We start from the raw sequence: 43612 nt of genomic DNA on the forward strand, positions 1-43612 counted from the left end.
GGGCGGGCGCGCCGGCCCCGGTGCTGGAGGAGCCGCTCGGGCCCGCGGCCGGGGCCCGGCTCTGGTGGGCGCGGGTACCGGAGCGGGTGCCGGAGCTGTTGCGCAGGTACGGGCGGCCCATCCGGTACGGGTACACGGACCGGGATCAGCCGCTGTCGGCGTACCGCACGGTGTTCGCGGTGGACTCCCCGGACGGGAGCGGTTCGGCGGAGATGCCGAGCGCCGCGCGCCCCTTCACGGCCCCGCTGGTGGCGGAGCTGGTGCGCCGGGGGGTGCTGTTCGCCCCGCTGTCCCTGCATACGGGGGTGGCCTCGGCGGAGGCGCACGAGCCGCCGTACCCGGAGCGGTTCGCGGTACCGGCGGCGACGGCCTGGCTGGTGAACGCCGTACGGGCGGCGGGCCGCGCCCGAGTGGTCGCGGTGGGGACGACGGCCGTGCGGGCGCTGGAGACGGCGGTGGGCGCGGACGGGGTGGTGCGGCCCGCCGAGGGGTGGACGGACCTCGTGGTGACGCCGCGGCGCGGGGTCCGGGTGGTGGACGGGCTGCTGACCGGGCTGCACGAGCCGCAGGCCTCGCACCTGCTGATGTTGGAGGCGGTGGCGGGGCGCGAGGCGCTGCGCCGCGGGTACGAGGCGGCGCTCCAGGAGCGGTACCTCTGGCACGAGTTCGGGGACGTCCACCTCATCCTGCCGGATGAGGAACGTAACGCTCCGGATTGCTTCAGCAACGATTGGTGAGACTGTTACGTCGCCGATGTGAGCCCAGGCATAGGGTGCACGTCACTTACGAACGTACCTAGTGGACACATAAGGGCGTTTTAAGCAGGCGTGAACCGGGGTCATTTCGGACGAACGGGACCCCACTCCACTACCCGGCTTCGTACGTCACACCTTTGCCTCAGAATTTTGCTGCCGCTAAGAATTGCTCTCGTCCCCGACGGAGGTGCGCATCACCGCCTCCGGTCTCGTCCTCCGTGAGGACACCTGAGCATTCGAAGAGGTAGCCCTACATGTCTGCGACTCGCATTCCCAGTCGTCTCCGTCGTCTGAACAAGGTCCAGAAGATCTCCGTGGCCGGTGTGTCGGCCCTGGGCGTCGCCGCCCTGACCTTCTCGCTCGTCCCGTCGAACGCCGATGCCGAGATTGCCCCGCAGGCGGCAGCCGCCGCTGCGCCCGTGGCCTTCACCAACGCCACGGGTACCGCACAGGCCAAGACCGTGCAGAACAGCATGATCGAGCAGCACTCCACCGCCGAGAAGCTCGTGAAGGCCGCCGACGCCGCCAAGGCGAAGGCCGCCGCCGAGACCAAGGCCAAGGCCGCGAAGGCGAAGGCCGCGTCCGAGGCGAAGGCCAAGGCCGCCGCCGACGCGAAGGACAAGGCCGAGAAGGCCGCCAAGGCCAAGGCGGACGCCAAGAAGCGCGCGTCCGAGAAGGCCAACCGCTCCACCCCGCGCAAGCCCGTCTACGCCAACAACCTGGACGGCTGGATCCGCGAGGCCATGGCGATCATGAAGAAGGAAGGCATCCCCGGCTCCTACGAGGGGATCCACCGCAACATCATCCGCGAGTCCAGCGGTAACCGCTGGGCCATCAACAACTGGGACATCAACGCCCGGAACGGCATCCCGTCCAAGGGTCTGCTCCAGGTGATCCAGCCGACCTTCGACCGCTACCACGTGGCGGGCACCAAGAAGGACCTGTACGACCCGGTCGCCAACATCGTCGCCGCCTGCAACTACGCGGCCGACCGCTACGGCTCCATGGACAACGTGAACAGCGCGTACTGAGTCTCCGGGACCAGCCGTACGCATGCCGGAGGCCGGCACCCCCGCGGGGGTGCCGGCCTCGGCGTCGTACCCGGTGCCTACTTGCGCATGACCTCGGGCTCGTGGCGGCGCAGCAGGCGCGCGACCGCGACGGCGCAGACGGCGCCGATCACCAGCAGCACGAAGATGTTGATCCCCCACTGGGTCGCCGTGGCCTCCCACAGCGGGTCCAGGTCGGTCGGGTTCTTCGGGTCCCACGGCGGCATCAGGTTGGCCAGGTCCAGCGTGGTACCGGCCGCGGCCACGCCCCAGCGGGACGGCATCAGCCAGGTGAGCTGCTCCAGGCCGGGCGTCCCGTACACCTGGAAGAGGACGCCGGTGAACACCAGCTGGACGATCGCGAACATGACCAGCAGGGGCATGGTCATCTCGGAGGTCTTGACCATCGCGGAGATCATCAGGCCGAACATCATCGAGGTGAACCCGAGGGCCACGATCGAGATGCAGATCTCGACGGCCGGAGGCATGAACAGCCCCTCCTCCGGCAGATCACGGACGGCGAAGCAGATGCCGCAGAGGATGACGCTCTGGAAGGCCGTGATCACGCCGAGCACGATCACCTTGGACGTCAGATAGGCCGAGCGGGAGAGGCCGGTGGCCCGTTCCCGTTCGTAGATCACGCGTTCCTTGATCAGTTCTCGTACGGAGCTGGCCGACCCGGCGAGGCAGATGCCGACCGCGAGGATCAGCAGGATCATCCCGGCCTTGCCGTTGAACTGGGTCGGCGGGGTGGGCGGGGCCAGTCCGAAGTCCGCCGGGATGACCGCGGCCAGCACACCGATCACCGCGGGCAGCGCCACCATCAGGCCGAGGAAGGCCTTGTCGGAGGCGATGACGGAGGTGTACCGGCGCACCAGGGTCCACAGCTGTGTACCCCAGCTCTGCGCCTTCGGGGGCCTCATCTGCTGGGGCGGCGGCATGGTGACCGGCTGGGCCGCGACGGCGTCGATGTCGGCGGCGTACATCTGGTAGTGCTGCGAACCGCGCCAGCGGCCCGCCCAGTCGTAGTCGCGGTAGTTCTCGAAGGCGGAGAAGACGTCGGCCCAGCTGGTGTAGCCGAAGAAGTTCAGCGCTTCCTCCGGCGGACCGAAGTAGGCGACGGAACCGCCGGGCGCCATCACGAGGAGCTTGTCGCAGATCGCCAGCTCGGCGACCGAGTGCGTGACCACGAGCACCGTGCGGCCGTCGTCGGCGAGGCCGCGCAGCAGCTGCATGACGTCGCGGTCCATGCCCGGGTCGAGGCCGGAGGTCGGCTCGTCCAGGAAGATCAGCGACGGCTTGGTGAGCAGCTCCAGGGCGACCGAGACGCGCTTGCGCTGGCCGCCGGAGAGCGAGGTGATCTTCTTGTCCTTGTGGATGTCGAGCTTGAGCTCGGCGAGGACCTCGGTGATCCGGGACTGGCGCTCGGCCTCGGTGGTGTCCGCGGGGAAGCGGAGCTTGGCCGCGTACTTGAGGGCCTTGGCGACGGTGAGTTCCTTGTGCAGGATGTCGTCCTGCGGGACCAGACCGATGCGCTGGCGCAGCTCGGCGAACTGCTTGTACAGGTTTCGGTTGTCGTAGAGGACGTCACCCTGGTTGGCGGGCCGGTAGCCGGTGAGCGCCTTGAGCAGGGTGGACTTTCCGGAACCGGACGGGCCGATGACCGCGATCAGTGACTTCTCCGGGACGCCGAAGGAGACGTCCTTGAGGATCTGCTTGCCGCCGTCGACCGTCACCGTGAGGTGGCGGGCGGAGAAGGAGACCTCACCGGTGTCGACGAACTCTTCCAGCCGGTCGCCGACCAGCCGGAACGTCGAGTGGCCGACGCCGACGATGTCGTTCGGGCCGATGAGGGCCGAGCCGGACTTGTGGAGCGGCTGGCCGTTGACGTACGTGCCGTTGTGCGAGCCGAGGTCGCGGATCTCGAAGCGGCCGTCGGGCGTCGCGTGGAACTCGGCGTGGTGGCGGGAGACCTGGAGGTCGGAGACGACCAGTTCGTTCTCCAGCGCACGACCGATGCGCATGACCCGGCCGAGGGCCAGCTGGTGGAACGTGGTGGGGCTGCGGTCGCCGTAGACCGGCGGCGCCCCCGCGGCACCGCCCTGTCCCGGTCCGCCCTGCTGCCCGGGGTGCTGCTGGTGCGGCACGCTCTGGTGCGCGGGCTGCTGGTGCGGGACCTGCTGCTGGGGCGCCTGCGGCTGCTGCCAGGCCTGCTGCTGGGCAGGGGCCTGGTGCTGGGCGGGCGCCTGCTGTCCGTGCCAGCCCGCGGCGCCGCCCTGGGGCTGCTGGTGGGGCTGGTGCGCCGGGGCCTGCTGCGCGCCGGCCGCCTGGCCGCCGGCGACACCGGCTCCCGCGGCGGCGCCGATGCTCACCCGGGGTCCGTCGGTGGCGTTGCCCAGGTGCAGCACCGAGCCGACGCCGAGCTCCACCTGCTGGATCCGCCGGCCCTGCACATAGGTGCCGTTGGTGCTGCCGTGGTCCTCGATGGACCAACTGCGGCCGTTCCAGCTGATCGTGGCATGCCGCCACGACACTCTGGCGTCGTCGATCGTCAGGTCGCCCTGCGGATCACGTCCAAGGGTGTACGACCTGGACGGATCGAGCGTCCAGGTGCTGCCATTCAATTCCAGTACGAGTTCCGGCACTCCGCGCCCCACTAGTTGTCCCCCGTGATACCCCCGTCGCAGGGAGTCTAGGGATGCTGAACATCGTGGGGAACTATTCCAGGACCAGTCCCCGATCCGAAAGTCGGGCGGGTGAAGAGCGCGAGGAGACCTTCGCGAACACCCCGATACCGGGGGGCGAAACGGGAGTGGACGCGGTCAAGTACGGATGAAGGGCCGATTACCGCCCAGAAGATGTCCAGTGACGTAATACCGGCAGATACGAGACAGCCGGTGCGGCCGGGCGCAAGACGCGTACCGGCCAGATCCGGACGCGGCGCGGGCGGGACCGGTGCGATTCCGTCCGGCACTCGGGACGGGCGGCCGGAGGACACGGCGGGACCGATACGGTGGGAGCACCATGAGCGCATCTCAGCCACCTCAGCCCCCTTCGTCTTCTGAGCCCTCTGAGTCTCTTGAGCCCCTTGGGCCCCCTCCGGGCAGCGACGCACCCACGCTGCTGGTCAAGATCTTCGGCAAGGACCGTCCCGGCATCACGGCCGGGCTCTTCGACACCCTCGCCGCGTACGCGGTCGACGTCGTGGACATCGAGCAGGTCGTCACCCGGGGCCGCATCGTGCTGTGCGCCCTGGTCACCGCGCCCACGGCGGGCGGGACCACCGAGGGCGATCTGCGGGCAACCGTGCACAGCTGGGCCGACTCCCTGAAGCTGCAGGCCGAGATCATCTCCGGCATCGGCGACAACCGGCCCCGCGGTGACGGCCGTTCCCATGTGACGGTGCTGGGGCACCCGCTCACCGCCGAGTCGACCGCCGCCATAGCGGCCACCATCACCGCGACCGGCGGGAACATCGACCGTATCTTCCGGCTGGCGAAGTACCCGGTCACCGCCGTCGAGTTCGCGGTGTCGGGGACCGGGACGGCCGAGTTGCGGACCGCGCTGGCGACCGAGGCCGCCGAGATCGGTGTGGACGTCGCGGTGGTCTCGGCCGGGCTGAGCCGGCGGGCCCAGCGGCTGGTGGTCATGGACGTCGACTCCACACTGATCCAGGACGAGGTGATCGAGCTCTTCGCGGCGCACGCGGGCTGCGAGGACAAGGTCGCCGAGGTGACCGAGCAGGCGATGCGCGGCGAGCTGGACTTCGAGCAGTCGCTCCACGCCCGGGTCGCGCTGCTGGCCGGACTGGACGCCTCGGTGGTTGACAAGGTCCGCACCGAGGTACGGCTGACCCCCGGCGCCCGCACCCTGATCCGTACGCTGAAGCGGCTCGGCTACCAGGTCGGCGTCGTCTCCGGCGGCTTCACCCAGGTCACGGACGATCTCAAGGAGCGGCTCGGCCTCGACTTCGCCTCGGCCAACACCCTGGAGGTGGTGGACGGCAAGCTCACCGGCCGGGTCGTCGGCGAGGTGGTGGACCGGGCGGGCAAGGCTCGGCTGCTGCGGAGCTTCGCCGAGCAGGCGGGCGTACCGCTGGCCCAGACGGTGGCGATCGGGGACGGGGCGAACGATCTCGACATGCTGAACACCGCCGGGCTCGGTGTCGCGTTCAACGCCAAGCCCCTGGTCCGCGAGGCGGCGCACACCGCGGTGAACGTGCCGTTCCTGGACACCGTGCTCTATCTGCTCGGCATCACCCGGGAAGAGGTCGAGGCGGCGGACGGCCTCGTCGACTGAACCCGTCCGAGCGCGCGCAGGGCCCCGGCACCGCAGTGGTGCCGGGGCCCTGCGCGCGCTCAGTCGTTCGGGGTCCAGTACTCCGTGAGCCTGCCCGCGCCGTGCTCCACGCTCTTCCAGGAGCCGGGGAACTCCACCACGGCGTAGGCGGCGGTGGGAAAACCGTCCCGGGTCATCCGGGCCAGGGTGTCGCCCTCGGCCGAGCCGGAGAGGGCGTCGGCGGCCCCGTGCATTCCGGGGTTGTGCCCGATGACCAGGAGGTTGCGCACCTCGTCGGGGGTCTCGTTGAACAGGGCGATCAGTTCGCCGAGGGATGCCTCGTACAGCCTCTCCTCGTAGACGGTCCGGGGGCGCTGGGAGAATTCATGGACCGCCAGCTTCCAGGTCTCCCGTGTCCTGGCGGCACTGGAGCAGAGGGCCAGATCGAAGTCGATGCCGGAATCGGCGAGCCTGCGGCCGGCCACGGGCGCGTCCTTTCGGCCGCGCTCGGCCAGCGGGCGCTCATGATCGGAAGCCTGTGACCATTCCGCCTTGGCATGCCGGAGAAGGACGATCCTGCGAGGTGTCTCGACGCTCATACATCTCAGCTTCGCATGAAACGCGCCCTCCGGCGCAGGGTGTTGACGGGCTCGTCCGGACAGTTCACGCGCTGGTCCGGGGCGGCTTCGGCTCAGCGGAACAGCAACTGGAAGGTGCGTTCGATCAGCTGTCCGAGCGCGGGGTCGGTGGTGGCGGCCTGGGCCTGCCCGGGGCTGAGGATCATCAGCAGCAGCGCGGCGAACGCGACGGCGGGCAGGGCGACCGCCCACCAGGGCAGCCGGATCTCGACACCGTCGGCGGCCGGTCGGTGGGACCTGGTGTGCGTCGGTGCCGGCATGTCCGCCTCCGTCAAGTCATCGGGTCGTTACCGAAGAACCTACGGAACGGGGCCGGCCGGTCCCATCCGGTGACCCACCCACTTCACCCTGACCCTGGCCCCCTAGGGGAGGGTGGGGCTAGCCCCACCCCTCGCGGGCGTCAGGGCGAGGCGATCGTGGCGATCACACCGATGACGACGGTGATGAGGAGCATCGCCCCGAACACGAGGAGAAGCTTCTTCTGGCCGTTCTGGGGATTCGGATCGAGCACTGGCATGAGGTCAGTGTCGCATCTCAGCACTCGTCCTCGATCGTCCGGTCCCGGCCGGCGAGGATCCCGGCCACCATCTGGGGAATCATGAGGCCCGCCATCAGGGCGATCGGCAGCCCCCAGCCGCCGCTGTGCTGGTAGAGGACGCCGACGAGCAGCGGGCCGGGGATCGAGAGCAGATAGCCGGTGGACTGGGCGAAGGCGGAGAGCCGGACCACGCCCGCGCCGGACCGGGCCCGCATGCCGATCATGGTGAGGGCGAGCGGGAAGGCGCAGTTCGCGACCCCGAGGAGCAGGGCCCAGGCCCAGGCTCCGGCGGCGGGCGCGAGGTAGAGGCCGCTGTAGCCGATCAGGCCGCACAGGCCGAGGACGACGACGATGGGGCCCTGGTTCTTGAGCCGGGAGGCGACCCGGGGGATGACGAAGGCCAGCGGGACGCCCATCGCCATGGTGACCGCGAGCAGGAGTCCGGCCGTGCCGGCGGAGACCCCGGCGTCGCGGAAGATCTGCGGCATCCAGCCCATGGTGATGTACGCGGCGGTTGCCTGGAGCCCGAAGAAGCAGGCGAGGCCCCAGGCGGTGCGGCTGCGGGCGATCTTCAGGGGCTGCGCCTCGGTGGCGTTCGCAGCGGCCGGCGCCGGCTGGCCGGGGGCCGGGGTGCGGTCGCGTACGAGGACGATCCAGGGCAGCACGGCGACGGCGGCGAGCACGGCCCAGACGACCAGGCCCGTCCGCCAGTTGCCGCCCAGCGCTCCGGTGACCGGGACGGTGAGGGCGGCGGCCAGGGCGGTGCCGAGGGCCAGGGCCATGGAGTAGAGGCCGGTCATGGTGCCGACGCGGTCGGGGAACCAGCGCTTGACGATCACCGGCATCAGGATGTTGCTGACGGCGATGCCCATCAGGGCCAGGGCGCTGGCGGCCAGGAATCCGGCGGTGGAGCCGATGTAGGGGCGGACGACCAGGCCCGTCGCGATGGCGGCCATGCCCGCGCAGACGACGGCGCCCGCGCCGAAGCGGCGGGCGAGGCGCGGTGCCATGACACCGAAGACGGCGAAGCAGAGCGGCGGCACGGAGGTGAGGACGCCGGCCACGCTGCCGCTCATGTGCAGCCCTTCGCGGACCTCTTCGAGGAGGGCGCCGAGGCTGGTGATGGCGGGGCGGAGGTTGAGCGCGGCCAGGACGAGTCCCACGGCGATGAGGCGCAGCAGCCAGGGCGAGGGCCCATCGGCGGCTCCGGGGAGCTGCTGGGCCCGGGTGTCGTGGGGTGTGCGCGCGGTGGCCTCGCGGTTCAGGGTCGGGGTCTGCGTCTCGTCGTCCGGCATGGAGCCATCATAGAATCATGGGATGATTGATTGTCCAATCCGGCCATAGCCCGGCATCCCCCGCACGCGTTGAGAGAATGCGGGAGAGAATCCGGCCCGGACCTCAAGCTCACGAGCAAGGAGCACCATGGCGCTGACGTCTCCTCGGCGTTCGGCACTCTCCGACCAGGTGATCGCCCAGTTGCGGAACCAGATCACCTCGGGCGAGTGGCCGGTCGGCTCGCGGATTCCGACCGAGCCCGAGCTGGTCGAGCAGCTGGGCGTGGCCCGTAACACCGTCCGCGAGGCCGTGCGGGCGCTGGCGCACAACGGGCTGCTGGACATCCGGCAGGGCTCCGGCACGTATGTGATCGCCACGAGCGAGCTGGCCGGGGTGATGCACCGCAGGTTCGCGGCGGCGGACCCCCGGCATGTCGCGGAGCTGCGCTCGACACTGGAGTCGTCGGCGGCCCGGCTGGCGGCGACCCGGCGCACCGAGCGGGATCTGCGACAGCTGGACGCGTTGATGGCGCGCCGGGAGGAGGCCTGGGCATCGGGCGACGCGGAGGCGTTCGTGGCGGCGGACGCGACGCTGCACCTGGCGGTGGTGGCCGCCTCGCACAACGACGTCCTGACCGGGCTCTACGCCGACCTCGGGGATCTGCTGCGCGACTATCTGCGCGGTGACGTGGGTCCCGAGCTGCGGCCGGAGAACCACATGGACCACGGCCGGCTGGTCGAGGCGATCCGGGCCGGGGACGCGGAGACGGCGGCGGCCGAGGCAGCGAGCCACGCGCTGAACTGTCTGACGGACCGGGTGTAGCCCTCGGGCCTGCTCACAGTGGGGCGGGGGTCGCCTTCGGGAGGCTCACAGCGGGGCGGGGCGGTGGCTGACCCAGGCGGTGGCGACCTCTTTCCAGCAGCGGTCCTCCAGCCGTACGGTCCGGCCGGGCTCCACCGCGACCACCTCGCCGTCCGCGTCGACGTCCCACCATCGGTCGCACTCGGTGTGCAGCCGGACCAGGTCGACGGAGGGGTAGGGGTTGTGGCAGTACGCGACGACCCGGGAGCCCTCGACGGTCGTACGGCACTCCGAGCCGGCCGGTTCGGGCTCCGGCGGCGCCATTTCCGTACCGGAGTCGGCTCCCCTGGCGGCGTGCACCCCCAGAGGTACGGCGAGGGCCGCGGCGGCCACCGAGGCGGCCAGGAGGAGACGGGTTCGTCGGCGCGTGGGGCGCACAGCGATCTCCCTCCCGCAGCCTGACCAGAAGTCCGGTTCCTCCACATTCTGCGGTGGATCGGCCGACTTTTCGACCGGAGCGACCACGCACGGCGACGGCCCCCGGTCGCGCCACCTCCAAAACGGGGTGACGCGGCCGGGGGCCGTTCAGCTGTGGCGGTGCGCGGTCAGGCGCCCATCATGTGCACGCCGCTGTCGACGTGGATGATCTCGCCCGTGGTGCGCGGGAAGAAGTCGGAGAGCAGGGCGACGATGCTGCGGCCGGCCGGCTCCGGGTCGTTCATGTCCCAGGCCAGCGGGGCGCGGGTGTTCCAGACGTCGGCCAGCTCCTCGAAGCCCGGGATGGACTTGGCGGCCATGGAACGCAGCGGTCCGGCTGAGATCAGGTTGCAGCGCAGCCCGTCCTTGCCCAGGTCACGGGCGAGGTAGCGGGAGGTGGCCTCCAGCGCGGCCTTGGCCGGGCCCATCCAGTCGTACTGCGGCCAGGCGTACTGGGCGTCGAAGGTGAGGCCGACGATCGAGCCGCCCTCGCTCATCAGCGGCTTGCAGGCCATGGCCAGCGACTTCAGCGAGAACGCCGAGACGTGCATCGCGGTGGCGACGGACTCGAACGGGGTGTTGAGGAAGTTGCCGCCGAGCGCGTCCTGCGGCGCGAAGCCGATGGAGTGGACGACACCGTCGAGCGAGCCGAGCTCCTCGCGGACCAGGCCCGCCAGCCGGTCCAGGTGCTCCTGGTTGGTCACGTCCAGCTCGATGACCTTGGCCGGCTTCGGCAGCTTCCTGGCGATGCGCTCGGTCAGGGTGGGACGCGGGAAGGCCGTCAGGATGACCTCGGCACCCTGCTCCTGGGCCACCTTCGCGGCGTGGAACGCGATGGACGACTCCATCAGCACCCCGGTGATGAGGATGCGCTTGCCGTCGAGAATTCCGCTCATGGTGATCAGTGACCCATGCCCAATCCGCCGTCAACGGGAATGACGGCTCCAGTGATGTACGACGCGTCGTCGGAGGCGAGGAAGCGCACGGCGGCGGCGATCTCCTCGGGCCGCGCGTAGCGGCCGAGCGGCACCTGGGCGACGATGCCCTTGCGCTGCTCCTCGGTGAGCGCCTGGGTCATGTCGGTGTCGACAAAACCGGGGGCGACGACGTTGAAGGTGATGTTCCGCGAACCGAGTTCACGGGCCAGCGACCGGGCGAAGCCGACCAGCCCGGCCTTGGAGGCGGCGTAGTTGGCCTGACCGGCCGAGCCGAGGAGGCCGACGACGGAGGAGATCAGGACGACCCGGCCCTTCTTGGCGCGCAGCATGCCGCGGTTGGCACGCTTGACGACCCGGAAGGTGCCGGTGAGGTTGGTGTCGAGGACGGAGGTGAAGTCCTCCTCCGACATCCGCATCAGCAACTGGTCCTTGGTGATCCCCGCGTTGGCGACGAGCACCTCCACGGGACCGTGCTTCTCCTCGATCTCCTTGTAGGCCTGCTCCACCTGTTCGGCGTCGGTGATGTCGCAGCGGACCGCGAGGACACCGGCTTCGGTAAGGGCCTGAGGGGGCTCGCCGGAGCGGTAGGTGATCGCGACCTGGTCGCCGTTGTCGGCGAAGGCGCGGGCGATGGCGAGGCCGATGCCCCGGTTTCCTCCGGTGACGAGAACCGAGCGGCTCAACGGATCACCCTTTCCTTGGCGGTCTGGTGCGTGGTCCCGGGCGGTCGGGTACGTCGAAAACCTATCGGTACCGTGCGCCGATCGGGGAATCGGGCCCTGACAGTGGCTTGTCCGGGGTGCTGTGGGGTTCCTACAGTCCGCGCCGATGCGTGGTCCGCCCACACGTCTGCGATATCCCCCGGTGCGGTCACCCTCCGGCGTGGTTCACTGCCGTGGTGTATCGAGAAGGGAACTCCCTGTGCCCCACGAGGTAGATCAGTCATTCCTGGCACTGCCGTCGCGCGCGCTGGCCGACGCGGCGCTCGCCCGAGCGCGGGCGCTGGGCGCGACGCACGCCGACTTCCGGCTGGAGCGGGTGCGCAGCGCCACCTGGCGGCTGCGGGACGCGCGGCCCGCCGGGGCGTCGGACGGCACGGACCTCGGCTACGCGGTGCGCGTGGTGCACGGCGGGGCCTGGGGGTTCGCATCCGGGGTCGACCTGACGATGGACGCTGCCGCGAAGGTGGCCTCGCAGGCGGTGGCGATGGCCAAGCTGTCGGCGAAGGTGATCGCGGCGGCCGGCTCGGACGAGCTGGTGGAGCTGGCGGACGAGCCGTCGCACGGTGAGCGGACCTGGGTCTCGGCGTACGACGTCGACCCCTTCTCCGTACCGGACGAGGAGAAGGCTGCGCTGCTCGCCGAGTGGAGCGGGCGGCTGCTGGGCGCGGAGGGTGTCGCGCATGTGGACGCGTCCCTGATGACCGTGCACGAGAACAAGTTCTACGCGGACACGGCGGGCACCGTGACCACGCAGCAGCGGGTGCGGATCCACCCGCAGTTCACCGCCGTCGCGGTGGACGGCACGACCGGCGAGTTCGACTCGATGCGCACGATCGCGCCGCCGGTGGGCCGGGGCTGGGAGTATCTGACCGGCACCGGCTGGGACTGGAACGCCGAGCTGGAGCGGATCCCGGGGCTGCTGGCGGAGAAGATGCGGGCCCCGAGCGTCGAGGCGGGGGCGTACGACCTGGTCGTCGATCCGTCGAACCTGTGGCTGACGATCCACGAGTCGATCGGCCACGCCACCGAGCTGGACCGGGCGCTGGGGTACGAGGCGGCGTACGCCGGGACCTCGTTCGCCACCTTCGACCAGCTCGGCAAGCTGGCGTACGGCTCCCCCGTGATGAACGTGACCGGCGACCGCACGGCCGAGCACGGGCTCGCGACGATCGGGTACGACGACGAGGGCGTCGAGGCGCAGTCGTGGGACCTGGTGAAGGACGGCACGCTCGTCGGCTACCAACTGGACCGCCGGATCGCGAAGCTCACCGGCCTCGGCCGCTCCAACGGCTGCGCGTTCGCGGACTCTCCGGGCCATGTCCCCGTCCAGCGCATGGCGAACGTGTCGTTGCAGCCGGATCCGGGCGGGCTCTCGACGGAGGACCTGATCGGCGGGGTCGAGCGCGGGATCTACGTGGTCGGCGACCGGTCGTGGTCCATCGACATGCAGCGGTACAACTTCCAGTTCACCGGTCAGCGGTTCTTCCGCATCGAGAACGGCAGGCTCGCCGGGCAGCTGCGCGATGTGGCGTACCAGGCGACGACCACGGACTTCTGGGGCTCGATGGAGAAGGTCGGCGGCCCCCAGACGTATGTGCTCGGCGGCGCGTTCAACTGCGGCAAGGCCCAGCCGGGCCAGGTGGCTGCCGTCTCGCACGGCTGCCCCTCCGCCCTCTTCCGGGGCGTCAACATCCTCAACACGACGCAGGAGGCCGGGCGATGAACGGCGACCACGGAACCGGCTGGGGGCCCGGGGGTCGTCCCCCGGGTAGGCACAGTCTCAACACGACGCAGGAGGCCGGGCGATGAGCCGCGTCAGCAAGCCGTACGAGATCGTCGAGCGGGCTCTGGAGCTGTCCACCACGGACGGTCTGGTGGTCATCGCCGACGAGCAGTCCTCCGCCAATCTGCGCTGGGCGGGCAACGCGCTCACCACGAACGGGGTGACCCGGGGCCGGACCCTGACCGTCGTCGCGACCGTGGACGGGGCCGAGGGAACCGCCTCCGGTGTGGTCTCCCGGTCCGCCGTGACCACGGACGACCTGGAGCCGCTGGTCCGCGCCGCCGAGGCCGCCGCCCGGGGCGCGGGTCCGGCGGAGGACGCGCAGCCGCTGGTGAGCGGGGTGCCCGCATCGCCCGACTTCACGGACGCGCCCGCCGAGACCGGCTCGGAGGTCTTCGCGGACTTCGCCCCGGCGCTCGGCGACGCCTTCGCGCGCGCCCGTGCCGGGGGCCGTGAGCTGTACGGCTTCGCCAACCACGAGCTGACCTCCACCTACGTGGGCACGTCGACGGGGCTGCGGCTGCGCCACGACCAGCCGAACGGAACGCTGGAGCTGAACGCGAAGTCTCCGGACCGGACGCGTTCGGCGTGGGCGGGCCGGGCGACCCGGGACTTCAAGGACGTCGACCCGGCGGCGATGGACGCCGAGCTGGCACAACGGCTGCGCTGGGCGGAGCGGCGCATCGAGCTGCCCGCCGGCCGGTACGAGACGCTGCTGCCGCCGACCGCGGTGGCGGACCTGCTGATCTACCAGCTCTGGTCGTCGACCGCGCGGGACGCGGTGGAGGGCCGGACGGTGTTCTCGACGCCGGGCGGCGGGACCCGGCTGGGCGAGCAGCTCGCTCCGCTCCCCCTCACGCTGCGCAGCGACCCGCACGCCCCGGGTCTGGAGTCGGCGCCGTTCGTGATCGCCCACTCCTCCGGCGACAGCGGTTCCGTCTTCGACAACGGGCTGCCGCTGGCCCCGACGGACTGGGTCCGGAACGGGAAGCTGGAGCGGCTGACGACGACCCGGCACTCGGCGGGCCTGACCGGCCTCCCGGTCGCCCCGGGCATCGACAACCTGCTCCTGGAGGGCGGCGGCGAGAAGTCGCTGGAGGAGATGGTCGCCGCGACGACCGGACGGGCGCTGCTGCTGACCTGCCTCTGGTACATCCGCGAGGTGGACCCGGCGACGCTGCTGCTGACCGGGCTGACCCGGGACGGCGTCTATCTGGTCGAGGACGGCGAGGTGGTCGGCGAGGTGAACAACTTCCGGTTCAACGAGTCGCCGGTGGACCTGCTGTCGCGGGCCTCGGAGGCCGGGCGTACGGAGAAGACCCTGCCGCGCGAGTGGGGCGACTGGTTCACCCGGGCGGCGATGCCCGCGCTGCGCATCCCGGACTTCAACATGAGCTCGGTCAGCCCGGGCGTATGACCCGCCTAGACTGACACGTACATCTCTACCAGGCATAAGGAGCACCGGAACCGTGACGGACATCGTCGACGAGCTGAAGTGGCGCGGGCTGTTCGCCCAGTCCACTGACGAGGACGCATTGCGCAAGGCTCTCGCGGACGGTCCCGTCACCTTCTATTGCGGCTTCGACCCGACCGCGGCCAGCCTGCACGTGGGGCACCTGGTGCAGGTGCTCACCATGCGGCGGCTCCAGCAGGCCGGGCTGAAGCCGCTGGCGCTGGTCGGCGGGGCCACGGGGCAGATCGGTGACCCGCGGCCCACCGCCGAGCGCACGCTGAACGACCCGGAGACCATCGCCGCCTGGGTGCAGCGGCTGCGGGGGCAGATCGAGCCCTTCCTCACCTTCGAGGGCCCGAACGCGGCGACGATGGTCAACAACCTGGACTGGACCGCGGGCATGTCCGCGATCGAGTTCCTGCGGGACATCGGCAAGCACTTCCGGGTCAACAAGATGCTCACCAAGGACTCCGTCGCCCGCCGGCTGGAGTCGCAGGAGGGCATCAGCTACACCGAGTTCAGCTACCAGCTGCTCCAGGGGATGGACTTCCTGGAGCTGTACCGCCGGCACGGCTGCACCCTTCAGCAGGGCGGCAGCGACCAGTGGGGCAACCTCACCGCGGGCATCGACCTGATCCACCGGCTGGAGCCGGGGGCGGTCGTGCACGCGCTGGCGACGCCGCTGATGACGAAGGCGGACGGGACGAAGTTCGGCAAGTCCGAGAGCGGCGCCGTCTGGCTCGACCCGGAGATGACGACGCCGTACGCGTTCTACCAGTTCTGGCTGAACGTGGACGACCGGGACGTCTCGCGCTACCTGCGCATCCTCAGCTTCAGGAGCCGTGAGGAGCTGGAGGAGCTGGAGAAGCTGACCGAGGAGCGGCCGCAGGCGCGCAACGCGCAGCGGGCGCTGGCCGAGGAGCTGACGACGCTGGTGCACGGCGGTGCGCAGTGCGCGGCCGTGATCGCGGCGTCGAAGGCGCTGTTCGGCCAGGGCGACCTGGCCGAGCTGGACGAGGCGACGCTGAGCGCCGCCCTGTCCGAGGTGCCGCACGCCACCGTCGCCGAGCTGGGTCCGCTGGTGGACCTGCTGGTGGAGGTCGGTCTCGCGCCGAGCAAGTCGGGGGCCCGCCGTACGGTCAAGGAGGGCGGCGCCTACGTGAACAACGTGAAGGTCCTCGACGGCGAGGTCGCGCCGGACGCCGGGGAGCTGCTGCACGGGCGGTGGCTGGTGCTGCGCCGCGGCAAGAAGAACCTGGCGGCCGTGGAGGTCAGCCCGGCGGGCTGATCCCGGCCGCTCGGCACAGCGTCGCGGCCGGACACGCGAGGAAGGCGTGTCCGGCCGTGGTGCTGCGGGGCGTCAGGGCCCGGCTCGGGGGTAGCGCTGGGCGGGCCTCCGGCACATGGGTCGTCCCGACCGGTCCTCAGGGGACGTCCGTCATCCTCCCTGCGCCTTGATGTGCTCGATGACCTTGTTGAAGTCCTTGGTGGGCGAGAAGTCGATGTACTCGCAGTCCTCGAGCGCCACCGGAGCGTGTCCGGGCGGCCAGTAGAACGCCTCACCCGCTTCGTAGAGATCGTCGCCGTGGGGCGTACGCATCTTCAGACGGCCCTTGAAGAGATACCCCCAGTGCGGGCACGGGCAGAGGTCGTCGGCCAGTCCCTTGAGAGCCGGACCCATGTCGGTGCCCTCGGGAAACCGCACAAAGGCGACGGACAGTTCTCCGCCGACGTCCTGGACTCGCAACTCCACTCCGTCACCTTCGATGACGACAGGTACATCCTTTCGTGTCGTCGCTGTCATGGCTCCTCCTTGCTCACGTGTTGAGGAGACAGCAAGCACTTCCTCTGTCCAGTCTGGACCCGGCCACGGCACACAGCGAGCCGGTATCCGGCAGGGAGAGGGGGACGGTGGCAGAGGCCGGCACCCGCCTTCCGGCGCGCTGCTCTCCCACGCATGACGACGCCGCGGCCGGACACGCTTTCCTCGCGTGTCCGGCCGCGGCGTTCGATGGAGCGGTGACCGGTCAGGTTCTCTGACTGCGGCCGCCCCGGATCTTCTGCCAGGCCATGTCGCCGACGGCGACGACCGCCACGGCGCCCGCCAGCTGGAGCACATGGCGGATCCAGTCGATGCCCTTGGTGTCCTCCACACCGATCCAGCCCGCCACGGCGTTGCCGAGGATGCTGCCGAGGATGCCGAACACGGCCGTCAGCCAGAGCGGGATGTCCTGCTTACCCGGCAGGATCGCTCTGGCGAGGACACCGAGCACCAATCCCACGATGATTGCCCACAACCAGCTCATTTCGCCTCCTCGTACGGCGCGGAGTGCGCGTCCGCCCAGTCTCGGCCCGCCGTCCGGGGGTCCGCATGCCCGGTTGGGCCGTCCGGGGGACCCCGGGTCTCACCCGTGGGGCGGGCCCCGGGCGCCTGCGCGGCGGATGCCGGGCGTACCGTGGATGCGGCCCGGTCCGTGAGCGTCCGGCGACGACATCTGGTGGTGGAGCATGCTGCGGAAGAACGCGGATTCGGAGGTCATCCGGATCACGGGCGCCCGTCAGGGGCTGACGGAGGACGTCCGCGGCCGGCAGCGGCGCTATGTGATCTCGATGTCGGTGCGCACGGTGTCGGTGGTGCTGGCCGCGGTGCTGTGGAACGTGGAGCGGCATGTGGCGATCGTGGCGCTCGTGCTCGGCGTCCTGCTGCCGTACGTGGCGGTGGTCATCGCCAACGCGGGCCGGGAGAACGCGACTTCGCTGCCGACGACGTTCGTGCCGATGCCGATGCGCCCGGCTCTGGAGGCCGCTCCGGGGGCCGGTTCGGCGGAGTCGGGGGACGCGCAGGGGGCGTCCGGCCGGGTTCCGCCGCCGCATGAGCCCGGCTGACCTCGCACGTCGCGCGAAGCTCAGGAAAAGCTCAGATCAATCATGACGTTCCGGTGCACCGCACCCCGGTCCCCGTGACATACTTCGAAAGCGCTCCGCATCCCCCGTCGGAGCGATGGACCGACGCCGGGCAGCTCCCCCCGTGGCTGCTCGGCGTCGCCTTTTCTCCGGCAGGGGATGCGTCAGAAGGCCTGCGATCCACCTGACTTGGTTCGCGAGCACCTGTTTTAGGCTGGGACCCGTGATTTTTCCCGAGACGTCCGCCGAGAGTCCCTCCGGTGCCCCGCTCTGTTCCGCCAAGGGCTGCCGGGCCGCCGCCGTGTGGGTGCTCGCCTGGAACAACCCGAAGCTGCACACGCCGGAGCGGCGCAAGACCTGGCTGGCCTGCGACGAGCACCGGGAGCACCTGTCCTCGTTCCTCGATGTACGGGGCTTCCTCAAGGATGTCGTGGCGCTGAAGGACTGGGATCCCGGGCCCGAGGGCTCGCGGGACGCCTGAGCGTCAGCTCCCGGGACGCCTCGGCGTCAGCCGCCGATCGCCGACATCGGGCGGTCGGGCTGCAGGAAGGACGGGTCGTCCAGTCCGGAGCCCGCCTTCTTGCCCCACATCGCCGTCCGCCAGAGCTGGGCGATCTCCTCGTCCGGCGCGTCCCCGCGCAGCGCCCCGCGCAGATCCGTCTCCTCGCGGGCGAAGAGGCAGGTGCGGACCTGGCCGTCGGCGGTGAGCCGCGTACGGTCGCAGGCGCGGCAGAACGGGCGGGTGACGGAGGCGATCACGCCGACGCGGTGCGGGCCGCCGTCGACGGTCCAGCGCTCGGCGGGGGCGGAGCCGCGGGAGGCGTCGCCCTCGGGGGTGAGGGTGAAGCGGGTGCGCAGCGAGGCGAGGATGTCCCCGGCGGTGATCATGCCGTCGCGCTTCCAGCCGTGCTGGGCGTCGAGCGGCATCTGCTCGATGAAGCGGAGCTCGTAGCCGTGGGCCACGGCCCAGGCGAGCAGCTCGGGGGCCTCGTCGTCGTTGAGCCCCGGCATCAGGACGGAGTTGACCTTCACCGGGGTGAGCCCGGCCTCGTGGGCGGCCTCCAGGCCGTCCAGCACGTCCCTGTGGCGGTCACGGCGGGTGAGGGTCTTGAAGACGTCGGGCCTCAGGGTGTCCAGCGAGACGTTGACCCGGTCGAGGCCCGCGGCCTTGAGGGCGGTGGCGGTCCGCTTGAGCCCGATGCCGTTGGTCGTGAGGGACATCCGGGGGCGGGGGGTGAGCGCGGCGCACTGCTCCACGATCGAGACGAGGCCGGGACGCAGCAGCGGCTCGCCGCCGGTGAAGCGGACCTCGGTGATGCCGAGCCGGGTGACGGCGATCCGGATCAGGCGCACGATCTCGTCGTCGGAGAGCAGCTCACTCTTGCCGAGCCACTGGAGGCCCTCTTCCGGCATGCAGTAGGTACAGCGGAGATTGCACTTGTCGGTGAGTGACACGCGTAGGTCGGTGGCGACCCGGTCGTAGGTGTCGATGAGCACGGTGGGTCCCTCCCCCGGTGGTGCGATCGCTTTTCTTCGCTTCTGGTACTTCCGAGCCTACGTGAGACATGTGACAACGGCGTGGCCCGTTTGCCACGAGGTGCGGCCGGGCCGCGTCGTAGGACTCTACGACGCGGCCCGGCCACAGATGGTGGGTGATGGGCCGAACGGGCCCGCCCGCTCCGCTGGGTTCAGTGGGCTCCGACGCCGGTGAGGGACTTGACCTCCAGTTCGGCGTACTTGTCGGTGTCGGCCTTCTCCTTGGAGATCAGCGAGCCGACCCAGCCGAGCAGGAAGCCGAGCGGGATCGAGATCAGGCCGGGGTTCTCCAGCGGGAACCAGGCGAAGTCGACGTCCGGGAACATCGAACTGGGCTTGGAGGAGACGACCGGCGAGAAGAGCACCAGCAGGACGGACGAGGCGAGGCCGCCGTAGATGGACCAGAGGGCCCCCTGCGTGGTGAACCGCTTCCAGAAGAGGCTGTAGAGGATCGTCGGCAGGTTGGCGGAGGCCGCGACCGCGAAGGCCAGGGCGACGAGTCCGGCGACGTTCAGGTCGCGGGCGAGTGCGCCGAGCGCGATGGAGACGATGCCGATCGCGACGGTGGCCCAGCGGGCGGCGCGGACCTCCTCCTTCTCGGTGGCCTGCCCCTTGCGGATGACGTTGGCGTAGATGTCGTGCGCGAAGGACGAGGAGGAGGCGAGGGTGAGTCCGGCGACGACGGCCAGGATGGTGGCGAAGGCGACCGCGGAGATGACCGCGAGGAGGATGGCGCCGCCGGTGGATCCGGAGCCGCCGCCGATCTCCAGTGCGGCCAGGGGCGCCGCGGTGTTGCCGGCCTTGTTGGAGGCGATGATGTCGTCCGGCTTGAGGATCGCGGCGGCGCCGAAGCCGAGCACGATCGTCATCAGGTAGAAGGCGCCGATGATGCCGATCGCCCAGTTCACGGACTTACGGGCGGCCTTGGCGGTGGGCACGGTGTAGAAGCGGATCAGGATGTGCGGCAGGCCGGCGGTGCCGAGGACCAGGGCGATGCCGAGCGAGATGAAGTCCAGCTTCGAGACGCCGTCGGCGCCGTACTTCAGGCCGGGCTCCAGGAAGGCCGCGCCCTTGCCGCTGTTGCTGGCGGCGGTGCCGAGCAGGTCGGAGATGTTGAAGTTGAACTTCAGCAGGATCAGGAAGGTGATGAGCAGGGTGCCCGCGATGAGCAGGACGGCCTTGACCATCTGCACCCAGGTGGTGCCCTTCATGCCCCCGATGGTGACGTAGAGGATCATGAGGATGCCGACCAGGGCGACGATGACGATCTTCCCGAAGTCGCTGGTGATGCCGAGCAGCAGCGAGACGAGGACGCCGGCTCCGGCCATCTGGGCCAGCAGGTAGAAGATCGAGACGACGATCGTGGACGTACCGGCGGCGGTGCGGACGGGGCGCTGGCGCATGCGGTAGGCGAGGACGTCGCCCATCGTGTAGCGGCCGGAGTTGCGCAGCGGTTCGGCGACCAGGAGCAGGGCGACGAGCCAGGCGACGAGGAAACCGATGGAGTACAGGAAGCCGTCGTATCCGAAGAGGGCGATGGCTCCGGCGATGCCGAGGAAGGACGCTGCGGACATGTAGTCGCCGGAGACCGCGAGTCCGTTCTGGAATCCGGTGAACTGGCGGCCGCCCGCGTAGAAGTCGGAGGCGCTCTTGGTCTGGCGGCCCGCCCACACGGTGATGAAGAGGGTGGCGACGACGAACGCGGCGAACAACGTGATGATCAGCGGCCGATGCTCGCTCGCCCCCTCGGTGGCGGCCAGCTGGACGGTGGGATAGAGGGCGTGGGCGGCGCTCATACGTCGGCCTCCATACGGGACTTGATCGCCTCGGCCTTGGGGTCGAGCTTGCTCGCGGCGTGCCGGGAGTAGAGCCAGGCGATGAGGAAGGTGGTGGCGAACTGGGCGAGTCCGAGGACGAGCGCCATGTTGATGTTGCCGACGACCTTGGTGGCCATGAATCCGCCCGCGTAGTTGCAGAGCAGGACGTAGAGCAGGTACCAGGTCACGAAAGCGATGGTCAGGGGGAAGGCGAAGGAACGGTAGGAGCGGCGCAGGTCGGCGAAGTCCGGGCTCGACTGCACCGCGACGAACGCCTCGGTGGTGGGCTGTACGGGCCCGGCGGGCGATGTGCCCTCGGGGGGCGGCGGTGCATCGGTAGCCACGGAATCTCCTCGCGACGCGGGTGCGGTGATCTGGGGGACGTTGGGTGTCAAGGAGGCCTCTTTACCGACGGGGGACGGTGATGTACCTCCTGGACAACGGCACGGAGAGCGCGACGAAGCGGTTCACCGCGTCTTTCGCCTTCTCGTTCGCCTGCCCGGAGGGGGCACCGTTCGGCCGGTTGGCGGGGCGTCACCCGTTCACATTCGGCCGCATCGGTCACTCTTCGAACTCACTTGCCCGTAAACGTTGATGCGCCGGGATGATCAGCGATAGCTTCACTCGTCATGTACGCGACCGAACACGCCAGGTGTCCGGTCGTTCGGCACGGATGATGTGGAGAACCCATGGCTCATCTGGCATCGAGACGGACCCGCGCACTCGCGGTCCCCGTCGGACTCGCGCTGACCGCCTCGATCGGCTTCCTGCCGACGGCGACGGCCACGGCGGCGCCCACCGGCGAGCAGGCCGCCGCGAGCGTGCGGACCGACGGGCCGAAGCTGTCCTACGTGGTCAACGTCCGGGGCGGCCACGGCACGGTGAAGAATGTCAAGAAGGCGATCGCCAAGGCCGGCGGCACCGTCGTCATCGCCTATGAGCAGATCGGCGTCATCGTCGTCCACTCGCAGAACCCGGCCTTCGGCGAAACGATCCGCCGCGCACGGGGCGTGGAGTCGGCCGGCGCGACCCGCACGAACCCGATCGTGCCGCAGGCCACGAAGGACATCGGCTCGATAGCGGAGCCGCTCACCGCCGAGCAGGCGGCGGCCGCCGCCGCGGACGCGAAGGCCGGCGAGGACCCGCTGGAGCCGCTCCAGTGGTCGCTGCCCGCGATCAAGGCGGACAAGGCGCACCAGAAGTCGCTGGGCTCGAAGAAGGTGACGGTCGCCGTCATCGACACGGGCGTCGACGACACCCACCCGGACCTGGCCCCGAACTTCGACGAGCGCGCCTCGGCGAACTGTGTGTCGGGCGCTCCGGACACCACCGCCGGCTCCTGGCGTCCGGCGGCGGGCGAGAGCGACCACGGCACGCACGTGGCGGGCACCATCGCCGCCGCGAAGAACGGCGCCGGCGTGACCGGTGTGGCCCCGGGCGTGAAGGTGTCGGGCATCAAGGTGTCGAACCCGGACGGGTTCTTCTACACCGAGGCCGTCGTCTGCGGGTTCCTCTGGGCCGCCGAGCGCGGTGTCGAGGTGACCAACAACAGCTATTACACCGACCCGTGGCTGTTCAACTGCAAGAACGACGCCGACCAGGGCGCCCTGGTCGCCGCACTCACCCGCGCCGTGAAGTACGCGGAGCGCAAGGGCACGGTCAACGTCGCGGCGGCGGGCAACTCCCGCCACGACCTGGCCCTCGACGCGATCGAGGACACGACCAGCCCGAACGACACCGAGCCGGTCACGCGGACGATCGACCCGAGCGCCTGCCCGGACATCCCGACCATGCTGCCGGGCGTCGTGACGGTCTCCGCGACGGGTGCGAAGGGCCTGAAGTCCTCGTACTCGAACTACGGCAAGGGCATCATCGACGTGGCGGCCCCGGGCGGTGACTCGACGGTCTACCAGACCCCCGAGCCGCCCGCCGTCAACGGCCTGATCCTCTCCACGCTGCCGGGCGGCAAGTTCGGCTACAAGGCCGGTACGTCGATGGCGTCCCCGCATGTCGCGGGCGTCGTGGCGCTGATCAAGTCGAAGCACCCCTACGCTTCGCCGGCCGCGGTCAAGGCGCTGCTGACGGTGGAGGCGGACGCGAAGGCGTGCGGCGAGCCGTACGACATCAACGGTGACGGCGTCATCGACGCGGTCTGTGAGGGCGGCAAGAGCTACAACGGCTTCTACGGGGCCGGAGTGGTGGACGCGCTGGACGCGGTGCGCTGGTAACGGCACGTCGCTGTATGGCCGAGGGGCCCGGGGAGATCGTTCTCCCCGGGCCCCTCGGGCGTTCTTCGGGCTCACGCCCCCGGCTTGTCCTTCGTCAGCACCCCGAGGGTCAGCAGGGCCTGTGCGGCGATGTAGGTGAGCATCACCCAGAAGTCGGGGGCGGGCGCCTGCGGCCACTCGGCGATACCGGTGGCGATGAGGGCGTCGGAGAGCAGGAAGAGCGCCCCGCCGACCGCCGCGTACGGTCCGAACACGCCCGCCCGCCAGGCCATGGCGGTGAGCAGCAGACCGTAGCCGGTGAGCGGGATCCGCAGGTCCGCCGGGAGGTCCGGCCAGATCAGCACGAGGAAGACGACGAGGACGACGGCGTACCCGGCCCCGGTGGCCAGGCCGGCCGGAGAGCGGCCGACGCCTCGGTTCCGCCCCTCCCCCCGCCCGAACAGCGTCAGGTAGCAGACGTGGCCGACGGCGAACGACCCCATGCCGACGAGGAAGGCCAGGTCGTTGTCGGCGAGCAGGAAGACATCGCCGCCCCATCCGAACAGCAGGGCCGCGACGAGCAGTCGGGGTGCGCCGCGCAGCGCCGCGTACCCGGCGAGCAGCGGCATCAGCAGCGGCTTGGCGACCAGGTGGACGGTCTCGGCCCCGGCAAGGAGCCCGGCGAGGTCGGCCGCCGCGACGAGGAGGAAGGCGAGGAGCACGGGGCGGGTGAAGCGCTCGGCCCGTCGGCCGGTCCCGGTGGAGCCGGGGCGGGCGGCGGTGGCGGTCACAGGGCGCGTTCCGGGGCGGAGGCCTGGTCCGGTACGGATGCCGCGGCCGGTACGGGTTCCGAACCACGCCCAGGCGCCCCCGCCTTCGCCGCCGGCTGCCAGCCCGGCCCGCGGAAGACCCGGCCGGCCCGCTCGCTCCAGGTGTCGGCGGCCCGGACGTCCCGGGCGATGGCGGCGTACTCGTGGGTGGCGACGCGCAGCGGGTTGTAGGTGGAGATGTTCTTGGTGAGCCCGTAGACGGGCCGCTCGGCCTCCGCCGCGAAGGACCCGAACATCCGGTCCCAGATGATCAGGATGCCGCCGTAGTTGCGGTCCAGGTAGCCGCCCTGCGAGGCGTGGTGGACGCGGTGGTGGGAGGGCGTGTTGAGGACGTACTCGAAGGGGCGCGGGAGCTTGCCGACCCGCTCGGTGTGCACCCAGAACTGGTAGACGAGGTTGGCCGACTGGCAGAACGCGAGCGCCGCCGGGTGCACGCCGCAGGCGATCAGCGGCAGGTAGAAGGGCCAGACGGTCGCGGAGGTCCAGGGCTGGCGCAGCGCGGTGGTGAGGTTGAACTTCTCGCTGGAGTGATGGACGACATGGCAGGCCCACAGGATCCGGATCACGTGGTGGCCGCGGTGGGACCAGTAGTAGAAGAAGTCCTGGGCGAGGAGCATCAGCAGGACGGTCCACCACAGCACGGGCACCCGCAGCGGCGTCAGCTCGTAGACCCCCATGTAGATCGCCAGGATGGGGATCTTCCACAGCAGGTCGAAACCCAGGCTGCCGAGCCCCATGGTGACGCTGGTGGCGGCGTCCTTGGTCTCGTATCCGGCCGCGTCCTCGTCCGGATGGAGGCGGTAGCTGACCATCTCGATCACGGTGAGCAGCACGAAGGCCGGTATTGACCACAGCACGACATCGGGCAGGTTCGGCTCCATGCGAGCACCGTAGGGCCGTCGGTCGGTGAGGGCTAGAGGTTGTTACCCACAAGTATGCGAGACCTGTTGTCAGCAGCCTTTGGCACCTTCTGCCAATGGACCTCCGCCCGTCGGTCGGCCCGACGAATACGTGGCGCCCTTCAACACGCCTCCCTAAGCTCCTTCTTGCGCGGGGGCGGCTCCGCGGTGTGCTTCCTTCTCCACCTCTACGACACTCGTAGCGCACCCACTCTCCGCCCCCGCTGCCTCTCTCCTTCTCCTCACCCGCCCCGGGGGCCTGTTTGTCCGTGTCGCCGTCGCTGTCGTCCGTGCTGCTCCGCCGTCTTCGGACGGTGTACGTCGGGGAGGCCGGGCACCGGCCCGGTGATCCGCCGACCACGACCGGGCTGGTGGCCCTGGAGGCCGAGCTCCTGGATCGCGGGTTCGCCCTCACTCCGGCTCTGCACGCGGCCCTCGCGTGGCTCGGGCCCGCCGGACTGGCCGACGCGGGGAAGCGGCTGGTGGGGCACATCGACGCCGAGCTCGGCGCGGACCGTACGCACATGCCGCTCTTCCGCAGCTTCCCGGCCTCGGTGCCGGACGAGACGCTCCAGCTGTACGTGGACCGGGTGTTCACCCTGCTGCTCCAGTGGCCGCACCAGCCGTGCGTGCTCTGTTCCACGGTCGGCAGCGTGCACCCGGTCGCCCCCTGCGCCCACCTCGTGTGCCGGGAGTGCTGGGACGGCGCCGACTACTCCGGCTGTCCGATCTGCCACCGCCGCACCGCCGACGACGAACCGTTCCTGAGACCCGCGCCGCCGCACCGGCGGGTGGAGACGGCGGCCGGGCCGGTGCAGCCGTTGGCCCTCGGCACCGACGCGGCGGCGGACGCGGTCACGGCGCTGGGGCGGCTGCTCGCACGGCGCACCCCGTTGCCTCCGCAGGACCGGGACGACGTCGTGACGCTGCTGGCCCACACTCCGGCGGGGCTCGGATGGCTGCCGGTGGAGATTCCCGTACGGGAGACGAAGGCGCTGGTCCTGGGCACGCTGCTGCGGGACCGGCGGACCCGGGACGCCGTTCGGGCGGTCCTGCCCGCCCGGCTGACCACCGCCACCGATGTGCTGCGGCTGCTCGCCGTGTGGTCGGGCGGCGGGGCGGACCTGCTGGACACGCCCCGGCACCGGTCCCTGCCGCGCGGGCTGCGACGCGAACTCCTCGCCGTACTCGACGGACTGGACGCCTCCTCCCTGGTCGAGGACGTCCTGCGGCACCCCGAGCGGTGGAAGCGGGCCGCCGAGACGCTGCACCCGAACGAGCAGCACGCCCGCCACCCCCGGGCCGCCCTGGCCTTCGCCGTGCTGCGGGCGACGCATGTGTCCACGGTGTCGGAATCGCTCGCGGCGACCCTGGTGCGAACGGCGGCCGAGAACCCGCTCGCCGTACGGGCGGACGGGGCGCTGTTCAAGGCCAACACCTGGACCGGGCGGGTCGAGCAGGCGTTCGCGGCGCGCGAGAGCGGCACCGTGATCGCCCTCCTCGCCCAGCGCCCGGGCACCCTGCTGCGCCGGCTCGACCAGGTGCTGCGGCTGGAGGGGAACGGGACGCTGCCGGACGCGCTGGCCGGCGTGCTGGAGCACGGGCTCGCCGGTGCGGGGCCGGGTCCGCTGCTGGCCGCGCTGGGGCGGCTGAGGATCCGTGACGTTCCCGGCGGGCGGCGGGTCTTCTTCCCCCGGGGCCAGGTGACGCACTCGTACACCCTCGACGACACCCGTCCCCCGCTGCCGGCCCCGACCGTGGAGCGGGTCTGTGCGCTGCTGGAGCGCGAGGTGCTGCGGCGCCTCTCCACCGCGTCCCGCTTCGATCTGGCGGTGCTCGACGAGGGGCTGGCCGCGCTCGCCGTGCCCTCCGCCGAGAGCGCGGCGGCCAAGGCGCTGGTCGCGGTTCCCCGGGGCAGTACGCAGCCGTTGCCCGGGGGCGAGGTGCTGCGGATGTTCCTGCACTGGATGCAGCCGCCCGCCGAGACCGTCGACCTCGACCTGTCGGTGGCCTTCTTCGACGCCGACTGGACGTACCTCGGGCTCTGCGACTACACGAACCTGGTGTACCGGAACCGGGTGGCCGTGCACTCCGGCGACCTGACCTCCGCGCCCGCGCCGAGGGGCGCCAGCGAGTACGCCGACCTGGACCTGGACGGGCTCACCCGGGCCGGGGTGCGGTTCGCGATGCCGGTGGTGTTCAGCTACAACAACGTGCCCTTCGAGCTGCTGCCCGACGCGTTCGCCGGGTTCATGGCGCTGCCGTCGGTGGACGGGCGCGTCGCGCACTTCGACCCGCGGACCGTCCGCCAGCGTTACGACCTGATCGGCCACTCCCGGGTCCATGTGCCGATGGTGGTGGACGTGGAGCGGCGCACCTTCCTCTGGACCGATCTGCATCTGCCGCCGTCGGAGGGCTACCACAGCGTGAGCCGGCACATCGACGAGCTGGGCCGGGCGGGCAGGGACCTGTACCAGTACTTCTCTGCGGGACGTACGACGCTGTGGGACCTGGCGGTGTGGCACGCGGCGGCCCGGACCGACGAGGTGGCGGTCTCCCGCAGGCGCGGACTGGTGCGCTACCGGCGCGGGGCCGGGGAGGACACGGCCGCCTTCGCCGGCCGGATACGCACGCTCCGCACCCCGGACGCGGAGGAGCCGCACGGTACGGAGTCCGGCGACGGGGACGGGGTCGCCGCGGTGGAGCGGGCGGCGGCCGGGAAGCGGGTGCTGCTCGCGGTGGTGAACGGGGACGCGGCCCCGGAGAAGGTGAGCGGCACGGTCTACCGGTTGCTGCCCGGTCCGGTGGACGGCTGCGGTCTCGACCGGGTGGCCGCGGGCGACCTGGTGGCCGCGCTCGGCTGACCCGAAGGCGGCGGGCGGGAAACGGAGTTGTGAGTTCCGCGATGCCACTCCGGACCCGGCCCACCCGGCCGAATAGGGCACTGTCAGTCGCGGCCCGTATTGTCTGTGACCATGCTCGACGACCGCCAGACAGCCGCACCGTGGCCGACCGCCTACCCCCAGGGGTACGCGGTCGTCGACGTGGAGACCACCGGCCTCGCCCGCGACGACCGGATAATCTCCGCCGCCGTCTACCGGCTGGACGCCCTGGGCAACGTCGAGGACCACTGGTACACGCTGGTCAATCCGGAGCGCGACCCCGGGCCCGTCTGGATCCATGGGCTGACGAGCGATGTGCTCGAAGGGGCTCCGCTCTTTCCCGAGGTGGCCGAGGAGTTGTCCGCGCGGCTCGCGGACCGGGTGCTCGTGGCGCACAACGCGGCGTTCGACTGGTCGATGATCGCCCGGGAGTACGCACGGGCCTCCGTGGTCGCGCCGGTCGAGCACCGGCTGTGCACGATCGCGCTGGCCAAGGAGTTGCGGCTGCCGCTGCCCAACCACAAGCTCGCCTCCCTCGCCGCGCACTTCGGGGTCGTCCAGCAGCAGGCCCACCACGCCCTGGACGACGCCCGGGTGCTGGCCGAGGCGTTCCGGCCGAGTCTGCACGCTGCGGCCCGGGGCGGGGTGCGGCTGCCGTTGCTGGAGTGCCGGCCGCTGACCGAGTGGTCCGACTCCCCCGTCACCCCGCGCGTCGGATATCAGGCCTCGCGGCAGCCGAACAGCTGGCGGCCCTCGCGCAAGCGGCCGGCCTGCCCGTATCCCAATCCGGGGCGGTACGAGAAGGAGAAGCCGCTCCAGCAGGGGATGCGGGTGGCGTTCTCCGGGGACACCTCGGTCGACCGGGAGTTGCTGGAGGACCGGGCGATCGAGGCCGGGCTCCATGTGGCGACCAGCGTGTCGCGGCTGACGAGTCTGCTGGTGACCAACGATCCGGACGCGGCCACCTCCAAGACGCAGAAGGCCAAGTCCTTCGGCACGCCGATCCTGGAGGAGAGCGCCTTCACCCATCTGCTGCGCGATGTGGCCCCCGCCGACGGGGCCGTCCTGCCGCAGCAGGCGTCCCCGCCGCCACCGGAAGCGACCCCGTCATCGGAGTGAACCGGGCACGACTCGCCCCGCAGCCGCTCGCCCGGGAACGCCCGGCGTCCCACCCTGTGGCGCATGGCACGTTGTGAGGTTTGCGGAAACGACTACGGCATGTCCTTCGAGGTGCACGCACAAGGTGCGGTGCACGTCTTCGACTGCTTCTCCTGCGCCATCCACCGCATGGCGCCGATCTGCGAGCACTGCCGGGTCCAGGTGATCGGGCAGGGCGTCGAGGCCGACGGGCACTGGTACTGCGGCGCCCACTGCGCCCGCGCGGAAGGGAAGGCGGGCATCGTGGACAAAGTATGACGGATCACCTCATTGCCGGGCTTGCCCGGCAGCACCCCTGAGTGCCGCACCCCATGACCCCGGTTGTACGGTCATGGGGTGTACCGCTTCCTGTTGACCCGGCAGTGGGTGATCCTCACCCTGCTCGGCCTCGCGCTGATCCCGACGATGATCGAGCTGGGTTTCTGGCAGTTCCACAAGCACGAGCACCGGGTCGAGCAGAACAAGCTGATCTCGCGGAACCTCGACGCGCAGCCGGTCCCCGTCACCGAACTCACCGCCGCCGGGCACACCGTCCCCCGCTCGGACTACTGGCGGACGGTCACCGCGACGGGCACGTTCGACACCGAGCACGAGGTGGTCGTCCGCCGCCGGACCTCGGACGACGACCGCATCGGCGTCCACGTCCTGACCCCGCTGGACCTCAAGGACGGCGGCACGGTGCTGGTCAACCGGGGCTGGGTCCCGGCCGCGCCGAACCAGACCGCCTTCCCCGACGTGCCGCCCGCACCCCGGGGCGAGGTGACCGTCACCGGCCGTCTGAAGGCGGACGAGACGACCGGCAGCAGCGGCATCAAGGACCTCGCGGGGCTGCCGGACCGGCAGGTGATGCTGATCAACAGCGAGCAGCAGTCCCAACTGCTGTCCCGGAAGGTCCTCGGCGGATACATCGAGCAGACCGAGCCCGTGCCGTCGGGTGATCTGCCCGAGCAGATCGCCCGCCCCGACGACGGATCGATCGGCCCGCACATGGCCTACGCCGTCCAGTGGTGGCTGTTCGTCGCTGCCGTCCCGGTCGGCTGGATCATTCTCGTACGCCGGGAGAGGCGCGACCGCGAGGAGGCCGCGGCCGGGAACGCGACGGCCGACGCCCCCGAGCAGCCCGAACCGGCGAGCGCCTGAGACGCGGTCCACATCCTTCGGGCCATAACGGCTGGTTGACAACGGCCCGGTTCGGGAAAACGCCAGGCGTGACCCCACGCATCGAGGACTACGCCCTGATCGGCGATCTCCAGACCGCCGCGCTCGTCGGCAGGAACGGTTCCGTCGACTGGCTCTGCCTGCCCCGCTTCGATTCCGGCGCCTGCTTCGCCGCCCTGCTGGGCACCGAGGAGAACGGCCACTGGCGCGTCGCGCCCAAGGGAGCGGGCCCCTCGGACACCTGCACCCGGCGCGCCTATGTGAAGGACTCCCTGGTCCTGGAGACGTACTGGGAGACGCGGACCGGCACGGTGAAGGTCATCGACTTCATGCCGCAGCGCGACAAGGCCCCGGACCTGATGCGGATCGTCGAGGGCGTCAGCGGCACCGTCGACATGAGTTCGGTGCTGCGGCTGCGCTTCGACTTCGGGTCCGTGGTGCCCTGGGTGCGCGAGTCCCACGGCCACCGGGTCGCCGTCGCGGGGCCCGACTCCGTGTGGCTGCGCAGCGAGCCGCCGGTCAAGACGTGGGGCCAGCAGTTCAGCACCTGCTCCTCGTTCACCGTCGCCGAGGGCGAGAGCGTGGCGTTCGTGCTGACCTGGCACCCCTCGCACTCGCCGCGCCCGAAGCTGATCGACCCGCACAAGGCGCTCAGGCACACGCTGCACGACTGGGCGAAATGGACCGCGCGGTGCACGTACGAGGGGCCGTACCGCGACGCGGTGCTGCGTTCGCTGATCACCCTGAAGGCACTGACGTACGCCCCGACCGGCGGCATCGTGGCGGCCCCCACCACCTCGTTGCCGGAGGAGATCGGCGGCGTACGGAACTGGGACTACCGCTTCTGCTGGCTGCGGGACGCCACGCTGACCCTCGGGGCGATGGTCTCGGCCGGCTATCTGGCGGAGGCGGAGGCCTGGCGGGACTGGCTGCTGCGGGCCGTCGCCGGGGACCCGGCCGACCTCCAGATCATGTACGGGCTGGCGGGCGAGCGCCGGCTCCCCGAGGTGGAGCTGCCCTGGCTGGCCGGGTACGACCACTCCCGTCCGGTGCGGACCGGTAACGCGGCCGTGCGTCAGCGTCAGCTCGATGTGTACGGCGAGGTCATCGACGCGCTCCGCCTGGCCCGCGTCGCCGGACTCGACGACAAGCCGCACGCCTGGAACCTCCAGCTCAGTTTGCTCGGCTTCCTGGAGTCGACCTGGCGCGAGCCGGACGAGGGGCTGTGGGAGATCCGGGGCGCGCGGCGGCACTTCGTGCACTCCAAGGTGATGGCCTGGGTCGCCGCCGACCGGGCGGTGCGCTCGCTGGAGGAGAACCCGGAGCTGCCCGGCGACGCCGACCGGTGGCGGGCGATGCGGGACGCCGTGCACGCCGAGGTCTGCGAGAAGGGGTACGACCCCGAGCGAAACACCTTCACCCAGTCCTACGGGTCACGGGAGCTGGACGCCGCGACGCTGCTCATCGTGCGGACCGGGTTCCTGCCGCCGGACGACCCTCGGGTGATCGGCACGGTCGACGCGGTCCGCGACGAGCTGGGCAGCGACGGGCTGGTCCGCCGCTACAGCACCGAGGGCGCCTCCGTGGACGGACTGCCCGGCGACGAGGGGGCCTTCCTCGCCTGCTCGTTCTGGCTGGTGGACGCGTTGCAGCGGATCGGCAGGCCGGACGAGGCGCGGGAGCTGTTCGAGCATCTGCTGGAGCTGCGCAACGACATGGGGCTGCTGGCGGAGGAGTACGACGTGGCGGCGGGGCGGCAGCTCGGCAACTTCCCGCAGGCCTTCAGCCATATCGGACTGGTGAACTCCGCTGTCGACCTGGCCGGGGACGACCCGGCAGGATAGGGCCATGGATCTTGGATTGAAGGACCGCGTCTACATCGTCACCGGAGCGACCCGGGGCCTCGGCAACGCCACGGCCCGGGCGCTGGCCGCCGACGGAGCGAAGGTGATCATCACCGGCCGGGACGAGAAGTCCGTCGAGGAGGCCGCCGCCGAGCTGGGCGGGGACGTGCTGGGGCTCGCCGCCGACAACGCCGACCCGAGCGCCGCCCAGCGCCTGGTGGACACGGCGAGGGAACGTTTCGGGCGGCTCGACGGCATCCTCGTCAGCGTCGGCGGACCCGCCCCCGGCTTCCTCGCGGACAACACGGACGACCAGTGGCAGACGGCGTTCGAGACGGTGTTCCTGGGGGCGGTACGGCTGGCCCGGACGGCGGCGGCCGCGCTCGGCGAGGGCGGTGTGATCGGCTTCGTGCTCTCCGGGTCGGTCCATGAGCCGATCGCGGGGCTGACCATCTCGAACGGGCTGCGTCCCGGTCTCGCCGGATTCGCCAAATCGCTCGCCGACGAGCTGGGCCCGCGCGGCATCCGGGTGGTGGGCGTGCTGCCCGCCCGGATCGACACCGACCGGGTCCGTGAGCTGGACGCGCTGTCCGGCGACGCGGAGGCCGCCCGCACCGCGAACGAGGCGCGGATCCCGCTGCGGCGCTACGGGACGCCGGAGGAGTTCGGGAAGACCGCGGCCTTCCTGCTCTCCCCCGCCGCCTCGTATCTCACGGGCATCATGGTCCCGGTCGACGGCGGGTTCCGGCACGGCTTCTGAGCCCCGCCGCCCGCCCGTACGCCCATGGGCCGTCAGGACACCCGTTCCGCACGGTGCTTGACGGCCTTGAGGCGCACCTCGGCGGGGAGCTCGTCCAGTCCGGCCGAATCGCGTGCGTGCGCCAGCGCCCCGTCGGCGAGGGCCTTCAGCGTCCCGAGCGGCGCGGCGTGCGGCTCCATCAGCAGCCGGAGCCGGGACCGGGGCGCGGTACGGCGGCCGGTCAGCATCGCCTGGGCGCGGGCCACTCCGTCCAGTTCGCCCGCCTCCGCGGCGAGCACACCTTCCAGGGCCCGGCCCCGCAGCTGGGCCCCTTCGCCGTCGCCGCTGTCCACCAGGACCTCGGTGAGCCGGCCGCGGCGGAACTGGGCGAAGAACCACCACAGGGCGAGGACCACGAGGACGGCGAGGACGGCGATCACGGTCGGCCACCACCAGCCCTCGTCGCGCCAGCGGTGCCGGTCGGCCACGCTGAGCAGGACATCGCTCTTGCCGTCCCAGGGTGACCAGGACGGTACGGACGCGCCGAGGCCGATGGCGAGCACGGCTCCGCCGACGGCGACGAGCACCAGCCCGGCCAGGGCCAGCAGGACCCGGTTGACGGTGGAGCGCATGCGGCTCATCCCTTCTTCGCCGGTCGGTGCACCTGGACGGAGAGGGCCGGCTGTTTGGCCAGGCCCAGTTCCCGGACGGCGTTCTCCAGCGCGGCGTCCAGGTCGGTCCGCACGTCGTCGAGTTCCCGGAAGTGCGAGAGCGCCCGCACCTTCGCCTTCCGCCGTCCCATCCTGACCCGTACGGACTGCACGCCGGAGACCTCGACGGCCCGGTCGCGCAGCACGAGGGCCGCGGCGGTGCGGTCGAGTCCGGCCCGGACGTCGGCGCGGTCGCGGCGCATCGGCAGCAGATCACGCAGCCCGGGGGTGAGCGCCAGCAGGATCAACCAGAGGCCGATCGCCGCGGCCACCCCGGCTCCGATGAGCACGGAGGTGTCGTCCAGGCGCTGTTCGGCCAGGCCGTCGGCGAGGGAGCGCCGCCACTGCATGGCCGGGTGATCGGCCCGTACGGCGGCGATGTCGTAGAGGAGCAGTCCGGCCGCGCCGAGGAGCACGAGGGCCAGCAGGGTGGCCGGGACCCGGCGGGCGGACCAGAAGCGGCCGGCCCGGCCGTCGCCCTGTTCCAGGGTGGGGACCGGTTCGCGGGCGTCGCCGGGCGCGTCCGGGGCGGGGGTGCGCGCGTCGTCGTCGCCAGGTTCCACGGTGGGCATCCGCCGGGTGGAGCCGGTCGGTTCGCCGGGTTCGGTCATCGGATCCTCCCGTGTGCGGCGTTCGCTCCGGCGGGATGCAGCCGTTCGACCTGGACGGCCACTTCGGGCACCTCCATGCCGGCCAGCGCCTTGACCCGCTGGGCGACCCGGCGGCGTACGGCACCGCACTGGCGGCCGATGTCGCTGGGGTAGCCGAGTTCCAGGCTGACCCGGACCCGGGCGGCGTCACGGTGCACGGTGACCGTGGCACGCGGCGACGCCCCGTCCGCGGGCGGTTCCTCGACCGCTTCCTTCGCCGCCTGGGCGGCGATCTTGGCGACGACACGGTCGGCGATCCGGGTCTCGCCCCGTTCGGCGGCGGCGACCCGGCCGGTCACCGCCGTCACCGTCGCCGGTCGCCGCGCTCGCGACTCCGGAAGAAGTCGCCGGGCTCCAGGTCACCGTCCAGGAAGCGGCCGGCGATGAAGCCGATCGCGCCCAGCGCGGCCACCAGTACGAAGGCTCCGAAACCGCCGAAGTATCCGGCGAATCCGAGCGCCATGCCGGCCAGCAGACCGGCGACAGCCATGCTCATCGTGTCTCTCTCCTCAACTGCCGTGCGACGGAGGTGCGGAAGGGCTACTGAACTCGCTGGTCGCTCTCGTCCTCGTCGTCGTCCTCGTCGGGCAGCTTGACGTCGCTGACCGCGATGTTGACCTCGACGACTTCGAGACCGGTCATGCGCTCCACCGCGGCCACGACGTTCTCGCGGACGTCGCGGGCCACGTCGGCGATGGCCACGCCGTAGTCGACGACGATCTCCAGGTCGAGGGCCGCCTGGGACTCGCCGACCTCCGCCTTGACACCGCGGGTGACGGACTTGCCGCCGCCGGGGACCCGGTCGCGAACCGCGCCGAACGTCCGCGACAGGCCGCTGCCCATGGCGTGGACGCCGGCGACGTCGCGTGCCGCCATCCCGGCGATCTTCTCGACGACGCCGTCGGCGATCGTGGTACGGCCCCGGGTACCGGGGTCACCGCCGCCGCGCTTGCCGAGGGACTTGTCGCCCGAACCGCCGGTGGGGTTGTTGCGCTGGGAACTCTCAGTCATCGCCGCTCTTCCCTTCGGGACAGGGTTGGACTTCCTTGCCCACGTTAAGTGCGCTTTCCGCATCTCGCGCCGTGGATGCGGCAGTCTGGGGCGATGACGACGGCGCAGGGCCCGCGGAGGGCCGACGGATGGACCGCTGGGGTACGGGAACGGCTGGGTCTGGGCCGGCTGCTGCCGCTGGGCGGTCCGGCGGACGGCGTGTGGATCGCGGAGAGGGCTGCCGCGTCGGTGCTGCGCGGGGCGGCGGCCGGCCCCGGGGCGGTGCTCGGGGAGCTGCGGATCGGCCTGGCGGAGGAGGCGGTCCCGGTGGAGGGCACGGTGGAGGGTGATCCGGTGGCCGGCGCGAGGGGCGGGAGTGGCCCCGCCGGTGCGCGGGCCTCTGCGGACCCGGGAGGCCCGGCGTCGCCCCCGGCTCCGCCGAGCGCGCTGCCGCCGGGGCCGCTGCGGATCGAGGCGGAGTTCTCGGCGGCCCCGGACCGGCCGCTGCCGGACACCGCGGCGGCCCTGCGCGCGGCGCTCCTGACGGCCGCCGCGGCCCGGCTGGGCCTGGAGATCGCCGAGGTGGACCTGACGGTGACGGCGTTGCTGGAGGACGGTGCGTCCGATCAGGTGACCGTGGACCAGGCCGCGCCGGCGGCCCGGGGCGCGGAGCCGGAGGGTCCGGTGGCGAAGGCGGCCGCCGGGGCGCCGGGCGTCGTCTCGCTGACCCGGGTCCTGGGCAGCCCCGTGCACACCGCGCGGGACCATGTACGGGTCGAGGTGGCGACGGCCGGGGACCACCGGGCGCTGGATGTCGCCCGGTCGGTGCGTACGGCGGTGGCGGCGGCCACGGAGGAACGGCTGCCGGTGTCGGTGCTGGTCACGGACGTGGTGGGGCGGGGCCGGGCTGCGGCGGCGGAGCCCGGCCCGGCCGACGTGTGACGGGCTCCGGCGACGGAGTACGGCCGGGCCCGGCCGCTGGTGACGGCTCGGCGGCCGGGTCCGGCCGGGACAGCATGCGACGGCCGCCGCTCGCGCCCGCGGTGGGGCGTCAGTCGGTGATGCCCGCCAGGTCGCGGAGCCGGCGGCCCTGGGCGGCCCGCTCGGCGACGCGCTGCTGTTCGTAGTCGCGGGAGAGCGCGCCGGCGAGGAGGGCCTTCGTCTCGACGACGGCGTCGCGGGGTGCCGCCAGCAGGGCGCCGGCGAGGTCGCGGGCCGCCGCGTCGAGCTGGTCGGCGGGGACCACGAGGTTGGCGAGGCCGGTGCGCTCGGCCTCCTCCGCGTGGACGAAGCGGCCCGTGGCGCAGATTTCGAGCGCACGGGCGTACCCCACGAGGTTCACCAGGGGGTGGGTGCCCGTGAGGTCGGGGACGAGACCGAGGCTGGTCTCGCGCATCGCGAACTGCACGTCCTCGGCGACGATCCGCAGATCGCAGGCGAGGGCGAGCTGGAAGCCGGCACCGATGGCGTGGCCCTGGACCGTCGCGATCGACACGAGGTCGTTGCGGCGCCACCAGGTGAACGCCTCCTGGTACTCGGCGATGGTCGCGTCGAGCTCGGCCTCCGGGCCGCGCGCCATGTCGAGGAACGACGGCTCGCCGTCGAAGCCTTCGGGAGTGAAGGCCTGCCGGTCGAGGCCCGCGGAGAAGGACTTGCCCTCGCCGCGGAGCACCACGACCCGCACCGTGCCGGGCAGCGCCCGTCCGGCCTCGGTCAACGCCCGCCACAGAGCGGGAGACTGAGCGTTGCGCTTGGCCGGGTTGGTGAGCGTCACCGTGGCGACGGCATCGTCGACGGTGAGCCGTACGCCGTCCTTGTCGAGCACAGTGTCGAGCGAGGTCATGGGGCGCCTCCGGATGGGGTGCAGTCAGCACTCGGTAGTAAGTGACTGAACAGTAACCACCCGGGCGACCTTGCGGTCAGCCGGGTGGCCACCCCGAAATCCGTCGGTCCCGAATGACGCCGACGACGCCGAAATTCTGAGGCCTCAGGCCGAAGCGGCCTTCTTGCCCCGTGTCGCGCCGCCGCGTCCCCGCAGCGTCACCCCGGACTCGCTGAGCATCCGGTGGACGAACCCGTAGGAGCGGCCGGTTTCCTCGGCCAGCGCCCTGATGCTCGCACCGGAGTCGTACTTCTTCTTCAGGTCTGCCGCGAGCTTGTCACGCGCGGCGCCGGTAACCCGGCTGCCCTTCTTCAGAGTCTCGGCCACCCGTGCCTCCTCATGCGAAGTGCGCTCTGGACTTCTCATGATCACCCCTCCCGCGCTTCCTGGCCACCCATTCGGCAAGGTCGGTGCGAGCGGTTTCCTTGACGAGAGGCGCGTCGACACGAGCGGAATCCCTGATTCCTGCGGGCGCACGAGGGCGCACGGCCCTCACCGTCCGGAGAACCGGCAGGTCAGGGCCGTACGGGGAGGATCACCCGGAAAAGGGGCGCGCGACGCGTGAGCGCCGGGCGCACCACCGGAGTACGAGACGCTCTCACGCAGATGACGGATCACGCGTAGGCCGAATGATCTATCCCCGGTGGATCGGGCAGGGGCGCGGGCGGATCAGGCGAGGGCGACGAGGTCGCGGTAGTCCGCTCCCCAGAGGTCCTCGACACCGTCCGGGAGCAGGATGATCCGCTCCGGCTGGAGCGCCTCGACGGCGCCCTCGTCGTGGGTGACGAGGACGACGGCGCCCTTGTAGGTGCGCAGCGCGCCGAGGATCTCCTCGCGGCTCGCGGGGTCGAGGTTGTTCGTCGGCTCGTCGAGCAGGAGCACGTTGGCGGAGGAGACGACCAGGGTCGCGAGCGCGAGCCGGGTCTTCTCGCCGCCGGAGAGGACGCCGGCGGGCTTGTCGACGTCGTCGCCGGAGAAGAGGAAGGAGCCGAGCGTCTTGCGGACCTCGACGAGGTCGAGGTCGGGGGCGGCGGAGCGCATGTTCTCCAGGACCGTGCGCTCCGGGTCGAGGGTCTCGTGCTCCTGGGCGTAGTAGCCGAGCTTGAGGCCGTGGCCCTGGATGATCTCGCCGGTGTCGGGCTTCTCGGCGCCGCCGAGCAGGCGGAGCAGCGTGGTCTTGCCGGCGCCGTTGAGGCCGAGGATGACGACGCGGGAGCCCTTGTCGATGGCAAGGTCGACGTCGGTGAAGATCTCCAGCGAGCCGTACGACTTGGACAGGCCCTCCGCCATCAGCGGGGTCTTGCCACAGGGGGCGGGCTCGGGGAAGCGGAGCTTGGCGACCTTGTCGGAGACCCGGACGGCCTCAAGGCCTGCCAGCAGCCGGTCGGCCCGCTTGGCCATGTTCTGGGCGGCGACGGTCTTGGTGGCCTTGGCGCGCATCTTGTCGGCCTGCGAGTTGAGCGCGGCGGCCTTCTTCTCGGCGTTCTGGCGCTCGCGCTTGCGGCGCTTCTCGTCGGCCTCGCGCTGCTGCTGGTAGAGCTTCCAGCCCATGTTGTAGATGTCGATCTGGGAGCGGTTGGCGTCGAGGTAGAACACCTTGTTGACGACCGTCTCGACCAGTTCGACGTCGTGCGAGATCACGACGAAGCCGCCGCGGTAGGTCTTGAGGTAGTCGCGCAGCCAGACGATGGAGTCGGCGTCGAGGTGGTTGGTCGGCTCGTCCAGGAGCAGGGTGTCGGCGTCCGAGAAGAGGATCCGGGCCAGCTCGACGCGGCGGCGCTGACCGCCGGAGAGGGTGTGCAGGGGCTGGCCGAGGACCCGGTCCGGCAGATTGAGCGCGGCGGCGATGGTGGCGGCCTCGGCCTCGGCGGCGTATCCGCCCTTGGTGAGGAACTCCGTCTCCAGGCGCTCGTACTTCTTCATCGCCTTCTCGCGGGTGGCGCCCTTGCCGTTCGCCATCCGGTCCTCGTTCTCGTGCATCTTGCGCAGGATCTCGTCGAGACCACGGGCGGAGAGGATGCGGTCGCGGGCGAGGACGTCGAGGTCGCCGGTGCGCGGGTCCTGCGGGAGGTAGCCCACCTCGCCGGACTTGGTGATGGTGCCGGCCGCGGGGGCGCCTTCGCCGGCGAGGCACTTGGTGAGGGTGGTCTTGCCCGCTCCGTTGCGGCCGACGAGGCCGATGCGGTCGCCCTTGGCGATACGGAAGGAAGCGGATTCGATGAGGATGCGGGCGCCGGCGCGCAGCTCGATGCCGGAAGCGGTGATCACGGAAAAAACTCCAGGGCAGTCAGGACGGCGGAGGGACGAGGGCGGAGGTCTCTCGACGCCGCTAATGCACAAGGAGGTAGGCCATACGGCCATTCTACTGGCGGTGCGCAACTGCTTTTCCGCGTGCCCGGTGGCACGAACCGTCCGATACTCGGCGCAGGGCGGCACGCTGTCGCCCGCCCGACACCGAGGGTGGTGCGAGCGTGCAGTTCGACGACGACGCCGATCTGGACACCTCCGAGGTCCAGGACGTGCGCGGCAGCCGGATCCCGGGCGGGCGGGCCACCGTGGGCGGGGGAATCGCCGGGGTGATCGCCCTGATCCTGGGTCTGCTCTTCGGCGTCGGACCCGACGAGCTCGGGCTCTCCTCCGACGGCGCGGACCCGGCGGCGACCTCCTCGTCGGCCGGTCAGGTGCAGGAGAGCTGCCTGAAGGGGCAGGACGCGAACAGCCGTGAGGACTGCCGGACGGTGGCGGTGGTCAACAGCGTGCAGGACTTCTGGCGGCTGGAGTTCCAGCGTCGTGACGCCACGTACGCGGGGGCCCGGACGGTCCTGTTCAGCCGGCAGGTGGGCACCGCCTGCGGGGCCGCCACCTCGGCGGTCGGGCCGTTCTACTGCCCCGGCGACCGCAAGGTCTATCTGGACCTCGGGTTCTTCGAGGACCTGCGGACGAAGTTCGGCTCCAGCGGCGGCCCGTTCGCGCAGGCGTACGTGGTGGCGCACGAGTACGGCCACCATGTGCAGAACCTGATGGGCACGCTGGGCCGGTCGCAGGACGGGCGGCAGGGCGAGAACAGCAACGCGGTGAGGGTCGAACTGCAGGCCGACTGCTACGCCGGGGTCTGGGCGCACCACGCCACGACGACGCCGGACGAGTCGACCGGCCGGCCGCTGATCACCGAGCTGACCCGGGCGGACATCCGGGACGGCCTGGACGCGGCGGCGGCGGTGGGCGACGACCGGATCCAGGAGCGGTACCAGGGCCGGGTCACCCCGGAGTCGTGGACGCACGGTTCGGCCGCGCAGCGGCAGCAGTGGTTCTCCACCGGGTTCAGCACGGGCGACATGGAGCGGTGCGACACGTTCGCCTGATCCGGGCCAGCCGGTCCGGGACAGCCAGTGCGGGACAGCCGGTCCGGGACGGCCTGCCGTTGTCAGCGCCTGATGGAAGACTGAGACGCAGATCACATCGGACGGTGCGGACGGCAGGAGAGGTGAGTGTCATGGCGGGCGCGGCGAGCGGGGTTCCGACGATCTACCCGACGATCCTCTACGACGACGCGAGGGCGGCGATCAGGACGCTGACCCAGGGTCTCGGGTTCACCGAGGAGGCGGTGTACGAGGGCGAGAACGGCAGTGTGCTGCATGCCGAGCTGTCCTTGGGCAACGGCAGGGTGATGCTCGGTTCCAAGGGGCGCGAGGGAGTGTTCGCGCGGGCGATGGCGGGCGCGGGCCCGGCGGGGGTGTACGTGGTGGTCGACGAGGTGGACGAGCACTGTGCCCGGGCCAGGGAGTTCGGCGTGGAGATCCTGATGGAGCCGACCGACCAGGACTACGGCTCCCGGGACTACATGGCGCGGGACGCCGAGGGCAATGTGTGGAGCTTCGGGACGTACGCCCCGGGGTCCGCCGGCTGAGCGGGGGCCCGGGGCGCAGGGATCCGGAACGTACGAATCAGGCTCCTCCGGTGTGCACCTGGAAGGCGGCCCGGCGGACCGCTTTGGCCAGGGCCGGGTCCGGGTGGGCCGCGGCCAGGGCGACCAGGACCTGGACGGTGCGGGGGTGGCCGACGGCCCTGACCTCGTCGAGGAGGGCCGGAACGGTGCCCTGGACGGCGGAGTCGAGGTGGCGCACGAGCAGACCGGTCTCGCCGTGGTCGGCGACCGCGGCGGCCGTGTCGACCCAGAGCCAGGTGGCCTCCTCGCGGCTGAGGACGTCCTGGGCGTCGTCCGGGTCGTTGCCCTCGTACTCGGCGAGCCAGAGCAGCGCGTAGGGGCGCAGCGAGGGTTCGGCGAGCACGGCGCGGACCTCGGGTTCGGCGGGGGCGCCGACGACGCGCAGCGCCTCGAAGGCCAGCCCGCGCAGCAGCGCGTCCTCGCCCCGGGCGACGGCGAGCAGTTCGCCGACGGCGCTGCCGACGGTGCGGGCGGCGAGCCAGGCGCGATATTCGTCGCGGGCCGGTCCGGGGGTGAGCCGGGCGCAGCCGAGGAGCATGTCGGCGGCGGACTGTTCGATGTTTCCGGCCGGGCTCTGGGCGGCGACGCAGATCTGTTCCAGCTTGACCCAGACCGCCCAGTTGCCGAGCGGGGTGAGGGTGGCGTGCCCTTTGCCCAGGGTCAGCGCTCCGACGGCGGCCAGGCCCTCCAGGGCCCAGTCGAGCAGCAGGGCGTTGAGGTCGGCGCTCCGGCGGTCTCCGGCGGTGGCGGCGGCCGTCTCCGCCGGGGCGGCGGACGCGGCGGGCGCGGATCCGCCGGGTCCCAGAGGCACTTCGCAGCGCTCCTCGTGGAGTTCGGCGACGCGCTGGCCGAGGAGGTCCAGCAGGGCGGGGACGGTGACGGGGCCCGCGGAGAGCTGGAGGAGGGAGAGCACCTGGGGCACGGCCTCGACGGCTTCGGCGACCGCGCCCGCCTCGATGCCCTCCGGGGCGGCGTGGACGAGCGACCAGGCGTCGAAGAGCGCGACCCAGCCGCGCAGCACGGCGGAGTCGTCCCGGTCCCAGGCGCGCAACCGCCAGCCGGGGCGGGCGGTGTCGCCGTGGAGTTCGACGAGTCCGGCCAGCCGGGCCCGGTCCCAGCCGGCGCGGACCTGCGCCGGGGAGAGCTCCAGGGCGGTGGCCGCCCGTTCGAGGGCGTGGGCCGCGAGCGGGGCGGCGGTGCCGGGCCCCGGGGTGCCGGCCGCCCAGTGGGCGATGCGCACGGCATCGGCGAGCACCGCCCTGGCCTGGCGGGCCAGTTCCGCGCGGGGCGGGGTGCCCTCGGGGGGCCGGGGAGCCGGCCTGGTGCGCCGGGTGGTCACGGCCTTGCGGGCGGTGGCAAGGGGTCGCGGGCGGACAAGTCGCAGCCTGGAGTCGCGCGGAGTACGGGACGTCACGGGAGCAGTCTTGCCCCTGACGGCCCGAAAGCCCAAACGGAAGCCGTTTCACCGGTACGTGAAAGGTTCCCCCGGCGCGGCGGCAAGGGGGAGAGTTCACCCCATCGGCTCACATCAGGGGCGTGAGGAAGCGTCGCAGGGTCTCTTCGTAGCGGGCCGGGCCGGCGTTCCACATCGACGCATGCGGAGCCTGCGGTACGGCGTGCAGACTGACCAGATCCGCGCGGCGGGCGGCGAGTTCGCGGGAGGGGCCCCACGGGGCGATCGTGTCGTCGGGGCCGTGCAGGATCAGGGTCGGGGTGCGCAGGGAGGTCGGTACGGAGGTCTCCAGCACCGGGGTGGCGCCCATCCCGGTGCGGCCCTGGGCGGCGCGGACGGCGAGCGGCAGCAGGGCGGCCGGAACGCCGCGGGCGGCGGCCAGGGCGCGCAGGGTGACCGGCCAGTCCAGCACCGGGGATTCGAGGACGATGCCGCTGATCCGGTCGCGGAGCGGGGATTCGACGGCGGCGTACAGGGCCATGGTGGCGCCGGTGGACCAGCCGTGGACGATCACGTTCCGGGCGCCGTACCGCAGGGCGTAGCGGAGGGCGGCGTCGAGGTCGCGCCACTCGGAGGCGCCGAAGTGGCCGAGGCCGTCGGCGGGGCGGGGGGCTCCGGGGTCGCCCCGGTAGGCGAGGTCGAGCACGGGGAAACGCTGCTGGTGCAGGAACGGCATCAGGTTCATGGGGTGGGCCCGGGTGGCGCCGAGGCCGTGCACGGTGATGATCCAGGTGTCGCGGGGGCCCGGGACGTACCAGGCGGGGAGGGCTCCGAGTTCGCCGGGGATCTCGACCTCCTGGTGGTCGAGGCCGAGGTCGCTGCCGGGGTCGCCGCCGTACAGGGCGGGGGTGAGCCGGACCTTCACGCCCGGTTCGAGGATCCCCTGGCCGACGCTCTCCAGCCTGCGGACGACGGTGTCGGCGCCTTCGGAGGCCCCTTCGACGACGGCTCCGACGACCGCGTGGACCCCGGGTCCGGCGATGCCCCAGGTGCCGGGCCGGAGCGCCGAGAGGGAACGGGTCAGGGTGACCTGCCCGGCCGCGGTGGCGTGCACGGTGAGTCTGCGGTCGGCGGGGAGGGGACGTCCGGGCGTCGCCTTGAGGGCGACGTCGCTGGCGTACCGGCCGGCCGCGACCGCTGCCGCACCGACGCCGAGGATCGAGGTGACGGCCGCTGCCGTCGCGGTTACCGGGCGCACCGCTTCAGTGTCCCGGGGCGGGAGGCGGGCTGCCAGCGGGCGGGGGCCGTCCGGGGCGGATCCGGCCTGGGGCGGCCCCGACGGACCCGCCCCGGTCTCGGC

The 43612-nt window shown here is 71.5% G+C and carries 44 protein-coding genes; 19 read left to right on the forward strand and 25 right to left on the reverse strand.

Annotation, left to right across the window (positions count from 1 at the left end):
- Both D3105_RS05770 and D3105_RS05775 read left to right on the forward strand, forming a co-directional pair.
- Positions 1-737: S-adenosylmethionine:tRNA ribosyltransferase-isomerase (locus D3105_RS05770; protein WP_165890967.1), on the forward strand; the 737-nt coding region annotated here is incomplete at its 5' end.
- A gap of 272 nt (positions 738-1009) precedes the next feature.
- Entirely contained in the window at positions 1010-1786 is a 777-nt protein-coding gene (locus tag D3105_RS05775; protein WP_118900607.1) for a transglycosylase SLT domain-containing protein, read from the forward strand.
- Positions 1787-1863: 77 nt separating this feature from the next.
- On the opposite strand, the gene D3105_RS05780 is transcribed toward D3105_RS05775, so the two are convergent.
- Positions 1864-4461, reverse strand: coding sequence for an FHA domain-containing protein (locus tag D3105_RS05780; protein WP_118900609.1), 2598 nt, complete (start codon positions 4459-4461; stop codon positions 1864-1866).
- A gap of 367 nt (positions 4462-4828) precedes the next feature.
- Between D3105_RS05780 and serB the strand changes: the two genes are divergently transcribed.
- Entirely contained in the window at positions 4829-6103 is a 1275-nt protein-coding gene (serB, locus tag D3105_RS05785; protein ID WP_118900611.1) for a phosphoserine phosphatase SerB, read from the forward strand.
- A gap of 59 nt (positions 6104-6162) precedes the next feature.
- On the opposite strand, the gene D3105_RS05790 is transcribed toward serB, so the two are convergent.
- The 4 genes from D3105_RS05790 to D3105_RS05800 form a co-directional block, all read right to left on the reverse strand.
- On the reverse strand, positions 6163-6681 hold the full coding sequence (locus D3105_RS05790; RefSeq protein ID WP_010061430.1) for a SixA phosphatase family protein: 519 nt from the start codon (positions 6679-6681) through the stop codon (positions 6163-6165).
- A 92-nt stretch (positions 6682-6773) separates the two neighbouring features.
- Complete coding sequence (locus D3105_RS05795; RefSeq protein ID WP_030813932.1) at positions 6774-6980, reverse strand: hypothetical protein; 207 nt, start codon at positions 6978-6980, stop codon at positions 6774-6776.
- Positions 6981-7120: 140 nt separating this feature from the next.
- Complete coding sequence (locus tag D3105_RS35700; RefSeq protein ID WP_007446146.1) at positions 7121-7237, reverse strand: SGM_5486 family transporter-associated protein; 117 nt, start codon at positions 7235-7237, stop codon at positions 7121-7123.
- A gap of 17 nt (positions 7238-7254) precedes the next feature.
- On the reverse strand, positions 7255-8553 hold the full coding sequence (locus tag D3105_RS05800; protein WP_118900614.1) for a CynX/NimT family MFS transporter: 1299 nt from the start codon (positions 8551-8553) through the stop codon (positions 7255-7257).
- 127 nt (positions 8554-8680) lie between these two features.
- Between D3105_RS05800 and D3105_RS05805 the strand changes: the two genes are divergently transcribed.
- Positions 8681-9355 (forward strand): FadR/GntR family transcriptional regulator, encoded by a 675-nt coding sequence (locus D3105_RS05805; RefSeq protein WP_032784346.1) that lies wholly within the window; start codon positions 8681-8683, stop codon positions 9353-9355.
- Between the two features lie 45 nt (positions 9356-9400).
- On the opposite strand, the gene D3105_RS05810 is transcribed toward D3105_RS05805, so the two are convergent.
- From D3105_RS05810 to fabG, 3 genes are all read right to left on the reverse strand, one after another.
- The gene (locus D3105_RS05810) at positions 9401-9772 is read right to left on the reverse strand and encodes a hypothetical protein (RefSeq protein ID WP_118900616.1); all 372 of its coding nucleotides are present in this window, start codon (positions 9770-9772) and stop codon (positions 9401-9403) included.
- A gap of 167 nt (positions 9773-9939) precedes the next feature.
- Positions 9940-10707, reverse strand: coding sequence for an enoyl-ACP reductase FabI (gene fabI, locus D3105_RS05815; RefSeq protein WP_003969986.1), 768 nt, complete (start codon positions 10705-10707; stop codon positions 9940-9942).
- A gap of 5 nt (positions 10708-10712) precedes the next feature.
- Positions 10713-11432 carry a 3-oxoacyl-[acyl-carrier-protein] reductase gene (fabG, locus tag D3105_RS05820; protein ID WP_097884898.1) on the reverse strand — a complete coding sequence of 240 codons (720 nt, stop codon included), beginning with the start codon at positions 11430-11432 and terminating at the stop codon, positions 10713-10715.
- A gap of 238 nt (positions 11433-11670) precedes the next feature.
- On the opposite strand from fabG, the gene D3105_RS05825 reads away from it, so the two are divergent.
- From D3105_RS05825 to tyrS, 3 genes are all read left to right on the forward strand, one after another.
- Positions 11671-13194, forward strand: coding sequence for a TldD/PmbA family protein (locus D3105_RS05825; RefSeq protein WP_118900618.1), 1524 nt, complete (start codon positions 11671-11673; stop codon positions 13192-13194).
- Between the two features lie 82 nt (positions 13195-13276).
- A complete protein-coding gene (locus D3105_RS05830; RefSeq protein ID WP_118900620.1) occupies positions 13277-14671 on the forward strand; it encodes a metallopeptidase TldD-related protein in 1395 nt (464 codons plus the stop codon).
- A gap of 52 nt (positions 14672-14723) precedes the next feature.
- A complete protein-coding gene (gene tyrS, locus D3105_RS05835; RefSeq protein WP_118900622.1) occupies positions 14724-15995 on the forward strand; it encodes a tyrosine--tRNA ligase in 1272 nt (423 codons plus the stop codon).
- Between the two features lie 150 nt (positions 15996-16145).
- On the opposite strand, the gene D3105_RS05840 is transcribed toward tyrS, so the two are convergent.
- On the reverse strand, positions 16146-16460 hold the full coding sequence (locus D3105_RS05840) for a hypothetical protein (RefSeq protein WP_318198694.1): 315 nt from the start codon (positions 16458-16460) through the stop codon (positions 16146-16148).
- 274 nt (positions 16461-16734) lie between these two features.
- Positions 16735-17013: a GlsB/YeaQ/YmgE family stress response membrane protein gene (locus tag D3105_RS05845; RefSeq protein ID WP_118900627.1), complete on the reverse strand. Its 279-nt coding sequence runs from the start codon at positions 17011-17013 to the stop codon at positions 16735-16737.
- 202 nt (positions 17014-17215) lie between these two features.
- On the opposite strand from D3105_RS05845, the gene D3105_RS05850 reads away from it, so the two are divergent.
- Together D3105_RS05850 and D3105_RS05855 are read left to right on the forward strand one after the other, a co-directional pair.
- Positions 17216-17593, forward strand: a complete 378-nt coding sequence (locus D3105_RS05850; protein ID WP_118900629.1) for a DUF3099 domain-containing protein — start codon at positions 17216-17218, stop codon at positions 17591-17593.
- Positions 17594-17834: 241 nt separating this feature from the next.
- On the forward strand, positions 17835-18092 hold the full coding sequence (locus D3105_RS05855) for a hypothetical protein (RefSeq protein WP_118900631.1): 258 nt from the start codon (positions 17835-17837) through the stop codon (positions 18090-18092).
- Positions 18093-18118: 26 nt separating this feature from the next.
- On the opposite strand, the gene moaA is transcribed toward D3105_RS05855, so the two are convergent.
- The 3 genes from moaA to D3105_RS05870 all read right to left on the reverse strand — a co-directional run bounded on the left by moaA (position 18119) and on the right by D3105_RS05870 (position 21308).
- On the reverse strand, positions 18119-19108 hold the full coding sequence (moaA, locus tag D3105_RS05860) for a GTP 3',8-cyclase MoaA (protein WP_240646817.1): 990 nt from the start codon (positions 19106-19108) through the stop codon (positions 18119-18121).
- A gap of 191 nt (positions 19109-19299) precedes the next feature.
- Positions 19300-20943: a solute symporter family protein gene (locus D3105_RS05865; RefSeq protein WP_118900636.1), complete on the reverse strand. Its 1644-nt coding sequence runs from the start codon at positions 20941-20943 to the stop codon at positions 19300-19302.
- Complete coding sequence (locus D3105_RS05870; protein ID WP_118900639.1) at positions 20940-21308, reverse strand: DUF485 domain-containing protein; 369 nt, start codon at positions 21306-21308, stop codon at positions 20940-20942. The genes D3105_RS05865 and D3105_RS05870 overlap by 4 nt, the downstream gene beginning before the upstream one ends.
- A 345-nt stretch (positions 21309-21653) precedes the next feature.
- Here D3105_RS05870 and D3105_RS05875 point away from each other — a divergent pair, with 345 nt between their 5' ends.
- Positions 21654-23192, forward strand: a complete 1539-nt coding sequence (locus D3105_RS05875) for a S8 family peptidase (protein WP_118900641.1) — start codon at positions 21654-21656, stop codon at positions 23190-23192.
- 71 nt (positions 23193-23263) lie between these two features.
- Here D3105_RS05875 and D3105_RS05880 read toward each other — a convergent pair whose 3' ends face one another.
- Together D3105_RS05880 and D3105_RS05885 are read right to left on the reverse strand one after the other, a co-directional pair.
- The gene (locus D3105_RS05880; RefSeq protein WP_118900643.1) at positions 23264-23962 is read right to left on the reverse strand and encodes a lysoplasmalogenase; all 699 of its coding nucleotides are present in this window, start codon (positions 23960-23962) and stop codon (positions 23264-23266) included.
- Positions 23959-24882 (reverse strand): sterol desaturase family protein, encoded by a 924-nt coding sequence (locus tag D3105_RS05885; RefSeq protein ID WP_118900645.1) that lies wholly within the window; start codon positions 24880-24882, stop codon positions 23959-23961. The genes D3105_RS05880 and D3105_RS05885 overlap by 4 nt, the downstream gene beginning before the upstream one ends.
- A gap of 287 nt (positions 24883-25169) precedes the next feature.
- On the opposite strand from D3105_RS05885, the gene D3105_RS05890 reads away from it, so the two are divergent.
- From D3105_RS05890 to D3105_RS05915, 6 genes are all read left to right on the forward strand, one after another.
- Entirely contained in the window at positions 25170-27764 is a 2595-nt protein-coding gene (locus tag D3105_RS05890) for an MXAN_6230/SCO0854 family RING domain-containing protein (RefSeq protein ID WP_118900647.1), read from the forward strand.
- Between the two features lie 105 nt (positions 27765-27869).
- Positions 27870-28901 (forward strand): DEDDh family exonuclease, encoded by a 1032-nt coding sequence (locus D3105_RS05895; protein ID WP_118900650.1) that lies wholly within the window; start codon positions 27870-27872, stop codon positions 28899-28901.
- 63 nt (positions 28902-28964) lie between these two features.
- Positions 28965-29198: a hypothetical protein gene (locus D3105_RS05900; RefSeq protein ID WP_006123591.1), complete on the forward strand. Its 234-nt coding sequence runs from the start codon at positions 28965-28967 to the stop codon at positions 29196-29198.
- A 78-nt stretch (positions 29199-29276) separates the two neighbouring features.
- Complete coding sequence (locus tag D3105_RS05905) at positions 29277-30080, forward strand: SURF1 family protein (protein WP_118900652.1); 804 nt, start codon at positions 29277-29279, stop codon at positions 30078-30080.
- Positions 30081-30148: 68 nt separating this feature from the next.
- Complete coding sequence (locus D3105_RS05910; protein WP_118900654.1) at positions 30149-31942, forward strand: glycoside hydrolase family 15 protein; 1794 nt, start codon at positions 30149-30151, stop codon at positions 31940-31942.
- A 4-nt stretch (positions 31943-31946) separates the two neighbouring features.
- Positions 31947-32702 carry an SDR family oxidoreductase gene (locus D3105_RS05915; RefSeq protein ID WP_088573989.1) on the forward strand — a complete coding sequence of 252 codons (756 nt, stop codon included), beginning with the start codon at positions 31947-31949 and terminating at the stop codon, positions 32700-32702.
- A gap of 32 nt (positions 32703-32734) precedes the next feature.
- On the opposite strand, the gene amaP is transcribed toward D3105_RS05915, so the two are convergent.
- From amaP to D3105_RS05940, 5 genes are read right to left on the reverse strand one after another with little or no spacing between them, the layout of a single operon-like run.
- A complete protein-coding gene (amaP, locus tag D3105_RS05920) occupies positions 32735-33313 on the reverse strand; it encodes an alkaline shock response membrane anchor protein AmaP (RefSeq protein WP_118900657.1) in 579 nt (192 codons plus the stop codon).
- A 5-nt stretch (positions 33314-33318) separates the two neighbouring features.
- Positions 33319-34002, reverse strand: a complete 684-nt coding sequence (locus D3105_RS05925; protein ID WP_118900659.1) for a DUF6286 domain-containing protein — start codon at positions 34000-34002, stop codon at positions 33319-33321.
- Entirely contained in the window at positions 33999-34349 is a 351-nt protein-coding gene (locus D3105_RS05930) for an Asp23/Gls24 family envelope stress response protein (protein WP_030813868.1), read from the reverse strand. Before D3105_RS05930 ends, D3105_RS05925 begins: the two co-directional genes overlap by 4 nt.
- Positions 34346-34537 (reverse strand): hypothetical protein, encoded by a 192-nt coding sequence (locus D3105_RS05935; RefSeq protein ID WP_006123598.1) that lies wholly within the window; start codon positions 34535-34537, stop codon positions 34346-34348. Before D3105_RS05935 ends, D3105_RS05930 begins: the two co-directional genes overlap by 4 nt.
- 44 nt (positions 34538-34581) lie before the next feature.
- On the reverse strand, positions 34582-35052 hold the full coding sequence (locus D3105_RS05940) for an Asp23/Gls24 family envelope stress response protein (RefSeq protein ID WP_118900662.1): 471 nt from the start codon (positions 35050-35052) through the stop codon (positions 34582-34584).
- A gap of 93 nt (positions 35053-35145) precedes the next feature.
- On the opposite strand from D3105_RS05940, the gene D3105_RS05945 reads away from it, so the two are divergent.
- Positions 35146-35973, forward strand: a complete 828-nt coding sequence (locus D3105_RS05945) for a hypothetical protein (RefSeq protein WP_165890968.1) — start codon at positions 35146-35148, stop codon at positions 35971-35973.
- 109 nt (positions 35974-36082) lie between these two features.
- Here D3105_RS05945 and D3105_RS05950 read toward each other — a convergent pair whose 3' ends face one another.
- The 3 genes from D3105_RS05950 to D3105_RS05960 all read right to left on the reverse strand — a co-directional run bounded on the left by D3105_RS05950 (position 36083) and on the right by D3105_RS05960 (position 39181).
- Entirely contained in the window at positions 36083-36874 is a 792-nt protein-coding gene (locus tag D3105_RS05950; RefSeq protein WP_030713497.1) for an enoyl-CoA hydratase/isomerase family protein, read from the reverse strand.
- 144 nt (positions 36875-37018) lie between these two features.
- Positions 37019-37240 carry a helix-turn-helix domain-containing protein gene (locus D3105_RS05955; RefSeq protein ID WP_006123601.1) on the reverse strand — a complete coding sequence of 74 codons (222 nt, stop codon included), beginning with the start codon at positions 37238-37240 and terminating at the stop codon, positions 37019-37021.
- Between the two features lie 342 nt (positions 37241-37582).
- The gene (locus D3105_RS05960; RefSeq protein WP_032761379.1) at positions 37583-39181 is read right to left on the reverse strand and encodes an ABC-F family ATP-binding cassette domain-containing protein; all 1599 of its coding nucleotides are present in this window, start codon (positions 39179-39181) and stop codon (positions 37583-37585) included.
- A gap of 203 nt (positions 39182-39384) precedes the next feature.
- Here D3105_RS05960 and ypfJ point away from each other — a divergent pair, with 203 nt between their 5' ends.
- Positions 39385-40275: a KPN_02809 family neutral zinc metallopeptidase gene (gene ypfJ / locus D3105_RS05965; RefSeq protein WP_118900666.1), complete on the forward strand. Its 891-nt coding sequence runs from the start codon at positions 39385-39387 to the stop codon at positions 40273-40275.
- Positions 40276-40406: 131 nt separating this feature from the next.
- Entirely contained in the window at positions 40407-40820 is a 414-nt protein-coding gene (locus tag D3105_RS05970; RefSeq protein WP_118900668.1) for a VOC family protein, read from the forward strand.
- A gap of 37 nt (positions 40821-40857) precedes the next feature.
- Here the strand turns inward: D3105_RS05970 and D3105_RS05975 are convergent, their stop codons facing one another.
- Together D3105_RS05975 and D3105_RS05980 are read right to left on the reverse strand one after the other, a co-directional pair.
- Complete coding sequence (locus D3105_RS05975; protein ID WP_118900670.1) at positions 40858-42198, reverse strand: hypothetical protein; 1341 nt, start codon at positions 42196-42198, stop codon at positions 40858-40860.
- A 184-nt stretch (positions 42199-42382) separates the two neighbouring features.
- Complete coding sequence (locus D3105_RS05980) at positions 42383-43510, reverse strand: alpha/beta hydrolase (protein WP_118900672.1); 1128 nt, start codon at positions 43508-43510, stop codon at positions 42383-42385.
- Positions 43511-43612: the final 102 nt, after the last annotated feature.

It is taken from the genome of Streptomyces globisporus (assembly GCF_003501885.1).
GTDB classification, from domain to species: domain Bacteria; phylum Actinomycetota; class Actinomycetes; order Streptomycetales; family Streptomycetaceae; genus Streptomyces; species Streptomyces globisporus_D.

Coding starts and splice junctions, on each gene's coding strand:
- D3105_RS05775 (WP_118900607.1), top strand. CDS start 1,010: ATGTCTGCGACTCGCATTCCCAGTCGTCTCCGTCGTCTGAACAAGGTC.
- serB (WP_118900611.1), top strand. CDS start 4,829: ATGAGCGCATCTCAGCCACCTCAGCCCCCTTCGTCTTCTGAGCCCTCT.
- D3105_RS05790 (WP_010061430.1), bottom strand. CDS start 6,681: ATGAGCGTCGAGACACCTCGCAGGATCGTCCTTCTCCGGCATGCCAAG.
- D3105_RS05795 (WP_030813932.1), bottom strand. CDS start 6,980: ATGCCGGCACCGACGCACACCAGGTCCCACCGACCGGCCGCCGACGGT.
- D3105_RS35700 (WP_007446146.1), bottom strand. CDS start 7,237: ATGCCAGTGCTCGATCCGAATCCCCAGAACGGCCAGAAGAAGCTTCTC.
- D3105_RS05800 (WP_118900614.1), bottom strand. CDS start 8,553: ATGCCGGACGACGAGACGCAGACCCCGACCCTGAACCGCGAGGCCACC.
- D3105_RS05805 (WP_032784346.1), top strand. CDS start 8,681: ATGGCGCTGACGTCTCCTCGGCGTTCGGCACTCTCCGACCAGGTGATC.
- fabI (WP_003969986.1), bottom strand. CDS start 10,707: ATGAGCGGAATTCTCGACGGCAAGCGCATCCTCATCACCGGGGTGCTG.
- D3105_RS05830 (WP_118900620.1), top strand. CDS start 13,277: ATGAGCCGCGTCAGCAAGCCGTACGAGATCGTCGAGCGGGCTCTGGAG.
- D3105_RS05845 (WP_118900627.1), bottom strand. CDS start 17,013: ATGAGCTGGTTGTGGGCAATCATCGTGGGATTGGTGCTCGGTGTCCTC.
- D3105_RS05850 (WP_118900629.1), top strand. CDS start 17,216: ATGCTGCGGAAGAACGCGGATTCGGAGGTCATCCGGATCACGGGCGCC.
- D3105_RS05865 (WP_118900636.1), bottom strand. CDS start 20,943: ATGAGCGCCGCCCACGCCCTCTATCCCACCGTCCAGCTGGCCGCCACC.
- D3105_RS05875 (WP_118900641.1), top strand. CDS start 21,654: ATGGCTCATCTGGCATCGAGACGGACCCGCGCACTCGCGGTCCCCGTC.
- D3105_RS05885 (WP_118900645.1), bottom strand. CDS start 24,882: ATGGAGCCGAACCTGCCCGATGTCGTGCTGTGGTCAATACCGGCCTTC.
- D3105_RS05900 (WP_006123591.1), top strand. CDS start 28,965: ATGGCACGTTGTGAGGTTTGCGGAAACGACTACGGCATGTCCTTCGAG.
- D3105_RS05915 (WP_088573989.1), top strand. CDS start 31,947: ATGGATCTTGGATTGAAGGACCGCGTCTACATCGTCACCGGAGCGACC.
- amaP (WP_118900657.1), bottom strand. CDS start 33,313: ATGCGCTCCACCGTCAACCGGGTCCTGCTGGCCCTGGCCGGGCTGGTG.
- D3105_RS05925 (WP_118900659.1), bottom strand. CDS start 34,002: ATGACCGAACCCGGCGAACCGACCGGCTCCACCCGGCGGATGCCCACC.
- D3105_RS05935 (WP_006123598.1), bottom strand. CDS start 34,537: ATGAGCATGGCTGTCGCCGGTCTGCTGGCCGGCATGGCGCTCGGATTC.
- D3105_RS05940 (WP_118900662.1), bottom strand. CDS start 35,052: ATGACTGAGAGTTCCCAGCGCAACAACCCCACCGGCGGTTCGGGCGAC.
- D3105_RS05945 (WP_165890968.1), top strand. CDS start 35,146: ATGACGACGGCGCAGGGCCCGCGGAGGGCCGACGGATGGACCGCTGGG.
- D3105_RS05950 (WP_030713497.1), bottom strand. CDS start 36,874: ATGACCTCGCTCGACACTGTGCTCGACAAGGACGGCGTACGGCTCACC.
- D3105_RS05970 (WP_118900668.1), top strand. CDS start 40,407: ATGGCGGGCGCGGCGAGCGGGGTTCCGACGATCTACCCGACGATCCTC.